General features: G+C 62.5%; 55 protein-coding genes (2 of these 55 running past the window's edge). 33 read left to right on the top strand and 22 right to left on the bottom strand.

Going from position 1 to position 56,083, the window contains the following annotated elements:
• The 4 genes from recQ to FG13_RS16515 all read right to left on the bottom strand — a co-directional run.
• Positions 1-714, bottom strand: the start of a protein-coding gene (gene recQ / locus FG13_RS16530; RefSeq protein ID WP_035822620.1) for a DNA helicase RecQ. The gene continues 1,110 nt to the left of window position 1, outside the view; 714 of the gene's 1,824 nt are visible here — the first part of the coding sequence; its start codon is at positions 712-714; its stop codon lies beyond the left edge, outside the window.
• Between the two features lie 6 nt (positions 715-720).
• Positions 721-1,566 carry an undecaprenyl-diphosphate phosphatase gene (locus FG13_RS16525; protein ID WP_034785863.1) on the bottom strand — a complete coding sequence of 282 codons (846 nt, stop codon included), beginning with the start codon at positions 1,564-1,566 and terminating at the stop codon, positions 721-723.
• Positions 1,567-1,719: 153 nt separating this feature from the next.
• Entirely contained in the window at positions 1,720-2,868 is a 1,149-nt protein-coding gene (locus tag FG13_RS16520) for an MFS transporter (RefSeq protein ID WP_051959146.1), read from the bottom strand.
• 33 nt (positions 2,869-2,901) lie between these two features.
• Positions 2,902-3,672 (bottom strand): DeoR/GlpR family DNA-binding transcription regulator, encoded by a 771-nt coding sequence (locus tag FG13_RS16515; protein ID WP_035822614.1) that lies wholly within the window; start codon positions 3,670-3,672, stop codon positions 2,902-2,904.
• Between the two features lie 148 nt (positions 3,673-3,820).
• On the opposite strand from FG13_RS16515, the gene FG13_RS16510 reads away from it, so the two are divergent.
• Positions 3,821-4,057 (top strand): hypothetical protein, encoded by a 237-nt coding sequence (locus tag FG13_RS16510; protein WP_152598787.1) that lies wholly within the window; start codon positions 3,821-3,823, stop codon positions 4,055-4,057.
• Positions 4,058-4,093: 36 nt separating this feature from the next.
• On the opposite strand, the gene FG13_RS16505 is transcribed toward FG13_RS16510, so the two are convergent.
• Positions 4,094-4,366 carry a YkgJ family cysteine cluster protein gene (locus FG13_RS16505; RefSeq protein ID WP_035822609.1) on the bottom strand — a complete coding sequence of 91 codons (273 nt, stop codon included), beginning with the start codon at positions 4,364-4,366 and terminating at the stop codon, positions 4,094-4,096.
• Between the two features lie 70 nt (positions 4,367-4,436).
• A complete protein-coding gene (locus FG13_RS16500; protein WP_035822607.1) occupies positions 4,437-5,306 on the bottom strand; it encodes a head GIN domain-containing protein in 870 nt (289 codons plus the stop codon).
• Positions 5,307-5,625: 319 nt separating this feature from the next.
• Between FG13_RS16500 and FG13_RS16495 the strand changes: the two genes are divergently transcribed.
• The 4 genes from FG13_RS16495 to FG13_RS16480 all read left to right on the top strand — a co-directional run bounded on the left by FG13_RS16495 (position 5,626) and on the right by FG13_RS16480 (position 8,913).
• The gene (locus FG13_RS16495; protein WP_035822605.1) at positions 5,626-6,276 is read left to right on the top strand and encodes a TetR/AcrR family transcriptional regulator; all 651 of its coding nucleotides are present in this window, start codon (positions 5,626-5,628) and stop codon (positions 6,274-6,276) included.
• A gap of 168 nt (positions 6,277-6,444) precedes the next feature.
• Positions 6,445-7,095: a protein-L-isoaspartate O-methyltransferase family protein gene (locus FG13_RS16490; protein WP_034788761.1), complete on the top strand. Its 651-nt coding sequence runs from the start codon at positions 6,445-6,447 to the stop codon at positions 7,093-7,095.
• 13 nt (positions 7,096-7,108) lie between these two features.
• On the top strand, positions 7,109-7,432 hold the full coding sequence (locus FG13_RS16485) for a rhodanese-like domain-containing protein (RefSeq protein ID WP_035822603.1): 324 nt from the start codon (positions 7,109-7,111) through the stop codon (positions 7,430-7,432).
• 140 nt (positions 7,433-7,572) lie between these two features.
• Positions 7,573-8,913 (top strand): TolC family outer membrane protein, encoded by a 1,341-nt coding sequence (locus FG13_RS16480; RefSeq protein ID WP_035822601.1) that lies wholly within the window; start codon positions 7,573-7,575, stop codon positions 8,911-8,913.
• 69 nt (positions 8,914-8,982) lie between these two features.
• Here FG13_RS16480 and FG13_RS16475 read toward each other — a convergent pair whose 3' ends face one another.
• Positions 8,983-9,450 carry a DMT family transporter gene (locus FG13_RS16475; protein ID WP_035822599.1) on the bottom strand — a complete coding sequence of 156 codons (468 nt, stop codon included), beginning with the start codon at positions 9,448-9,450 and terminating at the stop codon, positions 8,983-8,985.
• A gap of 92 nt (positions 9,451-9,542) precedes the next feature.
• Between FG13_RS16475 and FG13_RS16470 the strand changes: the two genes are divergently transcribed.
• The gene (locus tag FG13_RS16470) at positions 9,543-10,448 is read left to right on the top strand and encodes a LysR substrate-binding domain-containing protein (RefSeq protein WP_035822597.1); all 906 of its coding nucleotides are present in this window, start codon (positions 9,543-9,545) and stop codon (positions 10,446-10,448) included.
• A 4-nt stretch (positions 10,449-10,452) separates the two neighbouring features.
• On the opposite strand, the gene gloA is transcribed toward FG13_RS16470, so the two are convergent.
• The 4 genes from gloA to FG13_RS16450 all read right to left on the bottom strand — a co-directional run bounded on the left by gloA (position 10,453) and on the right by FG13_RS16450 (position 13,125).
• Positions 10,453-10,860, bottom strand: coding sequence for a lactoylglutathione lyase (gene gloA, locus FG13_RS16465; RefSeq protein ID WP_071653386.1), 408 nt, complete (start codon positions 10,858-10,860; stop codon positions 10,453-10,455).
• A gap of 114 nt (positions 10,861-10,974) precedes the next feature.
• Positions 10,975-11,397, bottom strand: a complete 423-nt coding sequence (locus FG13_RS16460; protein WP_035828320.1) for an OsmC family protein — start codon at positions 11,395-11,397, stop codon at positions 10,975-10,977.
• Positions 11,398-11,511: 114 nt separating this feature from the next.
• Complete coding sequence (locus FG13_RS16455) at positions 11,512-12,822, bottom strand: PQQ-dependent sugar dehydrogenase (RefSeq protein ID WP_035822595.1); 1,311 nt, start codon at positions 12,820-12,822, stop codon at positions 11,512-11,514.
• A 36-nt stretch (positions 12,823-12,858) separates the two neighbouring features.
• Positions 12,859-13,125 carry a hypothetical protein gene (locus tag FG13_RS16450; RefSeq protein WP_035822593.1) on the bottom strand — a complete coding sequence of 89 codons (267 nt, stop codon included), beginning with the start codon at positions 13,123-13,125 and terminating at the stop codon, positions 12,859-12,861.
• Between the two features lie 256 nt (positions 13,126-13,381).
• Between FG13_RS16450 and FG13_RS16445 the strand changes: the two genes are divergently transcribed.
• The 7 genes from FG13_RS16445 (at position 13,382) to can (ending at position 22,348) form a co-directional block, all read left to right on the top strand.
• Entirely contained in the window at positions 13,382-14,353 is a 972-nt protein-coding gene (locus tag FG13_RS16445) for an NAD kinase (RefSeq protein ID WP_235211748.1), read from the top strand.
• 48 nt (positions 14,354-14,401) lie between these two features.
• On the top strand, positions 14,402-16,069 hold the full coding sequence (gene recN / locus FG13_RS16440; protein WP_035822591.1) for a DNA repair protein RecN: 1,668 nt from the start codon (positions 14,402-14,404) through the stop codon (positions 16,067-16,069).
• Between the two features lie 150 nt (positions 16,070-16,219).
• Positions 16,220-17,329 carry a ferrochelatase gene (hemH, locus tag FG13_RS16435; RefSeq protein ID WP_035822588.1) on the top strand — a complete coding sequence of 370 codons (1,110 nt, stop codon included), beginning with the start codon at positions 16,220-16,222 and terminating at the stop codon, positions 17,327-17,329.
• Positions 17,330-17,672: 343 nt separating this feature from the next.
• Positions 17,673-18,209: a nucleotide exchange factor GrpE gene (grpE, locus tag FG13_RS16430; protein ID WP_034788734.1), complete on the top strand. Its 537-nt coding sequence runs from the start codon at positions 17,673-17,675 to the stop codon at positions 18,207-18,209.
• Positions 18,210-18,300: 91 nt separating this feature from the next.
• Complete coding sequence (dnaK, locus tag FG13_RS16425) at positions 18,301-20,244, top strand: molecular chaperone DnaK (protein ID WP_034745982.1); 1,944 nt, start codon at positions 18,301-18,303, stop codon at positions 20,242-20,244.
• A gap of 162 nt (positions 20,245-20,406) precedes the next feature.
• Positions 20,407-21,540 (top strand): molecular chaperone DnaJ, encoded by a 1,134-nt coding sequence (gene dnaJ / locus FG13_RS16420; protein WP_034745985.1) that lies wholly within the window; start codon positions 20,407-20,409, stop codon positions 21,538-21,540.
• Positions 21,541-21,676: 136 nt separating this feature from the next.
• Positions 21,677-22,348, top strand: a complete 672-nt coding sequence (can, locus tag FG13_RS16415) for a carbonate dehydratase (RefSeq protein ID WP_035822585.1) — start codon at positions 21,677-21,679, stop codon at positions 22,346-22,348.
• An 18-nt stretch (positions 22,349-22,366) separates the two neighbouring features.
• On the opposite strand, the gene FG13_RS16410 is transcribed toward can, so the two are convergent.
• Positions 22,367-22,852: a tetratricopeptide repeat protein gene (locus FG13_RS16410; RefSeq protein ID WP_081922605.1), complete on the bottom strand. Its 486-nt coding sequence runs from the start codon at positions 22,850-22,852 to the stop codon at positions 22,367-22,369.
• A 211-nt stretch (positions 22,853-23,063) separates the two neighbouring features.
• Between FG13_RS16410 and FG13_RS16405 the strand changes: the two genes are divergently transcribed.
• Genes FG13_RS16405 through FG13_RS16390 form a run of 4 tightly spaced genes read left to right on the top strand, consistent with a single transcriptional unit; the run spans position 23,064 to position 26,711 of the window.
• Positions 23,064-23,948: a TauD/TfdA dioxygenase family protein gene (locus FG13_RS16405; RefSeq protein WP_051959144.1), complete on the top strand. Its 885-nt coding sequence runs from the start codon at positions 23,064-23,066 to the stop codon at positions 23,946-23,948.
• Between the two features lie 33 nt (positions 23,949-23,981).
• Positions 23,982-24,995, top strand: a complete 1,014-nt coding sequence (locus FG13_RS16400; RefSeq protein ID WP_035822584.1) for an ABC transporter substrate-binding protein — start codon at positions 23,982-23,984, stop codon at positions 24,993-24,995.
• 1 nt (position 24,996) lies between these two features.
• The gene (locus FG13_RS16395) at positions 24,997-25,842 is read left to right on the top strand and encodes an ABC transporter ATP-binding protein (RefSeq protein ID WP_035822582.1); all 846 of its coding nucleotides are present in this window, start codon (positions 24,997-24,999) and stop codon (positions 25,840-25,842) included.
• On the top strand, positions 25,839-26,711 hold the full coding sequence (locus FG13_RS16390; RefSeq protein WP_035822580.1) for an ABC transporter permease: 873 nt from the start codon (positions 25,839-25,841) through the stop codon (positions 26,709-26,711). Before FG13_RS16395 ends, FG13_RS16390 begins: the two co-directional genes overlap by 4 nt.
• Here the strand turns inward: FG13_RS16390 and FG13_RS16385 are convergent, their stop codons facing one another.
• Complete coding sequence (locus FG13_RS16385) at positions 26,712-27,599, bottom strand: HTH-type transcriptional regulator ArgP (RefSeq protein ID WP_035822579.1); 888 nt, start codon at positions 27,597-27,599, stop codon at positions 26,712-26,714.
• 143 nt (positions 27,600-27,742) lie between these two features.
• On the opposite strand from FG13_RS16385, the gene FG13_RS16380 reads away from it, so the two are divergent.
• From FG13_RS16380 to FG13_RS16360, 5 genes are all read left to right on the top strand, one after another.
• Positions 27,743-30,172 carry a penicillin-binding protein 1A gene (locus FG13_RS16380; protein ID WP_035822577.1) on the top strand — a complete coding sequence of 810 codons (2,430 nt, stop codon included), beginning with the start codon at positions 27,743-27,745 and terminating at the stop codon, positions 30,170-30,172.
• A gap of 4 nt (positions 30,173-30,176) precedes the next feature.
• Positions 30,177-30,800, top strand: a complete 624-nt coding sequence (locus tag FG13_RS16375; protein WP_035822575.1) for a trimeric intracellular cation channel family protein — start codon at positions 30,177-30,179, stop codon at positions 30,798-30,800.
• 97 nt (positions 30,801-30,897) lie between these two features.
• On the top strand, positions 30,898-32,793 hold the full coding sequence (locus FG13_RS16370; protein WP_035822573.1) for a beta-propeller domain-containing protein: 1,896 nt from the start codon (positions 30,898-30,900) through the stop codon (positions 32,791-32,793).
• 49 nt (positions 32,794-32,842) lie between these two features.
• Positions 32,843-33,409 carry a sigma-70 family RNA polymerase sigma factor gene (locus FG13_RS16365; RefSeq protein ID WP_235211747.1) on the top strand — a complete coding sequence of 189 codons (567 nt, stop codon included), beginning with the start codon at positions 32,843-32,845 and terminating at the stop codon, positions 33,407-33,409.
• Positions 33,406-34,194 carry a hypothetical protein gene (locus tag FG13_RS16360; protein WP_035822571.1) on the top strand — a complete coding sequence of 263 codons (789 nt, stop codon included), beginning with the start codon at positions 33,406-33,408 and terminating at the stop codon, positions 34,192-34,194. Before FG13_RS16365 ends, FG13_RS16360 begins: the two co-directional genes overlap by 4 nt.
• 6 nt (positions 34,195-34,200) lie before the next feature.
• Here FG13_RS16360 and FG13_RS16355 read toward each other — a convergent pair whose 3' ends face one another.
• Positions 34,201-35,589 carry an MFS transporter gene (locus tag FG13_RS16355; RefSeq protein ID WP_442905206.1) on the bottom strand — a complete coding sequence of 463 codons (1,389 nt, stop codon included), beginning with the start codon at positions 35,587-35,589 and terminating at the stop codon, positions 34,201-34,203.
• Between the two features lie 39 nt (positions 35,590-35,628).
• Between FG13_RS16355 and FG13_RS16350 the strand changes: the two genes are divergently transcribed.
• The 9 genes from FG13_RS16350 to FG13_RS16310 all read left to right on the top strand — a co-directional run bounded on the left by FG13_RS16350 (position 35,629) and on the right by FG13_RS16310 (position 45,665).
• The gene (locus FG13_RS16350; RefSeq protein ID WP_035822566.1) at positions 35,629-36,396 is read left to right on the top strand and encodes a gamma-glutamyl-gamma-aminobutyrate hydrolase family protein; all 768 of its coding nucleotides are present in this window, start codon (positions 35,629-35,631) and stop codon (positions 36,394-36,396) included.
• A gap of 67 nt (positions 36,397-36,463) precedes the next feature.
• Positions 36,464-37,834, top strand: a complete 1,371-nt coding sequence (locus FG13_RS16345) for a glutamine synthetase family protein (RefSeq protein WP_035822563.1) — start codon at positions 36,464-36,466, stop codon at positions 37,832-37,834.
• Between the two features lie 10 nt (positions 37,835-37,844).
• Entirely contained in the window at positions 37,845-39,305 is a 1,461-nt protein-coding gene (locus FG13_RS16340) for an aspartate aminotransferase family protein (protein WP_035822560.1), read from the top strand.
• A 195-nt stretch (positions 39,306-39,500) separates the two neighbouring features.
• The gene (locus FG13_RS16335; protein ID WP_035822557.1) at positions 39,501-40,649 is read left to right on the top strand and encodes an ABC transporter ATP-binding protein; all 1,149 of its coding nucleotides are present in this window, start codon (positions 39,501-39,503) and stop codon (positions 40,647-40,649) included.
• A 7-nt stretch (positions 40,650-40,656) separates the two neighbouring features.
• Positions 40,657-41,586, top strand: a complete 930-nt coding sequence (locus FG13_RS16330; protein ID WP_035822554.1) for an ABC transporter permease subunit — start codon at positions 40,657-40,659, stop codon at positions 41,584-41,586.
• Entirely contained in the window at positions 41,583-42,428 is an 846-nt protein-coding gene (locus FG13_RS16325) for an ABC transporter permease (RefSeq protein ID WP_035822552.1), read from the top strand. Before FG13_RS16330 ends, FG13_RS16325 begins: the two co-directional genes overlap by 4 nt.
• A 35-nt stretch (positions 42,429-42,463) precedes the next feature.
• On the top strand, positions 42,464-43,951 hold the full coding sequence (locus FG13_RS16320; RefSeq protein WP_035822551.1) for an aldehyde dehydrogenase: 1,488 nt from the start codon (positions 42,464-42,466) through the stop codon (positions 43,949-43,951).
• A gap of 147 nt (positions 43,952-44,098) precedes the next feature.
• Positions 44,099-45,337 (top strand): type II toxin-antitoxin system HipA family toxin, encoded by a 1,239-nt coding sequence (locus FG13_RS16315; protein WP_235211746.1) that lies wholly within the window; start codon positions 44,099-44,101, stop codon positions 45,335-45,337.
• Position 45,338: 1 nt separating this feature from the next.
• On the top strand, positions 45,339-45,665 hold the full coding sequence (locus FG13_RS16310) for a helix-turn-helix transcriptional regulator (RefSeq protein WP_035822549.1): 327 nt from the start codon (positions 45,339-45,341) through the stop codon (positions 45,663-45,665).
• Between the two features lie 165 nt (positions 45,666-45,830).
• Here FG13_RS16310 and panB read toward each other — a convergent pair whose 3' ends face one another.
• The 6 genes from panB to FG13_RS16280 form a co-directional block, all read right to left on the bottom strand.
• Positions 45,831-46,706, bottom strand: a complete 876-nt coding sequence (gene panB, locus FG13_RS16305) for a 3-methyl-2-oxobutanoate hydroxymethyltransferase (protein ID WP_176388229.1) — start codon at positions 46,704-46,706, stop codon at positions 45,831-45,833.
• Between the two features lie 109 nt (positions 46,707-46,815).
• The gene (gene folK, locus FG13_RS16300; protein WP_035822547.1) at positions 46,816-47,292 is read right to left on the bottom strand and encodes a 2-amino-4-hydroxy-6-hydroxymethyldihydropteridine diphosphokinase; all 477 of its coding nucleotides are present in this window, start codon (positions 47,290-47,292) and stop codon (positions 46,816-46,818) included.
• Entirely contained in the window at positions 47,292-48,668 is a 1,377-nt protein-coding gene (gene pcnB / locus FG13_RS16295; protein WP_035822545.1) for a polynucleotide adenylyltransferase PcnB, read from the bottom strand. Before pcnB ends, folK begins: the two co-directional genes overlap by 1 nt.
• Positions 48,661-49,332 carry an HAD family hydrolase gene (locus FG13_RS16290; RefSeq protein WP_035828308.1) on the bottom strand — a complete coding sequence of 224 codons (672 nt, stop codon included), beginning with the start codon at positions 49,330-49,332 and terminating at the stop codon, positions 48,661-48,663. The genes pcnB and FG13_RS16290 overlap by 8 nt, the downstream gene beginning before the upstream one ends.
• Entirely contained in the window at positions 49,332-50,000 is a 669-nt protein-coding gene (hda, locus tag FG13_RS16285; protein ID WP_034788687.1) for a DnaA regulatory inactivator Hda, read from the bottom strand. Before hda ends, FG13_RS16290 begins: the two co-directional genes overlap by 1 nt.
• 200 nt (positions 50,001-50,200) lie before the next feature.
• Positions 50,201-51,283 carry an AI-2E family transporter gene (locus FG13_RS16280; protein ID WP_035822543.1) on the bottom strand — a complete coding sequence of 361 codons (1,083 nt, stop codon included), beginning with the start codon at positions 51,281-51,283 and terminating at the stop codon, positions 50,201-50,203.
• 188 nt (positions 51,284-51,471) lie between these two features.
• Between FG13_RS16280 and purM the strand changes: the two genes are divergently transcribed.
• Positions 51,472-52,515, top strand: a complete 1,044-nt coding sequence (gene purM, locus FG13_RS16275) for a phosphoribosylformylglycinamidine cyclo-ligase (RefSeq protein WP_035822541.1) — start codon at positions 51,472-51,474, stop codon at positions 52,513-52,515.
• 64 nt (positions 52,516-52,579) lie between these two features.
• Here purM and FG13_RS16270 read toward each other — a convergent pair whose 3' ends face one another.
• Positions 52,580-53,911: an MFS transporter gene (locus tag FG13_RS16270; RefSeq protein WP_035822539.1), complete on the bottom strand. Its 1,332-nt coding sequence runs from the start codon at positions 53,909-53,911 to the stop codon at positions 52,580-52,582.
• A 127-nt stretch (positions 53,912-54,038) separates the two neighbouring features.
• On the bottom strand, positions 54,039-55,655 hold the full coding sequence (locus tag FG13_RS16265; RefSeq protein WP_035822536.1) for a GMC family oxidoreductase: 1,617 nt from the start codon (positions 55,653-55,655) through the stop codon (positions 54,039-54,041).
• A 163-nt stretch (positions 55,656-55,818) separates the two neighbouring features.
• On the opposite strand from FG13_RS16265, the gene FG13_RS16260 reads away from it, so the two are divergent.
• A protein-coding gene (locus FG13_RS16260; protein ID WP_081922604.1) for an IclR family transcriptional regulator crosses the window boundary here: on the top strand, positions 55,819-56,083 show its 5' portion. 572 nt of this gene lie beyond the right edge of the window; only the first 265 of its 837 coding nucleotides appear in the window; its start codon is at positions 55,819-55,821; the stop codon falls past the right edge of the window.

Genomic DNA, 56,083 nt, shown 5'->3' with positions numbered 1-56,083 from the left:
GACGATGCCGCAGTCGCCCGTGTGTTCCGTGTTGATGAAGTCGAGCAGCTGCTTGCGGCCATTCGCCTTTTCCACGATCTGGTAGCGGATGTTCGGGCGGTCGAAGGACGAGACGAACTGGCGCGCGTCTTCCAGCTGCAAACGCAGGGCGATTTCGGCGCGCGTCTGCGGGTCGGCCGTGGCCGTGAGCGCGATGCGCGGCACGTCCGGGAACTGCTCGTGCAGCACCGACAGCTTGATGTATTCGGGACGGAAGTCGTGACCCCACTGGGCCACGCAGTGCGCCTCGTCGATGGCGAACAGGGAGATTTTCGAGGCCTGGAACAGGTCCAGGCAGCGCTGCGTCATCAGGCGCTCGGGCGCCACGTAGACGACGTCGATGCCGCCCGTGCGCACCAGGCGTTCGATGCGGCTCGCTTCTTCGTAGGTTTGCGTGGAATTGAGGAAGGCGGCGCGCACGCCGACTTCGGCCAAAGCGTCCACCTGGTCCTGCATCAGCGCGATCAGCGGCGAGACGACGACGCCGACACCGTCGCGCAGCAGCGCGGGAATCTGATAGCACAGCGACTTGCCGCCGCCCGTGGGCATCAGTACCAGCGCGTCGCCGCCATGGCTGACGTGGTCGACGATGTCGGCTTGCTGGCCGCGGAAGGCCGGGTAGCCGAAAACGGTTTGCAGCAGGTGCAGCGCGCGCTGGTTAAGATCTTGATTCATAGTGCCTTATTCTGCCCAAACAACCCAGCCGTAGTGGGCGCTGGCCAACACCAGCAAGCCGAACACAATGCGGTACCAGGCAAAAAACGTGAAGTCGTGCGAACTGATATAGCGCAGCAGCCAGCGCACGCACAGGAAGGCGGAGATGAAGGCAGACACGGTGCCCAGGCCAAACAGGGGCACGTCGGTGGCCGACAGGATGTCGCGCGCTTTGTACAGCGAGTAGAAGGTGGCCGCCAGCAGGGTTGGGATGGCCAGGAAGAACGAGAATTCGGTGGCCGTCTTGCGCGACAGGCCCAGCAGCATGCCGCCGATGATGGTCGAGCCGGAGCGGCTGGTGCCGGGGATCAGCGCGAACGCCTGCGCGCAGCCCACTTTCAGGGCGTCGAACGGCGTCATTTCATCGACCGAGTTGACGCGCACGGTGACGGGATTGGTGCGCGCGCGGCGCTCCACCAGCAAGATCACGATGCCGCCAATGATGAAGGCCATGGCCACCGGTACTGGCTTGAACAGCGCATGCTTGATCATCTTGCCGATGGCCAGGCCGATGATGGCCAGGGGCAGGAAGGCGATGGCCACGTTCAGCACGAACTTGCGCGATTTGGCTTCGCTGCCGAAGGTGGTCAGCACGCTGCCGATGCGCTGGCGGTATTCCCAGCACACGGCCAGGATGGCGCCGGCCTGGATGGCGATCTCGAAGACATCCATGACCTCTTTCGAGACATCCTTGGTAAAGTCGAGCAGGCTGCCGGCCAGGATCAGGTGACCCGTGGACGAAATCGGCAAGAATTCGGTAAAACCTTCGACCAGCCCCATGATGATGGCTTTTAACGCAAGAATGAGATCCATAGGTATAAACGGGTATAAGTGGCAGGATGGGGTGAGTGTGCGGCGCCCGCAATGTGCGCGGGGTCGAAGCTTACCATGCCGCAGGCCCGCGGACCTTATTTGGGCGCAGTTGGGCGGCGCTTTTTTAGCGCCGTCCGCCAGGCGAGGGGAGGCTCAGGAAGCCTGTTTTTCCGGCGCCACCAGGCGCGCGCTGGCCGCCACCAGCAGCAGGGCGGCGCCCAGCATGGCGAAAGCGATATTCAGGCTGGTGGCGTGGGCGATGAAGCCGATCACGGCCGGACCGGCCAGGATGCCCGCATAGCCGATGGTGGTGATGGCTGCCACGGCAAGGCTGGCTGGCATGGCATGCTGATTGCCCGCCGCCGTAAACAGGATGGGCACGATGTTCGCCGCGCCCAGGCCGATCAGCACGAAGCCCGCCATGGCCAGGCTGGCGTGCGGCGCCATGACGGCCAGGAAGAAGCCTGCCGCTGCGCACAGGCCGCCAAAAGTAAGCACCCGCTTGCCGCCAAAGCGGCTGACCACCTTGTCGCCCGTAAATCGACCGACCGTCATGGCGATGGCGAAGGCCGCGTAGCCGAGGCCGCCCTTGGCTTCTTCGACGCCGCGCGTGGTGGTGAGGAACAGGGCGCTCCAGTCGAGGATGGCGCCTTCGGCCAGGAAGACGATAAAGCACAGCAAGCCGATGAAAATGACGGCGCCATGCGGCATGACGAACAGCGGCGTCTTTTCGCCGGAAGCGGACGCCGTCGGCAGCAGATGGCCTTGCGCCGCGCCCAGCACGCCGCACAGCAGCAGCATCACCACCACGCAGGACCAGGCCGGCGTCAGGCCCAGCCACAGCAGCAGGGCCATGCAGGCCGCGCCGGCGAAGCCGCCCACGCTGAACAGGGCGTGAAAGCCCGACATCATGGCGCCGCCGTTGGCTTTTTCGATGATCACGGCCTGGATATTGATGGCCACGTCGAAGGTGCCCATGGCCGCGCCAAACACCAGCAGCACCAGGCCCAGTTGCAGCGGCGTGGCGGCCAGCGCCAGGCCGGGCAGGATGGCGGTCAGCAGCAGGCCGGCGCCGGCGATGACCTTGCGGCAGCCGAAGCGTGCCGTGAGCATGCCCGTAAACGGCATCGCGCACAGCGAGCCGGCGCCCAGGCACAGCAGCAAAATACCGAGAGTGGCTTCATCGAGGCCCAGGCGCGACTTGGCGTAGGGAACCAGCGGTGCCCAGGCGGCCATGCCGAGGCCGGCGGCGAAGAAGACCAGGCGCGTGGCGCGTTGTTGCAGGGTGCCGGTGAGATGCATGGGGGAACTTTTCAAAGGTCGGGGTGGATAAAATCAGGCGCGGGCGCGCAGCACTTGCACGCCCAGCCGTTCAAAGGCGGCGATGTGGACAGCGTCGGCATCGGCTTCCAGCACCAGGTGCTGCAGCAAGCCCGTGGCCAGCACGCCGAATGGTGCGGCCGTGCCCAGCTTGTCGCTGGTGACGGCCACCACCACCGCCTTGCTGGCGCCGGCGATGCTGCGCTTGAATTCGGCCTCGTCATAATTAAAGGCCGTCACGCCCGCGTCCGCGTCGGCGCCGCAAGCGCCGAGGAAACACAGGTCGGGATGCATGCGCTCGACGGTGCGCAAGGCTTGCGGACCCAGGCTGGCGCCGGCGCGGCGGTCGACCCGGCCGCCAGCCATGATCAGCTCGATTTCCGGGCGTTCCATGAGCGCCATGGCAATGGCTGGTGCGTTGGTGATGACAGTGAGCGCCAACTCTGGCAAGGCGCTGGCGATGGCCAGGTTGGTCGAACCCGCATCAAAAAACAGCACCTGGCCCGCGCGCACGAGTGACACGGCCGCCTGCGCCAGGCGCGCCTTGCGTTCCGGCGCTTCCTGCTTGCGCTGCGTCAAGGTGCCACCGTCGGGCGCCAGCGGCAGGGCGCCGCCATACACGCGCTGGCACAGGCCGGCCGCCGCCATCTCGCGCAGGTCGCGCCGTATTGTATCTTCGGACACGTCGAGCTGGCGCGCCAGATCGAGCGCCAGCACGCGTCCATCGGCATGCAATTGTTGCTGGATCAACGCGTGGCGTTGTTTAAGGAGCAGGGTGGCGGACATCGGTATATGTTTGAAACGTGCAGGAATGTGCATGAATATACGCAAACGTGCAGATGGAGTCAAGCGTACGCTACGCTTCCGTCAAATATGGCCGAAAAAATATAAACTCTGTTAGTGTTGTAAAAAATGGAATGAAATAAGGGAAGCCATGTTTTCAGTTACTTCTTTCAAGGCAAGCTTGCCAGGCCGCGCCCTGCGCCGCAGTGGATGGTTGATCCTGGGCATGATGATCGTGTTGAACGCGCTGCATTACTTGCGCAATGGCACGCTGGGCTGGAGCGATGCACGCGATTCCGTGTTCCTGCTGTTAATCTATTTCGGGATTGCCACATTGCTGGAATACAAGCGCCAGCGCGACGCCGAGGAAGCGGAGGACGCGCGCTGAGCACGGGGCAGGCAGGGACGCCGTTCGTCGCGCCGCTCAGGGCGCCGTCAGCCGTTCCAGCTCGGCCAGCCAGTGCACCGCGTGTTCGCGGCTGTCGCCGCACATCTCTGCCGATGGCTGCAAGCCGCCGCAAAACGCGGGCCGCTGCGGCTGGCCAAAGATCTTGCAACGGTTGTCGTCGGCCAGCTGCACGCAGCGCACGCCCGCAGGTTTTCCATCCGGCATGCCGGGAATCGGGCTGGTGATGGACGGTGCGGTGCAGCAGGCGCCGCACGAGGGACGGCATGCCAGGGTGGCGGATGGTGACATGGGATTTCAGACGGGCGGGTGAGGAGCCGACAGTATAGCAAGCCGGCTCCCATGCGTCGCCAGGGCGTGCTTAGCGCACGATGCTGACGCGCTTGCCCGACAACGTGCGGCGGGCCGGATCGCCATGCACGGTGATGCGACCGGAACCGCTGGCGCGGGCGTTGACTTCACTCTGGACGGTGACGTCGATGTCGCCGGAACCGTTGCTCGCCAGATAGGCAACGTCGCTGCGCAGGGCCGCCAGGTTGACGTCGCCCGAGCCATTCACGTTGGCGTCGAGGCGCTGCACGGCGCCGCTGGCGCTGATGCTGCCCGAGCCGTTGACGGCCACGTTGATGCGCTCGCCGCGCACGCTGCCCAGCTGGATGCTGCCCGAGCCGTTTTGCGCCGCGTCCGTATTGCCGCTGGCAAGGGCCGCCGCGTTGATGCTGCCCGAGCCACCGTTGGTCACGCCGAAGCGGCCCACCGTGCCCGACAGTTCGCTCTTCATCGAACCGCGCTGCTCCAGGCTGAAATCATCGCCATTGAGGCCACTGACCACTAGGCGGCCCGAGCCGGAAATATTGATCTTCTTCAATTGCGGCGTCGTATAGATGACGTGGATGCCATTGCTGCTGCGAATGTTCGTATCGCTCCAGAGGCGCAGGGTATTGCCGTTCACATCGCTATGGATCAGCGGTTGCAGATTGCTGTCCGCTTCGATCACCAGCGATGCCGTCGGGCCGACGCGCACGTCGATCTTGATGTCGATGCGCTTCATGTTGTCGATGTCGAGCGCGCTGATGTTGCTGACCTGGCGCACCTCGCGGCTCACTTGCCCGCTGCCCTGGATGGCATTGCCGCTTGAATCGGCATAGCGCACTTCGCCATCGTTGGGGTTGATGACGATGGCGCAACCGCCAAGGGCAACGGCACAGCACAGGGCCAGCAAGGTACGCATGGTGTTTCCTTTATGATTGTTTTAGTTCAGGACAAGAAAAAAGCCGGCTGCCGCGCCGCGGCTGCCGTGCTGTCGATGAGAAGATAGCAAGGCGATACCTTGGCTTGCAGGGAAATGCGATGAACTGCGCAAAATGGGGGCTGAAACGCATTCTGCTTCACCCGGCGCCGCAGGTCCGGCGCCAGATGGCGGTGCCGCCAACGCCGGCACGGAGGGTACAATGCCTGTGTTCGGGATGCCGGGCGATGCCCCGCGCTTGACCTTGACGGTAGACCGGTCTACCATTAATGACTCAAAAGTAAGTTACTTGGAAAGATACATGCAAGCCCCGATTGATACCAAGCCCCGCTGGGAGCGGCGCAAGGATGCCCGCCCGCAGGAATTGCTCGCCGCCGCCCTCGACCTGTTTGTCGAACGGGGCTTCGCATCGACGCGCCTGGAGGATGTGGCCAAACGGGCCGGTGTGTCGAAAGGCACCCTGTACCTGTACTTTGAGAACAAGCAAGAGCTGTTCAAGGCCGTGGTGCGCGACAATATCGTGCATTCCATCGGCGAGGCGGAAAACAGCATGGCCGCCTCGGACAGCAGCAGCGCCGAGTTGTTGCGCAGCATGATGATGCAATGGTGGGAAGAGTTTGGCGCCACCAAGCTGGCCGGTTTGACCAAGCTGATGCTGGCTGAAGCGAACAATTTCCCGGAACTGGCGCAGTTTTACAACGAAGAGGTGGTCGCGCGCGGCAATGCGCTGATCGCCACCCTGCTCGAACGGGGCATGCAGCGCGGCGAATTCCGCCAGGTCGATCCCGTGCTGGTCAGCACCATCCTCAGCGCGCCCGTCACCATGCTGATGATGTGGACGCACTCTTTCCTGCCGTGCGAGGTCAAGAACATCGATCCCGTCGCCTATATGGATGCCTTTATCGACATGAGCTTGCGCAGTCTGCAGGTGGAGGCGCCCCGGAAAAGCTGACGCGCCGTGTCCTCTGCTACCGTTCAGTTGCCCCTATCCAAGGTTCGCCCCCTCAAATCTGCAGATCGTCGCAAATTTCCTCCATTCCCCGCCTTTATGGTTAACATGTGCTTTCAGCCAGTTCAACGATAAAATGGCGGATTATTACTTCACTTACCGAGTCCAAAGATGAATATCGAACAAGCCCGCTTCAATATGATCGAACAGCAGATCCGTCCATGGGACGTACTGGATATCGATGTATTGGAGCTGTTGAACGTGGTCAAGCGTGAAGATTTCGTGCCGGCCGCCTATAAAAACCTGGCCTTCGTCGATACCGAAATTCCACTGGGCGGCGGCGAATGCATGTTGACACCGAAGTTGGAAGCGCGCATTTTGCAAGACGTAGCCGTCAAAAAGCATGAAAATGTGCTGGAAATCGGCACCGGTAGCGGCTACATGGCCGCTTTGCTGGCGCACAAGGCGCGTCATGTGACGAGCGTGGAAATCGTTCCCCAATTGAAAACCCTGGCCGAGCAGACCCTGGCCGCCAACGGCGTGACGAACGTCACCGTGGAACTGGGCGATGGCGCGCAAGGCTGGAGCAAGGGCGCACCGTATGACGTGATCGTCGTGTCCGGTGCCCTGGCCGTGTTGCCGGAAGCACTGTTGCAACAAGTGAAAGTCGGCGGCCGCATCCTGGCCATCATCGGCGAAGCGCCGATCATGTCGGCGCACCTGATTACGCGCAGCTCGGACAAGGCTTACGACACGCGCAAGCTGTTTGAAACCAATGTCACGCCGCTGCAAGCCGTGGCACCGTCGCATTTCCAGTTCTGAGGCGACCGATTCGATGGAGCATTTGAGTGCACCGCAGCTGGCCGCCTGGCTGGCTGACCCTTCCCGCCCGCGTCCGCTGTTGCTGGATGTGCGGGAACAGTGGGAGTTCGACCTGTGCCACCTCGACGGGGCCACGCTGATGCAGATGAATTCGATTCCTGCGCGCATCGATGACCTCGATGAAGACGCCGAGATCGTCTGCATCTGCCATCACGGCATGCGCAGCATGCAAGTGGCGGCCTTCCTGGAGCGCAATGGTTTTGGCAAGATCAGTAATTTGACGGGCGGCGTGCATGCCTGGGCGCTGCAAGTCGACAGCGCGATGCCTACATACTAAGTTATTTGCAGTAGATGCACCCAGGCATGTTTTCCCGCATGCCTGCGGAGGCCTGTACCCCGCTGATCCGGCGGGCGCAAGGCAAGCGGTAGCAGATTTTTGATTCCATCAACTTTTGACGACTCCAACGGAGAAATGCAATGCGGAAACCCCTTATCGCCGTGCTGATGACCAGCGCCTTTGTCTCGATGACATGCTCGCTGCAAGCGCAGGCGGCCGATCTCATCCAGGTGTACCAGCAGGCGCTGGCCAATGACGCGCAGTATGCGAGCGCGCGCGCGGCCCTGTCGGCCGGGATGGAGCGGGTTCCGCAGGGGCTGGCAGGCTTGCTGCCGCAAATCTCCGCCTCGGGCAGCAATACGCGCGGCAATCAGGAGCAAATCGTCCAGAACAATGGCGGCAACAAGATCACTTCGCCATCCGTCAACGTGCGCACGAATAGCTACAACCTGACCCTGGCGCAGCCGCTGTTCCGTTGGGACCGTTGGGAAACCTATCAGCAAAGCAAGCTGGCGCAAGCGATTGCGGAAGCGCAATTTGCGCAAGTACAGCAAGACTTGATCACCCGCGTGGCGCAGGCGTATTTCGACGTGCTGAGCGCGCAGGACAACCTGGGCGCCACGCAGGCGCAAAAGGTCGCCACGACGGAGCAGCTGGCATCGGCCAAGCGCAACTTCGAAGTGGGCACGCAAACGATTACCGACACGCACGAAGCGCAAGCGGCGTATGACTTGGTGGTGGCGCAGGAATTTGCCGCCATCAATGACCTGGCCAACAAGCGCAGCGCCTTGCAAACCATCATCGGCGAAGCGCCAACGTCGCTGGCGCCGATGCGCACGGGCGTCGTCATCAGCGCGCCGGAACCGGCTGCCGTCGAGCCGTGGGTATCATCCGCCGAAGAGCAGAACTACGGCGTCGTCACGGCCCAGTTCAATGTGGAATCGGCCAAGCGCGACATCGGCCGCAACCGCGCCGGCCACTACCCGACCCTGGACCTGATCGCCAACACGGGCCATAGCTACAGTTCCGGTGGCGGCAATGGCAACGGCAACAACAATAACGCCATCGGCGTGCAGTGGAGCATCCCGATCTTCAGCGGCTTTGCCGTCACCAGCAAGGTGCGTGAATCGATCGCGCTGGAAAACAAGGCCCGCAACGACCTGGAAACGGCACGCCGCACGGCCTCGCAAGGCGCGCGCCAGGCTTTCCTCGGCGTCAACAGCGGCCTGGCGCAAGTCAAGGCGCTGGAAGCGGCGGAAGTGTCGAGCAAGTCGGCGCTGGAGTCGAACCAGCTCGGCTATCAAGTGGGCGTGCGCATCAATATCGACGTCTTGAATGCGCAGAAACAATTGTTCTCCACGCAAAAAGACCTGTCGAAAGCCCGCTACGACACCATCATGAACGGCTTGCGCCTGAAGGCGGCGGCCGGTACCCTGAAGGAAACGGACTTGATGCCCGTCAACGCCTTGCTCGACAAGTAAGCGCGGTCTTGCTCTGAATGAAAACCAGCCCCGGCAACGGCGCTGGTTTTTTTTCGTCTTGAAGTGGTGTTACACGGCGCGGCTGTTGGCGAATTGGGTCAGCACGACACCGGCCACCACCAGCCCCGCACCGGCCCAGTGCAGCGGAGAAATATGTTTGACGGCAAAGCCCAGCAAGCCGTAGCGGTCGATGGCCAGCGCGGCCAGCATCTGTCCTCCGATGACGGCGGCCATGAAGGGGCCGGACCCCATGCGCGGGGCCAGCATCAGCGCGGCCGTAATGTAAAACACGCCGGCCGCGCCGCCCAGCCAGGACCAGCCCGGTCCCCGCATGGCGAGAGCGACATCGGGCGCCGGTACCCGCCAGACGAGCATCACGAGCGAGGCGAGCACGGCGCTGACGGCCAGCGAAGCGAGGGTGGCCCACAACGGGTGGCCCAGGTTGCGGCCCAGTGCGGCATTCGCGCCCGCCTGGAAGGGGACGACGGCGCCGGCCAGCATGGCCAGCGGGGCAAATACGGTAATCCATCCATGCATGGTGACACTCCCACAGTTGAGTTGATGGGACCATCGTATTATGCTGTCATGATTAAATCCAATTCGTACTTTGTCAGTCAATCATGCACCAAATGAATAATCTGCGCGCCGTCGATTTGAACTTGCTGGTGATCCTGGACGCGCTGCTCAGCGAGCGCCATTTGTCGCGCGCGGCCGAGCGCTTGCACATGAGCCAGCCTGCCGTCAGCCATGCGCTGGCCCGCTTGCGCCACTTGCTCGGCGACCCGCTGCTGCTGCGCGGCAAGGGCGGCTTCCAGCCAACGGCGCGCGCCCTGGAATTGGCGCGGCCGCTGGCCGAAGCCTTGCAAAGCGTGCGCTCCGTGCTCGGTGGCGCCGTCTTCGAGGCGGCCAAGGCGCAGCGCGTGTTTCGCCTGGCCATGTCGGATTACGGCGCGGCCTTGATCTTGCCCGCTTTGCTGCGGCGTCTGCGCGTGGAAGCGCCCGGTATCGACCTGGCCATCAGCTATGCCAGCCGACCGGCCGTAATCGCTGGCGTGCAGGATGGCGAGATCGATCTGGCGCTGGGCGTGTTCCCGCAATTGCCCGAGCAGTTACACCGTGGAACTTTATTCGAGGAAACGTTCGTGTGCGCGCTGGATCCGGCTAGCCTGGCGGACGGTGAAATGCTGAGCCTGGAAACCTATCTGGCGCGCCCGCACGTGCTGGTGGCGTCCAGCGAAGGCGGCATGGCGGCCGAAGTCGACGCGGCCCTGGCCCAGCTGGGCAAGGCGCGCCGCATCGCCGTGCGTGTGCCGTACTGGACGGTCGCACCGGATGTCGTGCGGGGGACGGACTTGATCCTGACGGTGGCGCAGCGGGCCTTGCAGGGAAGCGTGGCGCAAGGGCTGGCGCTGTATGCTGCGCCGTTTGCCATCGCGCCGTTTGCGTTTGAAACGATACGGCACCGCCGTACGGATGGCGATGCGGGCATTGCCTGGCTGCGCGCGGCCATTGCCCAGGCCGTCGAGCCAGGCTGAGGTATTACAAGCCGCCGCCCTGGCCGTCGAACTTGCGTTCGATCAATTCGATCTTGTAGCCATCCGGATCGGTGATGAAGGCGATGACCGTGTTGCCGCCTTTGACGGGACCCGGTTCGCGCGTGACGTTGCCGCCATTCGCGCGTGCCGCGTCGCAGGCGGCGACGATGTCGTCGGCCGAGATGGCGATGTGGCCGTACGCCGTGCCCAACTCGTAGCTGGTGGTGCCATAGTTATACGTCAGTTCCAGTTCCGCGTGGTCGGGGTTCGAACCATAGCCGACGAAGGCCAGCGTGTACTGGTATTCCGGATTGTCACTGGTGCGCAGCAGCGTCATGCCCAGGACCTTGGTGTAAAAATCGATGGAGCGCTGCAGGTCGCCGACCCGTAACATGGTGTGCAAAATACGCATCGTAAATCCTTGATGATGATAGGGGAATGGCAGGATTTTATGCGTTTTACGGCTTTCTTGCCGAGACCGCCCCTGCCGCCCGGTGATGGAACAGCAGCGGACGGCATGCCGGCGTTACTCCAGATGGGCGTCCAGGGTGATTTCCGTCGCCAGCAACTTCGATACTGGGCAACCGAGCTTGGCGCGCAGGGCCGCGTCCTGGAACGCTTCGTCGGTGGCGCCGGGAATGGTGGCCACCAGGGTCAGGTGCACGGCCGTGATGGCATAGCTGCCATCGATTTTTTCCAGGCTGACGTCGGCCGTTGTTTTCAGGGCCGTGGCGCGCAGGCCCGCCTCTCCCAGCTGGCCGGACAGGGCCATGGTGAAGCAGGCCGCATGGGCCGCGCCGATCAGTTCTTCCGGATTGCTGCCGGGACCGTCTTCGAAGCGCGTATTAAAACCATAGGCTACATTGTCGAGCGCACCGCTTTGGGTGGAAATAAACCCTTTGCCATCTTTAAGGCCGCCACTCCAGACGGCTGATCCTGTTTTTTTCATGATGTACTCCTTGCGTGGTTCGAGCATCCATCATGCGCGAGCCTCCTTTGCCCTTCCGTTCGTTGCGTCACACAGGGGGCGCATGCCGGGGGAGCACGTGCAGGGCTTCGTCACTCACGGCGCCGGCGTCACACGCCAGATGACATTGCCCACGTCGTCCGCCACCAGCAGCGCGCCCGCCTTGTCGACGGCCACGCCGACGGGGCGCCCTTGCGCCTTGCCGTTCCCGTCCAGGAAGCCGCTGACGACGTCGTGTGGCGGCCCGCTGGGCACGCCATTGGCGAAGGGTACATAAATGACTTTATAGCCGCTGAAGGGCTTGCGGTTCCATGAACCGTGCTGGCCGACGAAGGCGCCGCCCCGATAGCGTTCGGGCAGCAAGACGCCGTCATAAAACGCCAGGCCCAGCGAGGCCGTGTGCGCACCGAGCGCGTAGTCGGGCGCGATGGCGGTGGCCACCAGTTCGGGGCGCGGCGGCTGGACCCGCGCATCGACGTGCTGGCCGAAATAACTGTAGGGCCAGCCATAGAAGGCGCCGTCCTTGACGGACGTCATGTAGTCGGGCACCAGGTCGTTGCCCAGCTCGTCGCGTTCATTGACGGCCGTCCAGAGGGCGCCCGTCTTGGGTTGCCAGGCCAGGCCGACAGGGTTGCGCAAACCCGTTGCATACACGCGTGCCTTGCCCGTCGCGCGCGTGACTTGCCAGATGGCGGCGCGGCCATCTTCGGCCGCCATGCCGTTCTCGCCCACATTGCTGTTGGAACCGACGGAGACATATAAAAACTTGCCGTCGGCGCTCGCGACGACGTTCTTGGTCCAGTGGTGATTGATGGGCCCGCCCGGCAAATCGATCACCTTGGCGCCCGGCGCCGTGATGGCCGTCTGTCCAGTTTTGTATGGGAAACGCAGCAGCGCATCGGCATTCGCGATGTACAGATCGTTACCCACCAGGGCCATGCCAAATGGCGAATTCAGTCCTTGCAGGAAGACGCTGCGCGTCTGCGCCACGCCGTTCGCATCGATGCCGCGCAGCAGGGTGATGCGGTTGGCGCTGGGCGTGGCGGCGCCCGCTTTTTTCATCTGCATCTGCATGATGGCGCCCTTGATGCCTTTGTTATCGTCCGGCTTCGGCGGCGCATTCGTTTCCGCCACCAGCACGTCGCCATTCGGCAGCACGTACAGCCAGCGCGGATGGTCGAGGTCGCGCGCATACGCGTGGATGGCCAGGCCGGCCGCGGCCACGGGGCGTTGATCTGCCGTCCAGCGCTGCACGGGCGCCACGTTGACGGTGGGAATCAGTTGCTTGTCCGGCGCGGGCAGGGCGGGCTGCGAGCCAAAGCCCACGGGCATGGCGGGTGCCTGGGCGTGGGCGACAGATGCGCCACAGGCAGCGGCCAGCAGGAATGAACAGACGTAACGGTGCATGGCGTACTCCAGAGCAGCAGTGCGTGACAGTTGGAGTCAGCGCGCCTTCTTTGGTTCCAGCTGCGGGTCGGGACGCGCTTGCTGCGGTGCAGCCGGTTTGACCTTTTCCACGCCGGGCTGGGCGCGCCGGTCCGTATCGACCAGGCCCTGTTCCAGGTCGCTGGCCGCCTGCTGCATGATCTTGCGCGGGCGCACGTTTTGCGCATCGGGCGATTCATCGCGTTCGTGCGGCAGGCGGTCGACGCCGTCATTCTTGACCTTTTCATCGGTATTGATCTTGCGCTCGCTATGCTGGGTAACCATATGGCCTCCTGACAGTAAAGTAAAACCAGTGTCACGCCGCGGCAGGCCATCTGCAAGCGGATTTGTCCATGCAGGGAGCGCTGGCGCACGCATGGACGATTCTTTTTCTGCGCTACACTGCGTGCAACACCAAGAACGCCCCTTGCGGGCACACGGCAGCCGCACTATACTGTGCATATATACAGTATCATGCGATGCCGGCGTGCGACGCGACAGCCTGGGGCGGTTTGCCACCGAATTCATTACCGAGACTCTTATGCCCGTCGATACACACGCCGAACAGCGCGCCGAACAGCCAGCAGCGACATTGCCAGCCCCGGGCGAGCGCTTCAACCTGGGCGCCAAGACCATCGCCCTAGTCGTGCGCCAGAATACGGATGGCATTGCCGAGCCCGTAAAAAGCATCGTCGATTTCCTGCAAGTGCTGGGCCACACGGTGGTCTTCGAGGCGGAGACGGCCGCGCACCTGAACCTGGCGTTTCCCGGCGTGCGCGCCATGTCGCCGGCCGAGATCGGCGCCGCCGCCGATTGCGCCATCGTCATGGGCGGCGACGGCACCATGCTGGGCATTGCGCGCCAGCTGGCGCCATTCGACGTCCCCTTGATCGGTATCAATCAAGGACGATTGGGTTTCATGACGGATATCCCGCTCGAGCGCATGCTGCCCGTGCTGGCGCAAATTCTCGGCGGCCGCTTCAAGGCCGAACGCCGCACCTTGCTTGAAGGCAGCGTGCTGCGCGACGGTGTATCGATTCACGTGGGCATGGCCGTCAACGATGTCGTCGTCTCGCGCGGCGCTGGCGCCGGCATGGCCGAATTGCGCGTCGAGGTCGATGGCCACTTCATGTACAACCAGCGTTCCGATGGCTTGATCATTTCCACGCCGACGGGCTCGACCGCGTATTCGCTGTCGGCCGGCGGCCCGCTGCTGCACCCGACCCTGGGCGGCATCGTGCTCGTGCCGATCGCCCCGCATGCGCTGTCGAACCGGCCCATCGTCCTGCCAGATTCCAGCCAGATCGTCGTGGAAATCGTGCGCGGGCGCGATATCAGCGTCAATTTCGACATGCAGACCTTTGCCAGCCTGGTGCAGCAAGACCGCATCCTCATCCGCCGTTCGCCGCACACGATTACCTTCCTGCATCCGGAAGGGTGGAGCTACTACAACACCCTGCGTGAAAAGTTGCACTGGAATGAGTACCCGTCGGGCGAGGGCAAGCTCAGCTAACATTTTTCTCCACTTCAACCCGCGGTGCGCCGCCCAACCACTGAAGCCATGCTCCATACACTGTCCATTCGCGATTTTGTCATTGTCGATACCATTGAACTGGAATTTTCCGCCGGCTTCAGCGTGCTGACGGGCGAGACGGGCGCCGGCAAGTCCATCCTCATCGATGCGCTGACCCTGGCGCTGGGCGGGCGCGGCGACGCCAGCGTGGTGCGCGAAGGCGCGGCCAAGGCCGACATCACGGCCGATTTTTCCGTCAGTGATGTGGCGCAAGCGTGGCTGGTGGCCAATGAATTCGCCAACGACGATGGCGGCGCCCTGCTGCGCCGCGTGATCGACAATGCGGGCCGCTCGAAAGCGTATATCAACGGCATCCCCGCCACGGCCGCGCAACTGCGCGAACTGGGCGACATGCTGGTCGACATCCACGGCCAGCACGCACACCAGTCCCTGCTGAAAAGCGAAGCGCAGCGCGCCTTGCTCGATGGCCAGGCGACGGCGCGCGAAGCGGGCGCGGAACAGGATGCGCGGCAAGTGGCGGCCCTGCACAAGCGCTGGCGCGCCCTCGTGCGCCAGCGCGAAGAATTCGAAACGAATGCCGCCAACGTGCTGTACGAACGTGAGCGCCTGGAATGGCAAGTGGGTGAACTGGAAAAACTGGCCGCCAAGCCCGGCGAGTGGACGGACATCACGAACGAGCACAGCCGCCTGTCGCACGCGGCCAGCCTGCTGGAAGGGGCGCAGGAAGCGCTGGCGATCATTTCCGAGCAGGAAGACCATCCGATCGTGTCGCAACTGTCGGCCCTGAACCAGAAGCTGGGCAAGCTGGTCTCCGTCGATGCGGAATTGCAGCCGATTGTCGACCTGATCGAATCGTCGCGCATCCAGCTGCAGGAATCCGTGTACGCGCTGAACAATTACCTGGACCGGGTGGAACTGGACCCGGAACGCCTGCACCAGCTCGACGCACGCATGGAAGCCATGCACAGCACGGCCCGCAAATTCCGCGTCACGCCCGAAGAATTGCCCGAAGAACACGCGAAGCTGTCGGAAAAGCTGCAGCACCTGGCCGACGCTTCCGACATCGAAGGCTTGCTGCGCCAGGAAGCGAAAATCGAGGCCGAATACCGCGCCGTGGCCGAACGGTTATCAGACACGCGCCGTGCCGCCGCCCTGGAGCTGGGGCAAGCCGTCACGCGCGCGATGCAGGAACTGAGCATGACGGGCGGCAGTTTTGAAATCGCCCTGCACCCGTGCGAACCGGCCGCCCACGGCCTGGAACAGGTGGAATTCCTCGTTGCCGGCCACGCGGGCACGGCGCCCCGGTCCCTGGCGAAAGTGGCTTCCGGCGGCGAACTGGCGCGCATCGCGCTGGCCATTTCCGTCATCACCTCGCATGCCACCACCACGCCGACCCTGATCTTCGACGAGGTCGACAGTGGCATCGGCGGCGCCGTCGCCGAAGTCGTCGGGCGCTTGCTGAAACGCCTGGGGCAGGGACGGCAAGTGCTGTGCGTGACCCACTTGCCGCAAGTGGCCAGCCAGGCGAATCAGCATTTCCAGGTGGCAAAAAGCACCCTGGACAATGGCAAGACGGCCTCGCGCATCGACATGCTCGACGCCAAGGCCAGGGTGGAAGAAGTGGCGCGCATGCTGGGCGGCCTGGAAATCACGGCCACCACGCGCAAGCATGCGCGTGAACTGCTGGCAATTTAAACGCAGGCTTAAATCCGGGGTCAGACCCCCGGATGCGTTAGCGCTGAGCTTGACGTTAGCGGCATTGAGGGTCTGACCCCAGCACTTCGCTATTAACTCAATGCAACTATAATAACTGGCTAATCCATCCAACGCCTTCGAAGAGCCTTCATGTCATTTCAAACAGAACCTCCGTACACGCATGGCAGCATCGACCGCAGCGCCGTGGTGCTGGTCAACCTGGGCACGCCCGATGCGCCGACGTCGTCGGCCGTGCGGCGTTACCTGAAACAATTTTTGTCGGATCCGCGCGTGGTGGAAATTCCCCGCCTCGTCTGGTGGTTCATTTTGAACCTGATCATCTTGCCGTTCCGCTCCGGCCAGTCGGCCAAGAAATACGCGTCGATCTGGACGCGCGAAGGCTCGCCGCTGAAAGTGCATACGCAAAAGCAGGCCAAGCTGCTGGCCGGCGCCCTGGCCGAGCGTGGCCACGACGGCGTCACGGTGGCCATGGCCATGCGCTACGGTTCGCCTTCCTTGCCCGACGTGCTGGCCAAGCTGAAAAGCGAAGGCTGCGAGCGCATCGCCATCCTGCCCGCCTATCCGCAATATTCGGGCACGACGACCGGTTCCATCTACGACGCCGTGTTTGCCCATTACGCCACCGTGCGCAACGTGCCGGAATTGCGTTTTATTAAGCAATACCACGAGCACGACACGTATATCGACGCCTTGCGCGATTCCGTGCTGAACCATTGGGAAGCGCATGGCCGTCCGGAAAAACTGGTGATGAGCTTTCATGGCGTGCCCAAGCGCACCTTGCTGCTCGGTGACCCCTACCACTGCCAATGCCTGAAAACGGCGCGCTTGCTGGCGGAAAAGTTGAAATTAACTAAAGAGCAATATGTGGTGACCTTCCAGTCGCGCTTTGGCAAGGCCGAATGGCTGCAGCCGTACACGGCGCCCACCCTGGTGGCGCTGGCGCAGCAGGGCGTCAAGCGCGTCGACCTGCTGTGTCCCGGCTTTACCAGCGATTGCCTGGAAACGCTGGAAGAGATCGCCATGGAAGCCAAGCATGATTTCGAGACGGCCGGCGGCCAGCAGTTTCACTACATCGCTTGTTTGAACGAAACACCAGCCTGGATCGCGGGCCTGGCGGAAATTGCGGAACAGCACATGATTGGCTGGCCGACGATGAAGACGGCGGCGCAGCGCGAGGCGGACAAGAAAGCGGGCGAACAGGCGCGCGCGGCGGCCCTGGCCTTGGGCGCGACGCATTAAACGTAATGACTTTTGACAACAAAAAGCCGCGCTTGCGCGGCTTTGTCGCATCTGGCGCGGCCAAGAGGTTTTCCAAATAGCAACACCGCCAGTGGCGATGGTCGTGGCGGGGCTGGTAAAATGCCCGCTTTGCCGTGGGAAGCCAGGAAAATCAAGGGATGCGCGCACGGATCGCTGGCCAAAATGGATAGCGTTTTGTAATACGCTGTAACATGGATCGATGTAATTCTGGTTTTGCCATGCATACCCCTTGAAACAATAGGATATAGCCCCATCTGCCCGTTAGTGTTGTAAAGATAGTTAGACTAACTCATTTAAGTCATTGATTGTAGGAGCTTTTCAGATGCAAGATCAGGAAAACCAAGCTGTACCTAATCCGCAAGCGGACGCCGCGGCGACTGCCCCATCGACTCCCGCAGAGCCTACTTTGGAAGAGCAGCTGGCGAGTACCGAAGCGCGTCTTGCAGAGATGCACGATGCCTTCATGCGCGCCAAGGCTGATGGCGAAAATATCCGCCGCCGCGCACAGGAAGATGTTGCTAAAGCGCACAAATTCGCAGTCGAGAGCTTTGCCGAAGCCATGGTGCCCGTCAAAGACAGCCTGGAAACGGCGCTGACGGTGGAAGCACCGACCATCGAATCGCTGAAAGAAGGCGTCGAGATGACCTTGAAGCAACTGAACGCCGCGTTCGAGCGCAACCGCCTAGTGGAAGTATTGCCAGTGCAGGGCGAGAAGCTCGATCCGATGAAACACCAGGCCGTTGCCGTGGTGCCGGCGGAGCAGGAAGCCAATACCATCGTGTCAGTCCTGCAAAAGGGCTATATGATTGCGGACCGCTTGCTGCGTCCAGCCATTGTAACGACCGCGCAAGCAAAATAATCAGAGTGCGGCATCAAGCAAGCCTTGAAACCATGCCGCTTTGCCACATATAAGAACCATCTGAAATCTAGCAAATAAAAGGAAATAAATCATGGGTAGAATTATCGGTATCGATCTGGGAACCACGAATTCCTGCGTTTCCATCATGGAAAACGGTCAACCAAAGGTAATCGAAAACGCTGAAGGCGCACGCACGACGCCGTCGATTATTGCTTATCAAGAAGATGGCGAAATTCTCGTCGGCGCGCCAGCGAAACGCCAGGCCGTGACCAATCCGAAAAACACGCTGTATGCAGTCAAGCGTCTGATCGGTCGCAAGTTCGACGAAAAAGAAGTCCAAAAAGACATCGCTCTGATGCCGTACCAGATCATGAAAGCCGACAACGGCGATGCATGGATCGGCGTACGCGACAAAAAACTGGCGCCGCCGCAAATTTCGGCTGAAGTCCTGCGCAAGATGAAGAAAACGGCAGAAGACTACCTCGGTGAAGAAGTCACCGAAGCCGTCATCACCGTGCCTGCGTACTTCAACGACTCGCAGCGCCAAGCTACCAAGGATGCCGGCCGTATCGCTGGCCTGGACGTCAAGCGCATCATCAACGAGCCAACCGCGGCAGCGCTGGCGTTCGGTCTGGACAAGACCGAAAAAGGCGACCGTAAAATCGCCGTGTATGACTTGGGTGGCGGTACGTTCGACGTGTCGATCATCGAAATCGCGGATGTTGATGGCGAGAAACAATTTGAAGTGCTGTCGACCAACGGCGACACCTTCCTGGGCGGCGAAGACTTCGACCAGCGCGTCATCGATTACATCATCGACGAGTTCAAGAAGATCAACGGCATCGATCTGAAAAAAGATCCGATCGCCCTGCAGCGCATCAAGGCTTCGGCCGAGCGCGCGAAGATCGAATTGTCGTCGTCGCAACAAACAGAGATCAACGAGCCGTACATCGCCATGGCGAACGGCGCACCGGTCCACTTGAACCTGAAGATGACCCGCGCCAAGCTGGAATCCCTGGTGGAAGAGCTGATCACGGCCACGATGGAACCATGCCGCATCGCTATCAAAGATGCAGGCGTGAAAGTGTCGGACATCGATGACATCATCCTGGTCGGCGGTATGACGCGTATGCCGAAGGTGCAGGAAAAAGTGAAGGAATTCTTCGGCAAGGATCCACGCAAGGACGTGAACCCGGACGAAGCCGTCGCCGTGGGCGCAGCGATTCAAGGTTCGGTCCTGTCGGGCGAACGCAAGGACTTGCTGTTGCTGGACGTTACTCCTCTGTCCCTGGGTATCGAAACCCTGGGCGGCGTGATGACCAAGATGATCCACAAAAACACGACGATTCCGACCAAGTTCAGCCAAGTGTTCTCGACGGCCGACGACAACCAGCCTGCGGTGACCATCAAGGTCTTCCAGGGTGAGCGCGAAATCGCCGCCGGCAACAAGGGCCTGGGCGAATTCAATCTGGAAGGCATCCCGCCAGCATCGCGCGGCACGCCACAGATCGAAGTGACCTTCGACATCGACGCCAACGGCATCTTGCATGTGGGCGCGAAAGACAAGGCCACCGGCAAGGAAAACAAGATCACGATCAAGGCCAATTCCGGCTTGACCGAGGCTGAAATCCAGAAGATGGTCAAGGATGCCGAGCTGAACGCGGAAGAAGACAAGAAGGTCAAAGAATTGGCCGAGTCGCGCAACCAGGCCGATGCTCTGGTACACTCGACCCGGAAATCCTTGACCGAATACGGCGACAAGCTGGACGCGGGCGAGAAAGAGAAGATCGAAGCGGCGATCACCGACCTGGAAGCGAGCATCAAGGCGGGCGACAAGGCTGAGATCGACGCCAAGGTGGAAGCACTGTCGAGCGCATCGCAGAAATTGGGCGAAAAAATGTATGCCGACATGCAAGCGCAGCAAGCTGCCGGCGGCGCGGAAGGTGCACAGCAAGCCGCTGGCGCATCGGACGCAGGCGCCAAGCAAGACGACGTTGTTGACGCTGACTTCAAAGAAGTCAAAGACAGCAAGTAATGTCTTGCGCTCCCATGAACTGGGGGCAGCCGGGCTGAACGCTACATCGCGGGATTAGCCGCGAAGACCGGCCGAGCCGAGTCGCTGCGCCTAGCGCAGCACTCGACTCGGCTTTTTCGTGTAATTTTTACATCAGTAGATAGACTGCAAGGTGCCGACAACATGGCAAAGCGTGATTTTTACGAGACACTCGGTGTCGCAAAAAATGCTTCGGAAGAAGAGATCAAAAAGTCTTACCGTAAACTGGCGATGAAATACCATCCGGACCGCAATCCGGATAGCAAAGAATCGGAAGAAAAGTTTAAGGAAGTCAAAGAAGCCTACGAGATGCTGACCAATCCGGAAAAGCGCGACGCGTATGACCGTTATGGTCACGCTGGCGTGGACCCGAACATGGGCGGCGGTGGCGGCTTCGGCGGCGGTGCTGGCGGCTTTGCCGACAGCTTCGGCGATATCTTCGGCGACATCTTTGGCGGTGGCGGTGGACGCAGCCGCAATGCGGGGCCACAGGTGTACCGTGGCGCCGACTTGCGCTACAACCTGGAAATTACACTGGAGCAAGCTGCGCACGGCTTCGACACGACCATCCGCGTGCCGAGCTGGGACAAGTGCGACACTTGCCACGGCAGCGGCGCCAAGCCGGGCACGTCGCCCACCACCTGCGGTACCTGCGGTGGCCACGGCCAGGTGCGCATGCAGCAAGGTTTCTTCAGCATCCAGCAAACCTGCCCGAAATGCCATGGCAGCGGCAAGGTCATCACTGACCCGTGCACGCCATGCGGCGGCGCCGGTCGCATCAAGCGCAACAAGACCCTGGAAGTGAAAATTCCAGTCGGTATCGACAACGGCATGCGTATCCGTTCGTCCGGCAACGGCGAACCGGGCACGAATGGCGGTCCGTCGGGCGACCTGTATGTGGAAATCCACATCAAGCCGCACGCCGTATTCCAGCGCGAAGGCGACGACCTGCATTGCGAAATGCCGATCTCGTTCACCAAGGCGGCTTTGGGCGGCGAAATCGAAGTGCCTACCCTGAACGGCAAAGTGTCGTTCACGATCCCGGAAGGCACCCAGTCGGGTAAAACCTTCCGCCTGAAAGGCAAGGGCATCAAGGGCGTGCGCTCCGGTTACGCGGGCGATCTGTTCTGCCACGTGGCTATCGAAACGCCCGTGAAACTGACGGAAAAACAGAAAGACCTGCTGCGCGACTTTGAAAAGTCGACCACCGAGGGCGGTGCCAAGCACAGTCCGCAAAGCAAGACCTGGAAAGACAAGGTCAAGGATTTTTTTGAATAAGCACACGTAATACCATGCGCCGGGATGCTTCAACATCCCGGCGTTTTTTTCATCACGACTGAACAATGTGCGCGCATCGCCGGCCTATGGGCGCGATCTGCCGCCAATGCAGTCGTACGTACACAATGGGAGCGATATGACCGAACAGAAAAATGGCCCGGCCCTGGCGGAACTGCTGCAGCGTAACCGCCGCTGGGCCGACTCGATGGTGGCGAAAGACCCGAACTTCTTCAAGAACCTGGAAGCGCAAACGTCGCCCGAATACCTGTGGATCGGCTGCTCCGACAGCCGCGTGCCAGCGAATGAATTGCTGGGCATGGCGCCTGGCGACGTGTTTGTGCACCGAAATATTGCCAATGTGGTCGTGCATTCCGACCTCAATTGCCTGTCCGTCCTGCAATTTGCCGTGGACGTGCTGAAAGTCAAACACGTCATCATCGTCGGCCATTACGGCTGCAAGGGCGTGCACGCGGCCATGACGGGCACGCGCATCGGCCTGGTCGACAACTGGCTGCGCCACGTGCAGGACGTGGGCCAGAAGCACGAGCGCTACCTGGGCGACGTGCTGACCAGCCGCCAGCGCGGCGACCGCTTGTGCGAACTGAACGTCGTCGAACAAGTCTTGAACGTGTGCCAGACCACCGTCGTGCAAGATGCGTGGGAACGGGGCCAGGAACTCAGCGTTCACGGCTGGGTCTATGGTTTGAAGGATGGCTTGCTGAATGACCTGGAAGTGACCGTCACGGCTGGCCACGAGCTGGCGCCGCGCATGGCGACCCGCCTGGCCCGCTACGAAGCAATCGCGTAATCGATGCTGGCGCCGTGCTTACGGCGCCGCATTGTCCAGGCGGCCCAGGTAATCGGCCGCCTCCCGCACGCCCTCCTGCGCCGCCTGGCGCAGCCAGGTTCTGGCCTGGGGAATGTCCTGCGGCGTGCCCCGGCCTTCGGCCAGCGCCACGCCATAGTGGTAGCGCGCCAGCCGCGCATAGGCCGCGTCATCGTTCGTATGCGCGCCGCGCCGCATCAGCGCCGTCGCCTGCTCCATGTCCTTAGGTACGCCGATGCCCGTTTCATACAGCTGGGCCAGCCAAATCATCGAATACACATCGTTCCAGCGCCGGATGCAATCTTCAAAGATGGCGACGGCGGCCGCATGGTCGCCCGTCTTGTCGGCCGCATAGCCGTACAAACACTTGATGCGCTTGTCGCTGTGCACATAGGCTTTGTAGCTGAGATCGCTTTCACCCTCGCTATCCTGGGCGTGGACGAAAGCAGGGAACAGCAAGGCGAGCAGCAGGGCGTAGGTGGGCATGGCTTTCCTGATCAACGATTGAAGCCTGGTAGATAAGCAAGTTGCGTGCTAGCGCGATTCCCCGGCAAAGCTGGCGCAGCTGCGCCATTGCGTCACAGTGCCTGTTGCAGCGTGGCACAACGTGCCGCGCATATCCATATAGTAAATGCTTCGTTTGCAGGATGGGCGAGCAGGCATACAGTGGACTTCCCCAGACTTTTGGCGAGTTCCCATGTCGGCCGTCCTGAAACCCAAGTACTCCACCAGCCATTTCCGTATCGAGACGTTCGATGCGCCCCTGGGCGCGCAAGTGCTGGGGCTGGACCTGGCGCAGCCGCTGTCGCTGGACGACTTCCAGCGCCTGCACCACGCCCACCTCGACCATCACGTGCTGGTGTTCCGCGACCAGCGCATCACGCCGCGGCAGCAGGTCGATTTCAGCCGCCGCTTCGGTCCGCTGCAAATCCACGTGCTGCGCCAGTTCCAGCTGCCAACGCAGCCGGAAGTACTGATCATCTCGAACATCGTTGAAAACGGCCAGCCCATCGGCCTGGGCGACGCGGGTCATTTCTGGCATTCGGATTTGTCGTACAAGGAAGTGCCCAGCCTCGGTTCCATGCTGCATGCGCAAGAGTTGCCGCAGGACGGCGGCGATACCGTGTTTGCGAATATGCACCTGGCGTGGGACAGCTTGCCTGCCGCGCTGCGCCATGCCGTACGTGGCGCCCGTGCCGAGCACAGCTACCTGAGCCAGTATGAGGAATTGCGCCGCCGCAACCCATGGCGTCCTGCCCTGACGCAGGCGCAGATCGATGAAGTCCAACCCGTCACCCATCCCGTCGTGCGCGCGCATCCGGAAACGGGACGCCGCGCCCTGTTCGTCAGCGAACATTTCACGACGCGCATCGTCGGCTTGCCCGCCGACGAAAGCCGCGCCCTGCTCGACGAACTGTTTGCCCACAGCGTGCGCCCCGAGCACCTGTATGTGCACCGCTGGCAGCCGCATGACCTGGTGTTCTGGGATAACCGTTCCCTGATGCATTTGGCGACGGGTTGCCCGCCCGAGCAGCGCCGCAAGCTGTATCGCACCACGATTGAAGGCGATGCGCCCTACTGATTTTTTTGAACGTAGTTGACCCAAGGAGTGTCCATGTTGCCGATCTTTAGCTTTTCCCGCCGCCTGCTCGCCACCATCGCCGTGCTGTGCATGGCCATGCCCATGGCCCGGGCCGAGGGGCAGATCCGCATCGCGGGCCAGCATGGCATCACCTTCTTGCTACTCAATATTGCACAGGAACAAAAGCTGATTGAAAAGCATGGCAAGCAGCAGGGCGTCGATGTGAAAGTCGAGTGGATTACCCTGTCCGGCGGGCCGGCCATCAATGACGCTTTGTTGTCGGGCAATATCGATATCGCAGGCGCCGGGCTGGGGCCGCTGCTGACCATCTGGGACCGCACCAAAGGCCGGCAGAATGTGCGCGGCGTGGCGTCGCTGGGCAACTTCCCCTACTATTTGGTCAGCAATAATCCCAAGGTGAAAACCCTGGCGGACTTGACGGACAAGGACCGCATCGCCCTGCCTGCCGTCTCCGTCTCCGTCCAGGCAAGGATATTGCAAATGGCCGTGGCGAAACAGTGGGGCGACAAGGAATTTGCCCGCCTCGATAAAATCACGCAAACCCTGCCGCATCCGGACGCGGCCGCCGCCATCATCGCCGGCGGCACGGAGCTCAGCGGTCACTTTGGCAATTCGCCGTTCCAGGAACAGGAACTGGCGCAAAACCCGAATGCCCACGTCATCCTGAACTCGTATGACGTGCAAGGCGGGCCCAGCTCGTCGACCTTGCTGTATGCGACGGAAAAATACCGCAAGGACAATCCCAAGACGTACCGCGCCTTCATCGCCGCCCTGGCGGAAGCGGCGCAGTATGCGAGCAGCAACCCGCAAGGCGCGGCTGACATCTATATCAAGGTCAACAAGAGCAAGGTGGACCGCAATCTGCTGCTGAAAATCTTTGCCAACCCGCAAGTGCAATTCAAGATCGCGCCGCAAAATACCTATGGCCTGGCGCAATTCCTGCACCGCGTGAGCGCCATCCGCAACCTGCCCGACAGCTGGCGCGATTATTTCTTTGACGATCCTGCCATTACGCAAGGAGGCTGACATGAACGCGCCCGCTTTTCACCTGGTCCGTCCTCCCGTTGCGCTACAGCCGCTGCTCAGCGTCAAGCATGTCAGCCTGGAATACCGCACCGAGCAGCGCACCGTGCGCGCCACGCATGACGTCAGTTTCGACGTGTTTCGCGGCGACCGCTTCGTGCTGCTGGGGCCATCGGGCTGCGGCAAGTCGTCCTTGCTGAAAGCCGTGGCCGGTTTCATCGCGCCGCGCGCGGGCAGCATCGCCATGCAGGGCCTGCCCATCCACAAACCGGGGCCGGACCGTGTCGTCGTGTTCCAGGAATTCGACCAGTTGCCGCCATGGAAAACGGTGCTGGAAAACGTCATGTTCCCTTTACTTGCCAGCAAGCGCCTGGACAAGGTGGCGGCCCGCGAGCGCGCTCATCACTGGATCGCCAAGGTGGGCCTGGCTGGCTTTGAAGATGCCCATCCGCATACCTTGTCGGGCGGCATGAAGCAGAGGGTAGCCATCGCCCGTGCCCTGGCCATGCAGCCGGAAGTGCTGCTGATGGACGAGCCGTTCGCCGCCCTCGATGCCTTGACGCGGCGCAAGATGCAGGAAGAACTGAGCCGCCTGTGGGAAGAGCTGCGCTTTACGCTTGTGTTCGTTACGCATTCGATCGAAGAAGCTTTGGTCGTGGGCAACCGCATCCTGCTGCTGTCGCCCCATCCGGGCCGCGTGCGCGCTGAACTCAACAGTCATCAATTCGGCTTGCACAGCGCGGGCAGCGCGGAATTCCAGGCCGCCAGCAGCCGCATCCATGGCTTGCTGTTCGATGAGGAAGTCGCTCCTGTGCCGCAAGCAGTGGCCGCGCAGCGGGAGGCCGTATGAGCGCGCTGCTGGAGCCGCCGATCCGCCAGGAATTCGTGTATGCGGCGGCGCCGCCGGCCGGCGTCACCGTCGAGCGGCCGCTGTCGCGCTGGCAGCGTGTGAGCCAGCATGCGCTGTGGCGCAAGGCTTTCATTTTGCTCAGCCTGGCCCTGCTGTGGGAAGGCGCGGCGCGCTGGACGCAGAACGATTTACTGTTGCCCAGTTTTGTCCAGACGGCGCAGGCGTTTATCGGTGGCATCGCCAGCGGTGAATTGCTCACGCGCACGGCCGCCTCCCTCGTCGTCTTGCTGCAAGGCTATGCGGTGGGCGTGCTGGCCGCCTTCGTGCTGACCTTGCTGGCCGTGTCCAGCCGCATCGGGCGCGACGTGCTGGAAACCCTGACGGCCATGTTGAATCCCTTGCCGGCCATCGCCTTGTTGCCGCTGGCCCTGCTGTGGTTCGGCCTGGGGCGCGCCAGCCTGATCTTCGTCATTGTCCATTCCGTGATGTGGCCGCTGGCCCTGAACACGTATGCGGGTTTCCAGGGCGTGCCCGAGACTCTGCGCATGGCGGGCCGCAATTACGGCTTGAACGGCTTGCGCCTGGTGCTGCACATCCTCGTGCCGGGCGCCTTGCCTTCCATCGTCTCGGGTCTAAAAATAGGCTGGGCATTCGCCTGGCGCACCCTGATCGCGGCCGAGCTGGTGTTCGGTACGACGTCGGGGCAGGGCGGCCTGGGCTGGTACATCTTCCAGAACCGCAACGAGCTGTACACGGACAAGGTGTTTGCCGGCCTGGCGGCCGTCATCGTCATCGGTTTAATCGTGGAAAACATTGGCTTTCGCAGCCTGGAACGCGTGACTCTCAAGCGCTGGGGTATGCAAAGATAGTTATTTCAGCATGCTGCGCGCCGCCGCGATGATTTGCCGCGACAGTTGCTCCATGCGCGGCGATTGCACTTTCCACGTGTGCCAGTACAGGGCCACGTCGGCCGGGGTCTTGGGCGTGAGCATTTCCACCAGCTCGCCATCCGTGTTCGCCTTCAATAACAGTTCGGGCACCATGCCGTAGCCGAGGCCATAGCGGATGGCATTGAAGTGCGAGGTGGCACCCGGCACGTAATGGCAGGGATAGGCGCCTTCGGGCAGCCCCAGCGCTTCCTGCAGAAACGACGATTGCAGGGTGTCCTTGCGCGTGTAGGCGACGACGGGCGCCGTGCGCGCCGCCTTGCGCGTCAGGCCATTCGCGAACCATTGCTGGCGGAACGCGGGCGTGGCCACCAGCCAGTAGCGCATCACGCCCAGCGGCTCGGCCGTGCAGCCGCGCATGGGCTTGGCTTCCGTGCTGATGCAGCCGATGGCCATGCCCGTTTCCAGCAAGGTATACGTGTGGTCCTGGTCTTCCACGGTCAGGTCCAGCAGCACGCGCTCGCGTATCAGCACTTCCGACAGGGCGGGGAAGAACCAGGTGCCCATCGAGTCCGCGTTCAGCGCCAGCACCAGGGTCAGCGGGGCATCCTGCTGCACCGCCAGTTCCGCCTGCAAGTCCGCTTCCAGCAGCTTGGCCCGCTTCAGGTACTGCATCAGCCGCTGGCCCATGCGCGTGGCGCGCGCGGGGCGGCTGCGCACGATCAGCGCATTGCCCAGCTGGCTTTCCAGCGCCCGCACCCGCTGCGAAATGGCCGGTGACGTCAGGTGCAGCCGCAGCGCCGCCTGCTCGAAGCTGCCCGTTTCGACGACGGCGCGGAACGCTTCCGTGTGCTTGGGATTCAAATTCATGATGGATGCCTGACATAAGAAAAATTTATCAATACTAAATAATACTTACTTTTGATAAGGATGGGTGTGTTGCAATGCACAATGCCTCTTTGATGGAGTGCCATGCGCCAGCGCGCGGCCTCCTGGCAGCAAGGAATACCACCATGGAAGCACAAGCGAACGACAGCACCACCCGCAAGCCCCAGTCCAAGCTGGCGCGCAATCTGAAATTCGGCCTGGGATTGACTCTGGGCCTGGGCATGGCCGCCGCGCTGGCGGGCGGCTGGTGGCTGCGCCAGGCATGGCAGGATTTGCCGGCCGTCGAACACCTGGCCCAGTACAAGCCCGCGCTGCCGCTGCGTATTTTTTCCAGCGAAGGCGAGCTGCTGGCCGAATACGGCGAAGAGCGCCGCGAGTTCCTGCCCTTGAAAGACATCCCGCTGCGCATGCGCCAGGCTTTGCTGGCCATCGAGGATGCGCGCTTTTATGAACACGGCGCCGTCGACTTCTATGGCTTGACGCGCGCTACCCTGGCCAACGTCGTCACGGGCCACCACGCGCAGGGCGCCAGCACCATCACCATGCAGGTGGCGCGCGACTTTTTCCTGTCGCGCGAAAAGACCGTGCAGCGCAAGCTGACGGAGATGCTGCTCGCCTACAAGCTGGAACAGCACTACGGCAAGGACAAGCTGCTGGAACTGTATATGAACCAGATTTACCTGGGCGAGCGCTCCTACGGCTTTTCCGCCGCCTCGAACATCTATTTCGACAAACCGCTGGCTGAAGTCAGCATCGCCGAAGCGGCCATGCTGGCCGGCTTGCCGAAAGCGCCGTCGGCCTACAACCCCGTCGCCAATCCCCAGCGCGCCACCGTGCGCCAGCATTACATCCTGCAGCGCATGCGCGAACTGGGCTACATCACGCCAGTGGAATACGATGCGGCGGTGGCGGAAAAACTGGCCCTGAACAAGGACCGCAACAGCTCCGTGCATGCGGCTGCGTATGCGGTCGAGGAAGCGCGTCAATTGATCTTGCAAAGCTATCCCGAAGGCGCTTACAGCATGGGACTGGACGTGACGACCACCATCCGCATGGCGCCGCAGCGGGCGGCCGACAAGTCGCTGCGCGATGGCTTGCTGAATGCGCAGGCGCGGCGCGGCTACCGTGGCCCGGAAGCGCGTCTGGCCCCCTCCGCAGACAGCGTGGCGCGCCAGCTGGCCGCCTATCTGGACAGCGGAGATTTGCGCGCCGCCCTCGTGCGCAAGGTCGAGACTTCGGCCAAGCGCCAGGTGACGGCGCAGCTGCGCAATGGCGACGAGATCGTGCTCACCGCCTCGGAAGCACGCCTGGGCGGCAAGCTGGCCTGGGATGGCAAACGCGCCATCGTCGCGGGCAGCGTCATTCGCGTAGTGCACGACGCGGCGAAAAAACGCTGGCTGGTGAGCCAGCTGCCCGAGATGGAAGGCGCGCTCATTTCCGTCGAGGCGCACAGCGGTGAAATCGTCGCCATGGCGGGCGGCTTCGATTTTTACCGCAACCACTACAACCACGCCATGCAAGCCTACCGCCAGCCCGGTTCCAGCTTCAAGCCTTTCGTGTATTCGGCGGCGCTGGAAAAGGGCTATTTCCCCGGCACGGCCGTGGACGACACGCAGCGTTTGCTGCTGCCGCAGGAAACGGGCGCGCGGCCATGGCGTCCGCGCAATTACGGCAATAATTATGAAGGCTTCATCAGCGTGCGGCGCGGCCTCGTGCGCTCGAAAAACCTCGTGGCCGTGAGCCTGATGCAGGCGGCCGGTCCCGGCTACGTGCAGCACTACGCCACGCGCTTCGGCTTCGAGGGCGCGCGCAATCCCGTCTCCCTGCCGCTGGCGCTGGGTGCGGGCGCCGTCACGCCGCTGCAGCTGGCGCAATCGTATGCGGTGTTCGCCAATGGCGGCATGCAGATGCCGCCAAAACTGATCAAGCAAGTGCGCAGCCGCAGCGGAGAAGTGCTGTTCAGCGATGCGGCGCCACGTGCCAAGGATGCGCCGGCACCGGGCACGCAAGTGATCTCCACGCGCAATGCCTACGTCATGGACAGCATGCTGCGCGACGTCGTCAAGAGCGGCACGGGACGCGGCGCGCTGGCGCTGGGGCGTGGCGACGCGGCCGGCAAGACGGGCACGTCGAACAACGCCTATGACGCCTGGTTCGCCGGCTATTCCTCGGGGCTCGTCTCCGTCGTGTGGCTTGGCTACGACCAGCCCAAGAGCCTGGGCAACGCCACCGGGGGGACGTTGGCGCTGCCCGTCTGGCGCGACTACATGCAGGTGGCCGTGCAGGGCCGCCGCGAACAGGTATTGGCCGAGCCGCCAGGCCTGTCCCTGCTCGATGGCGATTACGTGTATGCCGAATACCTGGCCGGCGACTGCCTGCAGGAGAACTTTGCCTTTATCCACAGCAGCGTCGGCTGCGGCAGCGGCGGCGCTGATACGCGCATGGCGCATGGTGAAGCTGGCGATGGCGGCTCCGGCACGGGCACGAATGAAGCGCGCACCCTGAGCGAAGCGCGCGAACGCGAACAAATTCTCAAATCATTTTCGGAAGAATAAGACCATGCTGTTATATACGATTTACCTGGTGGCGATCGTCGCCGAAGCGATGTCCGGCGCCATCATGGGCATGCGGCGCGGCATGGACTTGTTCGGCATCTGCATGATCGGCACCGTCACGGCGCTCGGCGGCGGCACCGTGCGCGACGTGCTGCTGGGGCACTATCCGCTGGGCTGGATCGCGCATCCCGAATACCTGCTGTTTACCATTGGCGCGGCCATCGTGACGGCCTTTGTCGCGCGCTATTTGCACCATTTGCGCGCCATCTTTTTGCTGGTCGACGGCCTGGGCCTGGTGGCGTTTTGCGTGATCGGCTGCGACATCGCCATGTCGGCCAAGATGCATCCGGCCATCGTCGTGCTGGCAGGGATGATCACGGGCGTCTTCGGCGGCCTGCTGCGCGATATCCTGTGCAACCAGATTCCGCTGGTGTTGCAGCGCGAAGTGTATGCCACCGTGGCCCTGTTCACGGGCGCCCTGTACGTGGGCCTGCTGCACTTCAAGGTCGACAGCTCGGTGGCGCAGCTGGCGTCCATCGGCGCCGGCTTCCTGTTCCGCTTCCTGGCCCTGCATTTTGAATGGCGCCTGCCGAATTTCAATGGTGACCGCATACGGGGTTTTGAATAAAATAAAACGCTACGTGATTATTTTCACGCGCGTTTAACCCCTTTTTCTGCGCTGCCGCGTTTCATGTTGGACACCCCAGCCAACCGGAGAAGAAGCGATGTCCAGCGCCCTCAAGATCACATTGATACTGTCCCTGCTGCTGTCGGCAGGCAGCCACGCCGCCGGCACGGCGCCAAGGAAAACCCTGGCGCCGTTCGCCAGCGAGCAAGCCTTGAGCAGCTATCTGCAGCAGTTGCAGGCGCGCCAGGCGGCACTGCAGAAGGAGCAGCAGAAACTGCAGCGCGCCACGGCGCAGTCCATGTCGGCGCCGCCGGCTCCTCCCGCCTCTCCCGCGCCGATGATGGCGAAATCCGCGCCGGCAGCATCGGCAGAAGCGGCGGAATCGGTCACCAATGTGCAGACGGCGGGCGTGGACGAAGGCGGCATCGTCAAGCTGCATGGCAAGCACCTGGTGATGCTCCGGCGCGGCAAGCTGTTCACCGTGCAGGTGGGTGGCAATGCCTTGCAGCCCGTGTCCTCGCTCGACGCCTTCGCGCCGGGTAGCGACCCGTCGGGCAGCTGGTATGACGAGATGCTGCTCGACGGCGACACGGTGGTGGTGATCGGCTACAGCTACAGCCGCGGCGGCACGGAGATCGGCCTGTTCGACATCGATGCCGACGGCAAGCTGGCCTACCGCTCCACCTATCACTTGCGCTCCAACGATTATTACTCCTCGCGTAATTACGCCAGCCGCCTGATCGGCAGCAAACTGGTGTTCTACTCGCCCCTGTCGCTGAACCTGCGCCGCGGCGATCCGTTTGGCGGCTTTCCCGCGCTGCGCCGCTGGCGCCCCGACGCCGTGCCGTCCGACTTCAAGCGCATCGCTCCGGCCACGCGCATCTACCGCACCGATGAAGAACCGGAAACGGGCTTCGGCCTGACCCTGCACACGGTCACCGTGTGCGACCTGGCGCAGCGCGACATGCGCTGCGAAGCAACGGCCGTCATGGGGCCCCAAGGCCGCGTGTTTTATGTGTCGGGCGAATCCGTTTTCGTGTGGACCACGCGCCGCGGCCGCGACTCGGGCGTGTTCCGCATTCCCCTCGATGGCAGTGCGCCCAGCGCATTGAAAGTGGCGGGCGCACCCGTCGACCAGTTCTCGTTCCTTGAAAGTGGCGATGGCCACCTGAACGTGCTGCTGCGCGCCGAAGGCCAGGGCGACGCCATGTGGGACGGCGCGCGCGGGCGCGGCGACATGGCCTTGCTGCGCGTGCCATTGGCCTCGTTTTCCGATGGCCGCGACAGCGCGCCCGCCAGCAGCTACAAGGCGCTGCCAGGTGGCGGCGGCTACGGCTTGCAGAATCGCTATGTCGGGCCGTATCTGTTGTACGGCCATCCCGGCAATGCAGGACGCCGTCAGGCGGACCAGGCCTGGCCGCGCCAGCCCCTGTATGCCGTGCGCTGGGCCGATGCGGGCAGCGTGCAAGCCTTGTCGCTGCCGCATGGCGTCGAGCGCATTGAAGCGCTGGGCAATGACGCCGTGGTGATCGGTGCGCAGGGCAAGGATCTGCACTTCAGCACCATCGGCCTGGGGACGCATGCGGCGATTGCCACGCGCTACATCCGCGCCGATGCGGCGCAGGGCGAGTCGCGCAGCCACGGCTTTTTCTACAAGCCGCAAACGGCTAGCGAAGGCCTGATCGGCCTGCCCATCCTGGGCGCGGACGAACGGCCTGGCCTCAACAAGCCGGCCGCCTCCGTCCTGTATCTGCGCAACAGCGGCTTGCAGTTGACGGAACTGGGCGCGCTGGCGGCGCGGCCGGGCCAAATGCCGGACGACGGCTGCCGCGCATCGTGCGTGGACTGGTATGGCAATGCGCGTCCCTTGTTCCTGCAGGGCCGCGTCTTCGCCCTGCTCGGCTATGAAGTGGTGGAAGGGGCGCTCAAGGATGGACAGATCCGCGAAGTGCGCCGCATCAGCTATGCACCCATTGCGTCCCCTGTTCGCTGACGGCGCAGGGAAATTGCCGCTGCCGCGTAGTTCGGCTACACTGCTCCGCATGCCCGACACCCTCATTACCGCGACGGATGAAGACCTGATGCTGCGCTACAGCGCCGGCGACCTGCCATCGTTTCGCGAATTGTACCGGCGCCATGGCCAGGGCCTGTACCGCTTCGTGGCCTGGCGTTCGCCGCGCCGCGCCTGGGTGGACGAGATCGTGCAGGATGCGTGGGCCAGCCTGCACGCGGCGCGCGCCGGCTACCAGCCGCAAGCGGCCTTTCGTACCTATCTGTACCAGATCGCGCGCAACCGCCTGATCGACCTCCTGCGCCAGCGCGAAGGTCAGGAACACGGCGACGTGGGCGAACTGGTGGACGAGGGTGCATCGCCGCCGCAATCGCTGGAACAGAAACAGCAGCACGCATTGCTGCATGCGGCCATCGCCGCGCTGCCGGTGGAGCAAAAGGAAGCGCTGGTGCTGCAGCAGTTCAGCGGCATGAGCATTCTGGAGATCGCCGTGGTGACGGGAGCGGAAGCGGAAACCGTCAAGAGCCGGCTGCGCTACGCCATGCAGAAATTGCGCGCGGGCTTGGACAGCGCCGCTGGCGCGGGAGGACAGGCATGAAGACGCACGATCAAGATAATGACGATTTGCATGACGAGGAATTGAAGGCCCTGCTGGCCAGTCTGCCGCAGCCCGCGCCTTCCAGCGCGCTTGATGCGGCCATCCTGGCGGATGCGGAAAAAGCCTTGCGCCAGCCGACGGCCGCGAACGACAGCGCCGATGGCGTGCTGCGCACCCTGCCGGCCAAAAAATCGCCGGACTACCTGCAGCGCTGGCGCGTTCCGCTGGGATTGGCCGCCGCCGTGCTGTTGACGGTGAACCTGATCGGCGTGGACTGGTTCGGTTCGAAACCGGCGCAATTTCCCGTGGTGGGGGAACCGGTCACGCAAGAGGTGATGCGGGAAGCCGCACCTGCGACTGAGTTTGCGCCACTACCGCCAGCACCGCGCGCCATGGCCAAGGCGGCACCGAGGCCGCCGGCGCAAGCCGAGCCAGTGCCAGCACCCGTGTCAGCACCCGTTTCTCCGCCAGCGCCACCGGCCCCGCCACCACCTCCGGCAATGCGGGAGGCGATGGAGCAGCAAGCGGCTATGCAGGCCGAAGCCAGCCTGCAGCGCCAGGCGCCGGCACAGCGGGCGCTGGCCATGCCCGCTCCCATCGTGGCAAAGTCGGCGCCGCTGCCACCACCGGCCAGGCTCGATGCTTCCGTGTGGCTGGTGAAGATCGACGCCCTGCTCAAGGCGGGCGAAGGCGCGCTGGCGCAGGAGGAGTGGACGGCCTTCCGGCAGGCGTATCCTGATTATCCGGTGGCCGGGGAACTGCGGCAGCGGCTGGAGAGTAAGTAAAAAACGCTAGACGATCCCCTTCCTGCGTTCCCACACGGCGCTGCCGACGAAAATGGCGGCGCACACCCACATCACGGCCGGCAGGGCGTTCACGCCCACCGATTGCATCAGGACGCCCGTCAGCAGGGGGCCGCCGCCGCTGGTGATGCCCCAGGTGGCGTTGACGATGGCGCTGGCGCTGGTCAGCGACAGGCCCGTAAACCGTTCGCCGCAAGCCACTAGCGCCAGCATGTAGATGCCGCCCGCCGCCGCGCCCAGCAACAGCAGCAAGGTCCACCACAGCCACGGCGTGCCGACGGCGAATGGCAGCAGCGGCAGCAGCAGGCAGACGGCCACGCCGCAGCCCGCGTGGACTTTGGCGCGGCCGTAGCGGTCGGCCATCCATCCCAGCGCGAATTGCAGGCCCGTGTCGCCCACCAGCACCACGGTGGCCGACAGCAGGGCCAGGTCCGTGCCGATGCCGTGCTCCATCGCGTACAGGGGCAGCAAGCTCAATGCCAGCGTATCGAACAGGGCGAAGAAGGCGGCGCCGAGCACGATCATCGGCATGCGCGGCAAAATCAGGGTCCACTTCACACCATGCTCTTCCGGTTCCTTTTCCGGGCCGCTGTTCGAGATCAGCATCAATCCCGGCACGGCCAGCAAAAATAGCAGGCCGCAGGCGGCGAAGCTCCAGGAAATCTTGTCGTTGAACAGTGCCACGAGGGCAGGGCCGATCAGCTGGAAAAACGTAAAGCTGGTGGTGTACATGGCCACCACCCTGCCGCGCGAATTATCGGGCGCCAGCCGGTTCACCCACGCTTCGCCGATGGTAAACAGCACGCCCATGGCGCCGCCGAACAGGAAGCGCAGCACGCTCCACGCCAGCAGGTGGTCGGTACACTGCATGGCGATCGTCGTCAGTGACGCCACCCACACGGCGCCCAGCATGGTGGCGCGCGCGCCGAAACGTCCCACCCAGCGCGAGACGAATGGCGAGGCGGCCAGGATGCCCAAGGCGGCGACGGCCGTGATCATGCCGATGATGTCCGTGCCCACGCCGCGCTGGTGCAAGGTCAATGCGGTGAGCGGCATGGTCGCGCCCAGACCCAGGCCGACCACGCCGATGCTGACGACGAGGGCGAAGAAGTCGCGCCATGGCATGTGCCTCATGGCTGCCCCCGCAGGGTGGAAATGGTGTTCGGGATGACTGGAAAACGGTGTGGATGCATGGGAAAGGTAGGGACTTTGCCTGTGGCGCTGGTGTTTGGCGCCGGACGGGCATATGATGATTTTATCAAGAGCAATATTGCAAAGCCGTAGTGTAGGCGATGTGTGCCACCGCTGGCCATTCCCATCCGTGTGGCCGCTCCCTGCGGCTCTGCTGTACAGTGAAGCGAGCGGCAGCGCCGTCATGGCGCTGTCATTGGATCGTCACGCCAGCGAGGAAGCTCCATGCGCCGTCCCATCGTTCTCGTTCCCGCCTGCCAGCGCCAGCTTGGCAGCCACGCCTGGCACATGGCGCAGGATAAATACCTGCACGCCGTGCTGCGCGGCGCCGGCTGCATGCCGCTGCTGCTGCCCGCCTTGGGCGCGGACGCGGACCTGGAGGCGGCGCTGCACGTCGCCGACGGCGTCATGCTGACCGGCTCCGCCTCGAACGTCGACGCTCGCCTGTATGGCGAAGACATCCTCCATCCCGACCTGCCGCAAGACCCCGCGCGCGACGCCACCACCTTGCCCCTGATCCGCGCCGCGCTGGCGCGCCAGTTGCCCCTGCTGGCCATTTGCCGCGGCTTCCAGGAAGTCAACGTGGCCCTGGGCGGCAGCCTGCACCAGGCCGTGCACGCGGTGCCGGGCATGCAGGACCACCGTGAAAACGTGCTCGATCCTTTGGAGCGCCAGTACGTGCCTTCGCACCGCATCAAGCTGATGCCCGACGGCCTGCTGTCGCGCCTCTTGGGCGGCGAGAGCGAAATGATGGTCAATTCCCTGCATGGCCAGGGTGTCGCCCGTCTGGCCGATGGCTTGCTGGTGGAAGCGCTGGCCGACGACGGCCTGGTGGAAGCGTATAGCGTGGCCAGCGCCGCCGGTTTTACGCTGGCCGTGCAATGGCATCCGGAATGGCAGGTGGAAGACAATCCGCAGGCCATGCGCCTGTTCGGCGCCTTTGGCCAGGCGTGCCGCGATTACCAGGAACAGCAGCATAGAAAGAAAGGATGACAGGCGCGCCGCACCAGCACCATGCGGCGCTTAATCAGGAAAAGCGCAAGACCAACGAGAGGGAAACATGGCAATACGCGAAAATTTCACTTATACGGACATGGATTTGTGGCTCAATGAAAAGCGCGTCACGGAAATCGAATGCCTGGTCCCCGACTTGACGGGCGTGGCGCGGGGGAAGATCCTGCCGCGCGGGAAATTCACCCAGGAGCGCGGCATGCGCATCCCGGAAGCGGTACTGGGCATGACGGTGACGGGCAATTACCCGGTCGACGATGGCGGCTATGACCGCGCCATTTCCAGCACCGACCGCGACATGATCTTGAAGGCCGATCCCACCACCATCACCATGGTGCCGTGGGCCACGGATCCCACCGCGCAAGTCATCCACGACTGCTATTTTGCCGATGGCGCGCTGGTCGATTTCGCCCCGCGCTCCGTGCTGCGGCGCGTGCTGAAACTGTATGCGGACAAGGGCTGGAAACCCGTGGTGGCGCCGGAACTGGAGTTCTACCTGACGGCGAAAAACACGGACCCCGACTTGCCATTGAAGCCGCCCATCGGGCGCAGCGGCCGTGCCGAGACGAGCCGCCAGGTCTACAGCATCGACGCCGTCAACGAGTTCGACCCATTGTTCGAGGATATCTACGATTACTGCGAATTGATGAATCTTGACGTCGATACGCTGATCCACGAAATCGGCGCGGGGCAGATGGAAATCAACTTCCTGCACGGCGACCCCCTGGGCCTGGCCGACAAGGTGTTTTTCTTCAAGCGCACCCTGCGCGAAGCGGCCTTGAAACACGATATGTACGCCACCTTCATGGCCAAGCCCATGGCGGGCGAACCAGGTTCCGCCATGCACGTGCACCAGAGCGTCGTCGATGCGAAGACGGGCCTGAACATCTTCAGCAACGAGGATGGTTCGGCCGCGCCCATCTTCAAGCATTACATCGCGGGACTGCAGCGCTACATGCCGTCGGCCATGGCCATCGTCGCGCCCTACGTGAATTCCTACCGCCGCATCGTGCGCCACACGGCCGCGCCGATCAATATTCAATGGGGCCTGGACAACCGCACGGTGGGTTTTCGCGTGCCCGAATCGGGTGTGCAGGACCGGCGCGTGGAAAACCGCATCATCGGCGCCGACGCGAATCCCTACCTGGCCCTGGCCGTCACTTTGGCCTGCGGCTACCTTGGCATGACGGAGCAGCTGGAAGCGACGCCGATGATGGTGGGCAGCGCCTACGACATGAAGTTCGAACTGCCGCAAGGCTTGCCCGAGGCCCTGCAGTTGCTGCGCGCGGAAGACAAGCTGCGCACGGTGCTGGGCGAGCGCTTCATCGACGTGTATGCGGCCATCAAGGACCTGGAACACCAGGAGTTCATGACCGTCATCAGCCCGTGGGAGCGCGAGCATCTCTTACTGCACGTATAAAGGATCACCTATGAGCACAAGCAACAATCCGCTGGCGCCGAGCGCCGCTTTTGTATCCTCCGTGGCGCAGAAAAACGCGGCGCCGCAGGTGTACGATACAAACGCCATCCAGCAGATGGACTCGGCCCACTACCTGCATCCGTTCACCGATTTCCAGGACCTGGCAAGCAAGGGCGCGCGCGTGATGGTGCGCGGCGACGGCGTCTATCTGTGGGATAGCCTGGGCAAGAAGATCGTCGACGGCATGTCGGGCCTGTGGTGCGTCAACGTCGGCTATGGTCGCACGTCGATCTCGCAAGCCGTCTACCAGCAAATGGAGACGCTGCCGTTCTATAACAGCTTCTTTGGCACGACGAACGTGCCGGCCGCGCAGCTGGCCGCCAAACTGGCGCAGATATCGCCGCCGCAGTTCCAGCACGTGTTCTTCACCAGTTCCGGCTCGGAAGGCAACGACACGAATTTGCGCATGGTGCGCCGCTACTGGGATATCCTCGGCTACAAGGAGAGACATACCATCATCAGCCGCCACAATGCCTATCACGGCAGCACGGTGGCGGGAGCGTCGCTGGGGGGCATGGATGGCATGCATGCGCAGGGCGGCATGCCGATACCGGGCATCGCGCATATCGGCCAGCCCAATTACCTGGAGTCGGGCCATGGATTGACTCCCGAGGCATTCGGCCTGAAGGCGGCTGGCTGGCTGGAAGACAAAATCCTGGAAATCGGCGCCGACAAGGTGGCCGCCTTCATCGGCGAACCGGTGCAGGGCGCGGGCGGCGTCATCATCCCGCCATCGACCTACTGGCCCGAAATCCAGCGCATCTGCGACAAGTACGGCATCTTGCTGATCGCCGATGAAGTCATCTGCGGCTTCGGCCGCCTGGGGCGCTGGTTCGGTTCCGAACTGTTCGGCATCAAGCCCGACCTGATCACCTTTGCCAAAGGCGTCACCTCTGGCTATGTGCCGCTGGGCGGCGTGCTGGTGGGCGACCGGGTCGCTAAAGTCTTGATTGAACAGGGCGGAGAGTTCACCCACGGCTTCACGTATTCCGGCCACCCCGTGGCCTGCGCGGCCGCGCTGGAAAACATCCGCATCATCGAGGAGGAACAGCTGGTGGCCAAGGTGGCCGATGATACGGGGCCTTACCTGCAGCAGTGCTTCGCCAGCCTGGGCGAACACCCGCTGGTCGGCTATGCGGACAGCTGCGGCCTGGTCGCGGGCCTGAACCTGGTGCGCAAGAAGGGCGCCAGCGTGCACGAGAACGAGCTGTTCGACGAAAGCCAGGGCGTGGGCATGATCTGCCGCGGTCACATGTTCGACAATGGCGTCATCATGCGCGCCGTGGGCGAACGCATGATCGTCGCCCCGCCGCTGGTGATGACGCGCGCGCAGATCGATGAAATGGTGGGCTTGATACGGCTGTGCCTGGACAAGACGTATGCGGAGGTGAAAGCGAAGGGGTGGGTGTAGGTTTTTGCTGAACCCAAAATCTAAGCGCCGGGGTCGTACCCTGAGGGTACGACCCCAGTCTCTGCTGTTGGGTTTTTATCGACATCTGTACAATTTTTAGACCCGATAAGCGGCAGTTCCGCTAAACTTCCATCCTGGCCGCTCTTTGTAGCGGCCAGTTTTTCATTTTGACAGCCACTTACCCAAAGCACCCACATGACGATAGCAACACCAGCCGCGTCGGCCAGCGACGCCCCAGCGCCTTTCTTGCTGATTGATCAACTGGTCAAGGAATTCGATGGCGTGCGCGCCGTCAATGATATTTCCGTGACGATCAACAAGGGCGAGATCTTCGCCTTGCTCGGCAGTTCAGGTTGCGGCAAGTCGACCTTGCTGCGCATGCTGGCGGGCTTCGAGACGCCGACGTCGGGCAGGATCGCCCTGGCGGGCAACAGCATCGTCGATGTGCCGCCACACCAGCGCCCCATCAACATGATGTTCCAGTCGTACGCGCTGTTCCCGCACCTGTCCGTGTGGGACAACATCGCCTTCGGCCTGCGCCGTGATGGCTTGCCGAAGGCGGAAGTGGCGGCGCGGGTCGAGCAGATGCTGGCGCTGGTGCAGCTGGGCCAATACGCGAAGCGCAAGCCGCATCAGCTGTCGGGCGGGCAGCAGCAGCGCGTGGCGCTGGCGCGCAGCCTGGCCAAGCGGCCGCAATTGCTGCTGCTCGACGAGCCGCTCGGCGCGCTCGACAAGAAACTGCGCGAGCGCACGCAGATGGAGCTGGTGAACATCATCGAGCAGGTGGGCGTCACCTGCGTGATGGTCACGCACGACCAGGATGAAGCCATGAGCATGGCCACGCGCATCGCCGTCATGAGCGAAGGGCGCATCCTGCAAGTGGGCGCACCCGGCGAAATCTATGAAACGCCGAACTGCCGTTTTGTCGCCGACTTCATCGGCAGCGTCAACCTGTTCGACGGCCGCATCACGCAGGACGAAGCCGATCACGTGGTGATCGCCACGCCCGATGGCGAGCACTATGTTTCGCACGGCATCACGGGCAACCTGGGCATGGATGTCTCGGTGGCCGTGCGCCCCGAAAAAATCGGCATCCAGATCGCGCCACCCACTTTGGAAGAGCGCGCGTCACCAAAGGAACACGGCTACAACTGCGCCCAGGGCGTGATCGTCGCCATGGCGTATTTTGGCAATGAAACCAGCTACCATGTGCGCCTCGACAGCGGCACGGTGGTGAAAGTCTCGCGCACCAACGCGGCCCGCCACGACGCCGCGCGCCTCGAGCGCGAACAGCGCGTGTGGGTGTGGTGGGATGGCGCCGACATCGTCGTGCTGACCAGCTGAGGCCATCATGACGTCCCTCCTGCAATCGCTGCGCAAGCTCGTCACCCTGCGCTGGCTTACCGGCCGCAATGCCGTCATCGCCGTGCCGTCGCTGTTCCTGACGGCCGCCTTTTTGGTACCGTTTCTGATCGTGCTGCGCATCAGCCTGTCCGACATGGACACGGCGGGCAGCCCGTTCGGCGGCTTGCTGTCGTATGTCGACGGCATCGTCGTGCTGAAGGTCAAAATCGCCAACTACCTGTTCATCGCCGCCGATGAACTGTATCTGCTCACCTATCTCAGTTCATTGAAATACGCGGCCATCACCACGGCCATCTGCCTGTTCATCGGCTACCCGTTCGCCTACTTCATGGCGCGCGCCAAACCGTCCATCCGGCCCGTGCTGATGATGCTGGTGATGCTGCCGTTCTGGACCTCGTTCCTGCTGCGCGTGTATGCGTGGAAGGGCATCCTGGCCAACCACGGCTTGCTCAACGACCTGCTGATCGCGCTGGGCGTCGTGAGCGAACCGCTGCACATGATGAACACCTCGTTTTCGCTGGTGGTCGGCATGGTGTACGCGTACCTGCCTTTCATGATTTTGCCCCTGTACGCGAACCTGGTCAAAATGGACATGCGCTACCTGGAAGCGGCGGCCGACCTGGGCGCCACGCCCTTGCAGGCGTTCTGGCGCATCACGGTGCCCCTGTCGAAGTCGGGCATCATCGCCGGCGCCATGCTGGTGTTCATTCCATCCGTGGGCGAATACGTGATTCCCGAGCTGCTGGGCGGCCCGGAAACCCTGATGATCGGCCGCGTGCTGTGGGATGAATACTTCACCAATAACGACTGGGCCATGGCGTCGTCGGTGACGGTGCTGGTGGTCTTGCTGATCCTCGTGCCGATGGCCATTTTTAACAAATACAAGACGGACCAGGACGCGGAGGAGCGCACATGAACGGACGTACTTTCCTGCAGCGCTGGTTCGGCCGCGGCTGGCTTTCGCTCGGCTATCTGTTCCTGTACCTGCCCATCATCGTACTGATCGTCTTCTCGTTCAACAGCTCGCGCCAGGACATGGTGTGGAGCGGTTTTTCGCTGCGCTGGTACAGCGAGTTGATGAGCGATACGGAGATCATCTCGGGTTTTGGTTTGTCGCTGAAAATCGCCTTCATGTCGGCGACATCCTCCGTCATCCTCGGCACCTTCGCCGCTTTTGCACTCTCCAGCTACCAGCGCTTCCGCGGCCGCACCGTGTTTTCCGCCATGGTCAGCGCGCCCTTGGTGATGCCGGAAGTGATCATCGGCCTGTCCTTGCTGCTGATGCTGGTGTCCATGCAAAAGGTCTTCGGTTTTCCCGAGCGGGGCGTGCTGACCATCTGGCTTGGCCACACCCTGCTTGGCATGGCGTATGCGGCCGTGGTAGTGCAGTCGCGCCTGCAGGAGATGAGTAAATCGCTGGCCGAAGCGGCCATGGACCTGGGCTGCCGCGCGCACCAGGTCTTCTTCCTCGTGACCCTGCCGAACATCACGCAGGCGCTGGCGTCCGCCTGGCTGCTGACATTTACTTTGTCACTGGACGACGTGGTGCTGTCGGCTTTCCTGTCCGGCCCCGGTTCGACGACGATGCCGCTGGTGATCTTCTCGCGTGCGCGCCTGGGGCTGGACCCACGCGTGAACGCCATCGCGGCACTGACCATCCTGGTGGTGACCATCGCCGTCATCGCGTATGCCGTGATGCTGGCGCGCGCGGACCGCAGACGCCGCAAGCAACTGTCTGCGGCCTATTTGGAAGACTAGAGTAAGCTGGCGTTTTCACCTTGCAGGAGACGACCATGACGGAAAATACCAGCTGGCATGCACGGGCCGCAGCGCTGACGATCGATGGACGCGCAGTTATCAATGGCAAGCGGACAGGTTCCATATCCGGCCAGACTTTCGATAAGCTGTCGCCCATCGACGGGCGCTTGCTGGGGCAGGTGGCCCGCTGCGACACTGCCGACGTGGATGCGGCCGTGCAGGCCGCCCGCGCCGCCTTTGACGACCGCCGCTGGGCAGGCAAGTCCCCCGCGCAGCGCAAGCGGATATTGATCAAGTTCGCCGACCTGGTGCAGCAATACGGTCCCGAGCTGGCCCTGCTGGAAACCCTGGACATGGGCAAGCCGATCAAATACAGCCAGAGCGTGGACGTGGGCTCCACGGCCAACTGCCTGCGCTGGTATGGCGAGGCGATCGACAAGGTCTACGATGAAATCGCACCGACACCCGCCAACAGCCTGGCCCTGATCACGCGCGAACCGGTGGGCGTCGTCGCCGCCATCGTGCCGTGGAATTACCCGATGATCATGGCCGCCTGGAAGATCGCGCCCGCCCTCGCGGCCGGCAACAGCGTGATATTGAAACCATCCGAAAAATCGCCGCTGACGGCCTTGCGCCTGGCCGACATCGCGCTGGAAGCGGGCGTGCCGGCGGGCGTCTTCAACGTGCTGCCCGGTTACGGCAACGAGGCCGGCGCCGCGCTGGCGCTGCACATGGATGTCGATTGCATCGGCTTTACGGGTTCCACGCGCACGGGAAAATTGATCGTGCAGATGGCGGGCCAGTCGAACCTGAAACTGGCGTGGACGGAATTGGGCGGCAAGTCCGCCAACATCGTCTGCGCCGATTGTCCGGACCTGGACAAGGCCGTGGCGGCCGCCGTCGGCTCCATCTTTTTCAACCAAGGTGAAAGCTGCAACGCGCCTTCGCGGCTGTTCGTGGAGGAATCGATCAAGGATGAATTTATCGCCAAGGCGCTGGCCATGCTGCCCCGCTTCCAGCCCGGCGACCCGCTCGACGAAGCCACCGTCATGGGCGCCATCGTCGACGCCACGCAGATGAAGACCGTCATGGGCTACATCGCTTCCGGCAAGCAGGAGGGTGCGCAACTGCTCGGTGGCGGCGAGGCCGTGCGCCTTGATACGGGTGGCTATTACGTGCAGCCGACCATCTTTGGCGTGGACGCGGGCATGACGATCGCGCGCGAAGAGATATTTGGGCCTGTCTTGTCGGTGCTGGGTTTTACGGATATCGCCGAGGCGGTACAGCAGGCCAACGCCACGCCGTACGGCTTGCAGGCGGCCGTGTGGACGTCCGACATCAGCAAGGCCATTCAGACGGCGCGCGCCCTGCGCGCGGGCACCGTGCACGTCAACCAGTACGACGGCGACGATATCACCGTGCCGTTCGGCGGCTACAAGCAGTCGGGAAACGGGCGCGACAAGTCATTGCATGCGCTGGATAAATACACGGAGCTGAAGACGACTTGGATACAGGTGGGCTAGTGTGCGTCGATTATCGCGATAATTAGCTCCTATATGATCTAATTATTGGCAAAAATATGCTAAATTAGGCGTTATAGGGACTATTTTGGGGGCGGTATGGAGTGTCATTTTCAAATCTTTCATGAGGAAGTATGGAAAGATTGTGCATTGCTTACTCTGCTCGAACCCGCCGGCGGCAACCCCCGTACTGCCACGCTGTTTGAATACGACCTCGATTATGCCTTCGAGAAAAAAGTCGAACCCGTATCGCTGCGCTTTCCCATCACGGCAGATATGCAGAGGTTGGCGCAATGGCCAGCCTTTGTGTTTGACCTGATCCCCCAGGGGAGTGGGCGGGCGTATCTGCTGGGGCAGCTGCAACTGGCGGATGGTCCTGCCGCCGATTTTCCGTTGATGTGCGCCGGTGCCTTCAATCCCATCGGGTGTGTCCGCGTTGCCGAGGCAGTGCAATACTATGAACAGCATCTTGCCCGCCACGAGACCGACACACCCATGCACGGGTTGTCATTGGAAGACATCATTGGACGCGGCGAGGCATTTCACGAACGCATGCTGGTACACAGCATGCTGGCAGCAGGTAGCCTCGGTGTCCAGGGCGCGGCGCCGAAATATTTGCTGACGACGGACCATGAGGGAATGTGGCATGCGGATGGCGCATTGGCCGACGAGCGCGCGGCAGCGCATTTTATCGTCAAGCGGGCGCGGGGCAAGACCCCGAGCGATGACAAGGTGCTGAGAAATGAAGCGGCCTACATGCGCGTGGCGAGCGCGATGGGCTTGCGCACGGCTGGCGAGCTTCGCTACCAGGAAGATACCCTGTTCATTCCACGCTTTGACCGGATAGTCCGGGATGGCAAGGTACTTCGCCTGCATCAGGAAAGTGCGGCTTCGTTAGCCGGCATCGTTGGATTTGAAGCTTCGCCCAGCCAGTTCGAGCTGTTGCAGGCATTGCGCGCCGTCGTCAGCGACAAGACCACCGAGACCGTTGAATTCCTCAAGCGCGACATATTGAACCTGGCCATGCGCAATACCGACAACCACGCACGCAATACCGCCGTTCAAAAGATCGGTACCAACGTGCGTCTCACGCCGTTGTTCGATTTTGCGCCCATGTATCTGGACCCGGCAGGCATTGCGCGGGCAGCGCGCTGGTACCATCCGGTCAGCAAAAAAGAGCTGCATGCATGGCCTGCCATTCTGGCCGCCATGGATATTGCCGACGTGGAGCGCAATCACATTCAGGTTGAACTTTACCGCTTCGGCCAACGACTCGTCGAGCTGGAGCGGCGCATGCTGCAGGCAGGCGTGGATGATGATATCGTCGCCTTTCTCAGGCCTCACATCGCCACGCAGATCGAACAATTGAGCGCGCTGGGGGAGCACTGAGATGGCGCGCACCCATATCGACAAGGAACAGCTCAGGCAGCGCAGGGCGGTGCTCTACGACGCCATCGCGCGCGGTGAAGTCACGCTCCAGCATGCGGTGAAGGAGATGCGCGCCATCTCGCGCATGACGCAGGCGCAATTTGCGGAACACCGAGGAGTCAGCCTGAAAACCATCAAGGAAATCGAGAACGGCAAGGGCAATCCGACCATCCAGTCGCTGAATCGCATCGGACAGTTTTTTGGACTGGAGGTGGCGTTTGTACGGACAGAAACGCTACGCGAAAAAAAAATCGCCCCGGCAAGTACCGGAGCGATATCGCCTCAATAGGCTAAGTAATCCTCAGGAAATTATTGTGAAATTATGACGAACATAGCCGGATGCTATGCAAGGCGTCCGCCGCGACGCAGTGCGAGCACTGCGAGCGGTGGGCAACGCCGCAGAGTGCCGGTTATGGAAGTCAGAAATCACAATAATTTATGGGGGTTACTTGGATCAGAAGCAGTGTTCCAGCGCCGGGAAGCTGCCATCCTTGACGGCTTTGACGTAGCCGGTGACGGCGTCGTCGATGCTGGCCGCGCCTTCCATGAAGTTGCGCACGAAGCGCGCTTTGCGGCCTGGGAAGACGCCCAGCATGTCGTGCATGACGAGCACCTGGCCCGAGCAGTCGGGACCTGCGCCGATGCCGATGGTCGGAATCGTCAGCATGTCGGTCACTTCCTTGCCCAGTTGCGTCGGCATGGCTTCCATCAGCACGATGGCGGCGCCCGCGTTTTGCAGCACCAGCGCGTCGTTCTTCAGTTCCGCCGCGCTTTCCGTGCTCTTGCCTTGCACTTTATAGCCACCCAGCTGGTGCACGAATTGCGGCGTCAGGCCGATGTGCGCGCAGATGGGAATGCCGCGCTCGGAGAGGAAACGCACGGTTTCGGCCAGCCAGGCGCCGCCTTCGATCTTGATCATGTGCGCGCCGGCCTGCATCAGGATGACGGCGTTGGCATAGGCTGTCTCGGGCGTGCCGTACGCGCCAAACGGCAGGTCGGCAACGATCATGGCGGACTTGCTGCCGCGCGCCACGGAAGCCGTGTGGTAAGCCAGTTCGGCCACGGTGACGGGCAGGGTGGAGCTATGGCCATTGCAGACCATGCCGAGCGAATCGCCGATCAGCAGGATCTCCACGCCGCAGCGGTCCATCAGGGACGCGAAGCTGGCGTCATAGCAGGTCAGCATGGTGATCTTTTCGCCGGCGGCGCGCAGCGTAGCCAGCGTGTGGATGGTCACGGCCTTGTTGGCGACAGGCTTGGATGGCGCCGGCGCCGGTGTGGCGGCCTTGTCTTTTGCGGCCAGATCTGTTCCTTGCAAATAAGCGGACATAGGTATTCTCTAGAGTGAAAGGGGGTGATGCGATTGCGACGCCGCTAGTGTAGTACTTTATGCGGCGTGCTGCAGGGACGGCATTGTAGTGTATGTCTGGCGCAGCGGTTCAGAGCTGGCTGATGGCCTGGCCGGCCACCGTGGCCAGGTAGTCCTGCGCCGGCCCGAGTCCGGGCACGATGATGGCGGGCGCCAGTGCCAGCAGCGGCACCAGCACGAAGGCGCGCTCGGTGAGGCGCGGATGGGGCACCGTCAGGGTGGCGCTGGCGATCTGCTCATCGCCGTACAGCAGCAAGTCCAGATCCAGGGTGCGCGGGGCGTTGCGGTAGGGCCGTTCGCGCCCGTGCGCCGCCTCGATGGCGTGCAAGGCCAGCAGCAGTTCCTCTGCCGGCAGGGTGGTGCTGATGCGCGCCACGGCGTTGATGTAGTCGTCACCGCTCGAATCGATGGGCGCCGTGCGGTAGCTGGCCGAGGCGTCCAGCAAGCTGGCGCCGGGCAAGCGCGCCAGGCGCGCAAGCGCATCCTGCACATTCGCGCGCGCGTCGCCCAGGTTGGCGCCGATACCGATGTAAGCAATGACTACCATTATTCGCCGCTGTTGCTGCCGGTGGTCGAACCGCCGCCCGTGCTGGTCTTGCTGCGCGTGCTGCGGCGTGGCGGACGCTTTTTCTTGACGGCGCCCGGTGCGGCATTGGCGCTGACGAGCAGCGCTTCGCGCGTTTCCTCGTCGCCTTCATAAAAGGCCGTCCACCATTCGCCGATGTCCATGTCGATCTCGCCCGAGGCGCAGCGCAGCAGCAGGAAGTCGTAGCCGGCGCGGAAGCGCAGGTGTTCGAGCAATTTATACGGTGCCTTGCCGACCCGGCGCTCGAAGCGCGGCTGCATCGACCAGATGTCGCGCATGTCGGAACCGATCTTGCGCTGCAAGGCCAGTTTTTCCGTTTGCGAATCGAGCACGTCGTCGGCCGCCAGGTGCAGCGCGGGAATGGTCGACTCGCCGGCGGCGCGGTAGGCCGTCCATTTTTCCAGCACCTGATGCCACAGCAGCGAGGCAAACAAAAAGCCCGGCGAGACGGTCTTGCCGGCGGCGATGCGCTGGTCCGTGGCGTCCAGCGCCAGGGTGACGAATTTCGCGCCCAGCGGCTGCTCCAGCACCACGTCGAGCAGCGGCAGCAGGCCGTGATGCAAGCCTTCCTTGCGCAGTTGCTGCAAACAGGCCAGCGCGTGGCCGCTCATCAGCAGTTTCAGCATTTCATCGAACACGCGCGGCGCCGGCACGTTGTTGATCAGCGGCGCCATGATGGGGATCGGCGCGGCCGTGTGCGGCTCGATGGTGAATTTCAGCTTGGCGGCGAAGCGCACGACGCGCAGCATGCGCACGGGGTCTTCGCGGTAGCGTTCTTCCGGTTTGCCGATCATGCGCAGGGTCTGGGCGCGGATGTCTTCCACGCCGCCGTGGTAGTCGAGCACTTCCTGCGTGGCCGGGTTGTAGTACATGGCGTTGATGGTGAAGTCGCGGCGCAGCGCGTCTTCGTGCTGCAAGCCGAAGGTGTTGTCGCGCAGGACGCGGCCATGTTCATCCTTGGGCGCGGAGTCGGCGCCGGCGCCGCGGAAGGTCGTCACTTCCAGCAAATCCTGGCCGAACATCACGTGCACGATCTGGAAGCGCTTGCCGATGATGAAGGCGCGGCGGAACAATCGCTTGACCTGTTCCGGCGTGGCGTTGGTGGCGATGTCGAAGTCTTTCGGTTTCACGCCCAGCAGCAGATCGCGCACGGCGCCACCGACGACAAAGGCCTCGAAGCCCGCTTCCTGCAGGCTGCTGGTGACGCGGATCGCATTCGACGACACCAGTTTCGGGTCGATTCCGTGTTGCGCAGGACCGAGCACGATGGGTGCCGTGGTGTCGCGCGCTGCCTCTTTTTTAACGCCGAGGATCTTGCGGATGAATTTTTTAATCATTGAATAAGTGAAGTGATGGCCAGCCGTGGAGGGATGCGTGTGCGCTCAAAGCGGTGTTGGGGTTGGTCGCGACCGGGTGGGTCACGACCGACAGCAGGGGAATGTCGTTGTGCGAATCGCTGTAAAAATAGCTGCGCTCGAACTGCCCCAGTTCCTTGCCCATCTTTTCCAGCCAGGCGTGGGTGTGGGTCAGCTTGCCCGCGCCCAGGGTCGGCGTGCCGACCAGCTTGCCCGTGACATTGCCTGCGTCGTCATACTCGGGCATGGCGGCCAGCAGGTGCTCGACGCCCAGCGCATCGGCGATGGGTTTGGTGATGAAATGGTTGGTGGCCGTGACGATGGCCAGCAGGTCGCCCGCGTCCTGGTGCTGTTTCAGCAGGGCCACGACTTCCGGGCGGATGGCCGGCATGACCACTTCGGCCATGAATTGCCGGTGCAGCGCTTCCAGGCGTTCGCGCGGGAATTGCGCCAGGGTGCCGAGCGAGAATTCCAGGTATTCCACCGGATCGAGCGTGCCGGCCTGGTATTGCGCGAAAAATTCGTCGTTGCGGCGGGTGAATTCGGCGGCGTCCACGGCACCGATGCGTACCAGGAATTCGCCCCACTCGTGATCCGAGTCGATGGGCAGCAGGGTGTGGTCGAGGTCAAACAGGGCCAGATTCATCATTCTTTCGCTTCCGCCTGCAGCAACTCGCGCAACAATGGCAAGGTGATCGGGCGTTGGGTTTCAAGGGAGTAGAGGTCGAGAGAGTCCAGCATCGTCGACAGCGAACGCATGTCGCGCCGGAAATGGGACAGCAGATAGGGTAACACGCCGGGCGACAAGGTCAAGCCGCGGGTGGTGGCCGCCTGGGTCAGGGCGGCGATTTTTTCATCGTCGGTCAAGCCGTGGATCTGATAGATCAGGCCCCAGCCCATGCGCGTGCGCAAGTCTTCGCGCACGGGCAGCACGGCCGGTGGCACGGCGCCGCTGCACACCATATAGGCCTTGTTGGCGCGGATTTCATTGAACAGGGCAAAGGCGTCGATCTGCGCCAGCGGCGACAGCTTTTCGCAGTCGTCGAGCAGGTACAGGTCGACGTCGGGCGAATACACGAATTCGGACTCGATCGAGAATGGCGAAATGTAGCGCGCGCGCTCGGTGCTGGCCAGGGCCTTGAGCAGGTGGCTCTTGCCGGCGGCCAGTTCGCCCCACAGGTAGGCAAAATGTTCGCGCGACGTGCGCGCGGCGAACTGGCGCATCAGCTGCGCCACTTCGGCATTCTGTCCCACCTCGAAGGTATCGAGGCTGTGCGCCTGGTCTGTGCCTAAATCGAGCACCAGTTGTTTCATGGCGTACGCCTTGTCCTGTTTTTCATTACTGCGTATGCGTCGTCGTCGCTGTTGTTAGTTTAACATTTTTTGTGTCGGGTGCCTGACAGAAGCGTAGCGAGCGGCAGCGATTTGTGGCCGAGAAGCGCAACCGTACTGTAGTACGGTGAGCATCGCCGGCCGCAAAGTGCGACGCGCAGTAGCTTATGTCAGTCACCTTGTCATGCATTATAGAAGGTGCTGGACAGGTAGTGGCGTCTTAGATGCTTAAATGCGACCATCAGCACGGCAGAAGCGGGTAAAGCAAGCAAAACGCCGACGAAACCGAACAATTGTCCGAAAGCCAATAAGGCGAAGATCACGGCCAGCGGGTTCAGGCCGATGCGCTCGCCCACCAGGCGTGGCGTGAGGAAAAAGCCTTCGATGACCTGGCCGCAGCCGTAGATGACGGCGACGGCGATGACGCCGCTCCAGTCGGCAAACTGCAGCAGGGCGGCGATCAGCGCCAGCATCAGGCCCAGGCCGAAGCCCAGGTAGGGGATGAAGACCAGCAAGCCCGTGATGATGCCCACAGGCAATGCCACTTCAAAACCGGCGATGGCCAGCGCCACCGAGTAATACGTGGCCAGCACCAGCATGACGAGCAACTGGCCGCGCAGGTATTGCGCCAGCAAGGTATCGACTTCCTGCGCCATGCCCACCGTGCGGCCCACCCAGCGGCGCGGCACGGCGCCGGCGATGCGCGCCAGCATCGGGTGCCAGTCCAGCAACAGATAAAACAGCACGACGGGAATGAGCACCACGGTGGCCAGCCAGCCCAGCACGGCCGTGCCGCCGATACGGGCCGAGGCCAGCACCGTGCTCCAGATTTCATCACCGCTGGTGGCCATCTGCTGGCTCAGCATGCGTTTGATGCCCGTGCCATCGAGGCGAACGCGGATGCCGAGGTCGCGCAGTTTCGGCGCCAGGAACTCGTTCGCCTTGCTGAGAAATTGGGGGATTTGCGCCTGCAGCAGCGGAATTTCTTTCTGCAACACGGGCACGACGATCAGCACGAGCGCCGTAATGGCGAGGAAAAACAACACTACGACGACCAGCACGGCCAGCGGACGGGGCACGTAAAAACGCTTGTAATGGAGGCGCTGCAATCGGTCCACGCCGGGATTGAGCACGTAGGCGAGGATGGCGGCGGCCAGGAAGGGCGTCAGGATGGGGCCGAGGCTGACGAGCAGCAGCAAAAATGCCAGCCAGACCGCGATCCAAAATGCTGTTTGCTTCTGTTCGGCGGTGATGGCGAATGGCATGTAGTTTGTGCTGTTGCGTTAAAAAAAGGCAGTTAATTACGAAATGGCGGGGCAGTTTGATAAAATAGCGACTTGATCGACCGAATTCACCCGCTGGCGTCCTGCCGCACGATGTTGAAAAACATGCTTGCGCGCGCGTGCCGGCGGGTATCCGCCTTCTATTTTACCGCCTCCGCTGCCACCACACCATGAACCAGACTTCTAATGTTTCCCTTTCCTACCGTGACGCTGGCGTCGATATCGACGCAGGCGACGCTTTAGTCGAAGCAATCAAGCCGTTTGCCAAGCGCACCTTGCGCGAAGGCGTGATGGGCGGCCTGGGCGGTTTTGGCGCCATGTTTGAAATCAGCAAGAAGTACAATGAACCGGTGCTGGTCTCCGGCACCGACGGCGTCGGCACCAAATTGCGCCTGGCGTTCGAACTGAACCGTCATGACACGGTCGGCATCGACCTGGTCGCCATGAGCGTCAACGACATCCTGGTGCAAGGCGCCGAGCCGCTGTTCTTCCTCGACTACTTCGCATGCGGCAAGCTGGACGTAGCCATCGCCACCGACGTCATCAAGGGCATCGCCCAAGGTTGCGAACAAGCTGGTTGCGCGCTGATCGGCGGCGAAACGGCGGAAATGCCGAGCATGTACCCGGCCGGCGAATACGACCTGGCAGGTTTTGCCGTCGGCGCCGTGGAAAAATCGAAAATCATCGACGGCACCAAGATCGCCCCGGGCGACGTGGTGCTGGGCCTGGCCTCGTCGGGCGTGCACTCGAACGGTTACTCGCTGGTGCGCAAGATCATCGAAGTGGCGAAACCTGACCTGGAAGGCGACTTCCACGGCCGTAAACTTGCCGACGTGCTGATGCAGCCGACGCGCATCTACGTCAAGCCGCTGCTGGCGCTGATGGATGCCATGGAAGTCAAGGGCATGGTGCACATCACCGGTGGCGGCCTGGTGGAAAACATCCCGCGCGTGCTGCAGCCTGGCCTGGTGGCCGAACTCGATTCGAAGGCATGGACCATGCCGCCGCTGTTCACGTGGCTGCAACAGCACGGCGGCGTGGCTGACGCTGAAATGCACCGCGTCTTCAACTGCGGCATCGGCATGACCGTCATCGTCTCGCAGGAAAACGCGGACGCCGCCATCGCCCAGCTGCAAGCGGCCGGCGAAACCGTGTCGCGCATCGGCACGATCCGCGCGCGTAACGGCGACGAGCACCAGACTATCGTCATCTAAGTTGTAGCTTGAATGGAAAAGGCAGGCACTCGCGAGAGGCCTGCCTTTTTCACGTCCGGAGGTCTTACCTTGCGTGCGCCGGCTTCATGCGGCCATCCGGTTGCGAGCCTCCTTTTCCGATCATGGCCACGCTGACGGCCGAGACGAGGGAGGCGAACAGGATGTAGCCGACGATGTGCCACGGCTCGCCATTGCCCGTTTTCAGCAGGTAGGTGGCGATGATGGGCGTCAGGCCGCTGGCGAAGATGCCGGAGAACTGGTACACGAAGGAGATGCCCGTGTAGCGCACCTTGGCGTCGAACAGGTCGCAGAACAGGGCCGCTTCCGGGCCGTACACGGCCGAATACAGCACGCCCAGCGGGATGATCACGGAACACCACAGCAGCAGCGGATTGTCGGCGTGGTGGAGCATGATCCAGAAGGCGGGAATCGACGACACGCCCGTGATCAGCGAGCCCCAGAAAAACACCTTGGTACGGCCGATGCGGTCCGACAGGCGGCCGAAGAACGGGATGCAGAAGCACATCACGACGGCCGACGCCATCACGCCCATCAGCGCTTCCGTGCGGTCGATCTTGATGGTGTTGGTCAGATAGGTGATGGAAAACACGCCGAAGATATTGAAGAACACGCCGTCGATATAGCGCGCGCCCATGCCCTTCAAGACGTTGCCCGGATAGCGTTTCAGCAGGTCGAAGAACGGGATTTGCGTCTCCGCGTTCTTCTCCTTGACGGCCTGGAACTCGGGCGTTTCCATCACGTTCAAACGTATCCACATGCCGATGAAGACGAGGGCGGCCGACAGGATGAAGGCGACGCGCCAGCCCCAGGACAGGAACTGCGCATCGCTCAAGCTGTAGGAGAGGATGGCCACCACGCCGGAAGCGAGGCACAGGCCGATGGCCAGGCCAATTTGCGGCAGGCTGGCGTAGAAACCGCGCTCCTTCGGCGGTGCATATTCATACGCCATCAGTACGGCGCCGCCCCATTCGCCACCGAGGCCGATACCTTGCAGCACGCGCAGGAACAGCAGCAGGCCGGGCGCCCAGTAGCCGATGTGGTCATAGGTCGGCAGCACGCCGATCAGGAAGGTGGAGACGCCCATGATCATCAGGGTCATCACCAGCATGCTCTTGCGGCCGATCTTGTCGCCGAAGTGGCCGAAGATCACGCCGCCGATGGGGCGCGACAGAAAGCCCACGGCGAAGGTGCCGTAGGCCAGCATGGTCGAGACGAGCGGATCGCCGCCCGGGAAATACAGCTTGCTGAACACGATGCCGGCCACGACGCCGTATAAAAAGAAGTCATACCACTCGATGGTGGCGCCGATCACGCTGGCCATCACGACTTTCCGTAGCTCTTTGGCCTTTTTCGGATGGTTCGTATTGTTATCCATAATATCTAGTCTCCAATCGATATCGATTATGTGTTTTTTTCTGATGCTTGGCTTGTCGCCGAGTCATTGGAGGCGGGGCCGTCTGCCCGCCGCTGGCATCCTCCTTTGAGAACGAAATGGGGGCGAGTCAGGCTGCCTTGGGCAGGCGCACGGCGTCGGCCAGGATCATGTCGGCCGCTTTTTCGGCGATCATGATGGTGGGTGCGTTCGTATTGCCCGAGACGATTTCCGGCATGATCGACGCGTCGACCACGCGCAGGTGCTGCAGGCCGTGCACACGCAGGCGGTCGTCGACGACGGCCATGGCGTCATGCCCCATCTTGCAGGTGCCGCTGGGGTGGTAGATCGACTGGCTGAAGCGCCGCGCCGCGTCCAGCAGTTCCTCGTCCGTCTCGAATTGCGGGCCGGGCACGAACTCGGAAATGATGTGCGGCGCCAGCGACGGGGCGGCGGCGATTTTTCGCGCCACGCGCAGGGCGGCAATTGCCGTTTGCTGGTCGCGCGGGTCGGACAGGTAATTCGGGTAGATGCCCGGATACGCAAACGGATCGGCGGATTTGATCGACACGTGGCCGCGGCTGTGCGGGCGCAGCTGGCACACGGACGATGTAAACGCGGAAAACGGATGCGCGCCTTCGCCCGGCTTGTCGGCGCTCAGCGGCTGCATGTGGAACTGGATGTCGGGCCGCTCCACCTCGGGCGACGACTTGGTAAACACCGTCACCTGGCTGGCCGCCAGGGTCAAAGGCCCCGAGCGGGAAAATACATATTGCATGCCTACCCACAGCTTGCCCCACAGGCTGTTGACTTCATCGTTCAGGGTTTTCAGCCGCGTCTTGAAGACGAGGCGGATTTGCAGATGGTCTTGCAGGTTCTGTCCCACGCCAGGCAAGTCGTGCACCAGCGGCACGCCTACTTCATCGAGCAGGGCGCGCGGTCCGACGCCCGAGCATTGCAGGATTTGCGGCGAGCCGATGGCGCCCGCGCATAAAATCACTTCGCCGCTGGCGCGCACCTGGCGTAGCTGGCCATCCTGCCGGAATTCGATGCCGACGGCGCGCTTGCCCTCAAACAGCACGCGGGTGATTTGCGCGCGCACTTCCACGCGCAGGTTGACGCGCTTGCGGGCCGGCCGCAGGAAGGCTTTCGCCGTGCTCCAGCGCAGGCCCTTGCTGGCCGTCTGCTGGAAGTAGCCGACGCCTTCCTGCGTGGCGCCGTTGTAATCGGCATTGAAGGGGATGCCGCTTTCCGTGGCACCGGCAATGAAGTGTTCCGCGATGGGACGGCGCAGGCGCAGGTCCGACACTTTTAATGGACCGCCGACGCCGTGGTAATCGCTGGCGCCGCGTTCCTGGTCTTCCGATTTCTTGAAATAGGGCAGCACTTCGGCATAGCTCCAGCCTGCATTGCCCAGTTCGGCCCAGCGGTCGTAGTCTTCCTTCTGGCCACGTACGTACAGCAAGCCGTTGAGCGAGCTGGAGCCGCCCAGCACCTTGCCGCGCGGCCATTGCAGCTGGCGCCCGGCGATGCCGGCGTCCGCTTCCGTGCGATAGCACCAGTCCAGCTTGGGATCGTGCATGGTCTTGAAATAGCCGACCGGCACGTGTATCCACGGATTGTTGTCCTTGCCGCCCGCTTCCAGCAGCAATACCTGGTTGTTGCTGTCATGCGACAGGCGGTTGGCCAGCACGCAGCCGGCGGAACCGGCGCCGACAACGATGTAATCGTAGTGTGTTTGCAACATTGCTCTTGTCTCCTGCGTTGCGGTATCTAGCTGCCTCGACGGGCATTTTTTGCGATACACTGGTCTTTATTGATTATTTTTGGAACATCTGGTTCCATTTATAAAAGACGTGCAGCACCGGGACAAGCGGAAACAGCCGCATACGCGAGAGGTGAAACAGAACATGCATGATGCGTTTCAAAAACGGCCGACCGAGGCCGAAGAAGGAAACCAAGCGGGTGCTGGCACGGCGGCCAGCCATGGCGACGAGGCGCGAGGCTTGCGCGTGCTGCGCCTGATCGAGCACCTGGCCAGCGCCAGCCAGCCCTTGACCCTGTCGCAGCTGGCCGCGCGCATGCAGGTGCCCAAGGCCAGCATGATGCGCTTGCTCGATACCCTGGAACAGCATGGCTATGTGCTGCGCACGCCCGTGGGACGCGGCTATGTGC

This window comes from Janthinobacterium sp. RA13 (assembly GCF_000745325.1).
Lineage (GTDB): Bacteria > Pseudomonadota > Gammaproteobacteria > Burkholderiales > Burkholderiaceae_D > Janthinobacterium > Janthinobacterium rivuli.
This window is presented reverse-complemented; position numbering and strand designations above follow the sequence as displayed.

Bases quoted from the DNA above. Each gene is read 5' to 3' on its own strand.
- FG13_RS16525 (WP_034785863.1), bottom strand. From the start codon at position 1,566: ATGGATCTCATTCTTGCGTTAAAAGCCATCATCATGGGGCTGGTCGAA.
- FG13_RS16520 (WP_051959146.1), bottom strand. From the start codon at position 2,868: ATGCATCTCACCGGCACCCTGCAACAACGCGCCACGCGCCTGGTCTTC.
- FG13_RS16515 (WP_035822614.1), bottom strand. From the start codon at position 3,672: ATGTCCGCCACCCTGCTCCTTAAACAACGCCACGCGTTGATCCAGCAA.
- FG13_RS16510 (WP_152598787.1), top strand. From the start codon at position 3,821: ATGTTTTCAGTTACTTCTTTCAAGGCAAGCTTGCCAGGCCGCGCCCTG.
- FG13_RS16505 (WP_035822609.1), bottom strand. From the start codon at position 4,366: ATGTCACCATCCGCCACCCTGGCATGCCGTCCCTCGTGCGGCGCCTGC.
- FG13_RS16500 (WP_035822607.1), bottom strand. From the start codon at position 5,306: ATGCGTACCTTGCTGGCCCTGTGCTGTGCCGTTGCCCTTGGCGGTTGC.
- FG13_RS16495 (WP_035822605.1), top strand. From the start codon at position 5,626: ATGCAAGCCCCGATTGATACCAAGCCCCGCTGGGAGCGGCGCAAGGAT.
- FG13_RS16490 (WP_034788761.1), top strand. From the start codon at position 6,445: ATGAATATCGAACAAGCCCGCTTCAATATGATCGAACAGCAGATCCGT.
- FG13_RS16485 (WP_035822603.1), top strand. From the start codon at position 7,109: ATGGAGCATTTGAGTGCACCGCAGCTGGCCGCCTGGCTGGCTGACCCT.
- FG13_RS16480 (WP_035822601.1), top strand. From the start codon at position 7,573: ATGCGGAAACCCCTTATCGCCGTGCTGATGACCAGCGCCTTTGTCTCG.
- FG13_RS16475 (WP_035822599.1), bottom strand. From the start codon at position 9,450: ATGCATGGATGGATTACCGTATTTGCCCCGCTGGCCATGCTGGCCGGC.
- FG13_RS16470 (WP_035822597.1), top strand. From the start codon at position 9,543: ATGAATAATCTGCGCGCCGTCGATTTGAACTTGCTGGTGATCCTGGAC.
- gloA (WP_071653386.1), bottom strand. From the start codon at position 10,860: ATGCGTATTTTGCACACCATGTTACGGGTCGGCGACCTGCAGCGCTCC.
- FG13_RS16460 (WP_035828320.1), bottom strand. From the start codon at position 11,397: ATGAAAAAAACAGGATCAGCCGTCTGGAGTGGCGGCCTTAAAGATGGC.
- FG13_RS16455 (WP_035822595.1), bottom strand. From the start codon at position 12,822: ATGCACCGTTACGTCTGTTCATTCCTGCTGGCCGCTGCCTGTGGCGCA.
- FG13_RS16450 (WP_035822593.1), bottom strand. From the start codon at position 13,125: ATGGTTACCCAGCATAGCGAGCGCAAGATCAATACCGATGAAAAGGTC.
- FG13_RS16445 (WP_235211748.1), top strand. From the start codon at position 13,382: ATGCCCGTCGATACACACGCCGAACAGCGCGCCGAACAGCCAGCAGCG.
- recN (WP_035822591.1), top strand. From the start codon at position 14,402: ATGCTCCATACACTGTCCATTCGCGATTTTGTCATTGTCGATACCATT.
- hemH (WP_035822588.1), top strand. From the start codon at position 16,220: ATGTCATTTCAAACAGAACCTCCGTACACGCATGGCAGCATCGACCGC.
- grpE (WP_034788734.1), top strand. From the start codon at position 17,673: ATGCAAGATCAGGAAAACCAAGCTGTACCTAATCCGCAAGCGGACGCC.
- dnaK (WP_034745982.1), top strand. From the start codon at position 18,301: ATGGGTAGAATTATCGGTATCGATCTGGGAACCACGAATTCCTGCGTT.
- dnaJ (WP_034745985.1), top strand. From the start codon at position 20,407: ATGGCAAAGCGTGATTTTTACGAGACACTCGGTGTCGCAAAAAATGCT.
- can (WP_035822585.1), top strand. From the start codon at position 21,677: ATGACCGAACAGAAAAATGGCCCGGCCCTGGCGGAACTGCTGCAGCGT.
- FG13_RS16410 (WP_081922605.1), bottom strand. From the start codon at position 22,852: ATGCCCACCTACGCCCTGCTGCTCGCCTTGCTGTTCCCTGCTTTCGTC.
- FG13_RS16405 (WP_051959144.1), top strand. From the start codon at position 23,064: ATGTCGGCCGTCCTGAAACCCAAGTACTCCACCAGCCATTTCCGTATC.
- FG13_RS16400 (WP_035822584.1), top strand. From the start codon at position 23,982: ATGTTGCCGATCTTTAGCTTTTCCCGCCGCCTGCTCGCCACCATCGCC.
- FG13_RS16395 (WP_035822582.1), top strand. From the start codon at position 24,997: ATGAACGCGCCCGCTTTTCACCTGGTCCGTCCTCCCGTTGCGCTACAG.
- FG13_RS16390 (WP_035822580.1), top strand. From the start codon at position 25,839: ATGAGCGCGCTGCTGGAGCCGCCGATCCGCCAGGAATTCGTGTATGCG.
- FG13_RS16385 (WP_035822579.1), bottom strand. From the start codon at position 27,599: ATGAATTTGAATCCCAAGCACACGGAAGCGTTCCGCGCCGTCGTCGAA.
- FG13_RS16380 (WP_035822577.1), top strand. From the start codon at position 27,743: ATGGAAGCACAAGCGAACGACAGCACCACCCGCAAGCCCCAGTCCAAG.
- FG13_RS16375 (WP_035822575.1), top strand. From the start codon at position 30,177: ATGCTGTTATATACGATTTACCTGGTGGCGATCGTCGCCGAAGCGATG.
- FG13_RS16370 (WP_035822573.1), top strand. From the start codon at position 30,898: ATGTCCAGCGCCCTCAAGATCACATTGATACTGTCCCTGCTGCTGTCG.
- FG13_RS16365 (WP_235211747.1), top strand. From the start codon at position 32,843: ATGCCCGACACCCTCATTACCGCGACGGATGAAGACCTGATGCTGCGC.
- FG13_RS16360 (WP_035822571.1), top strand. From the start codon at position 33,406: ATGAAGACGCACGATCAAGATAATGACGATTTGCATGACGAGGAATTG.
- FG13_RS16355 (WP_442905206.1), bottom strand. From the start codon at position 35,589: ATGACGGCGCTGCCGCTCGCTTCACTGTACAGCAGAGCCGCAGGGAGC.
- FG13_RS16350 (WP_035822566.1), top strand. From the start codon at position 35,629: ATGCGCCGTCCCATCGTTCTCGTTCCCGCCTGCCAGCGCCAGCTTGGC.
- FG13_RS16345 (WP_035822563.1), top strand. From the start codon at position 36,464: ATGGCAATACGCGAAAATTTCACTTATACGGACATGGATTTGTGGCTC.
- FG13_RS16340 (WP_035822560.1), top strand. From the start codon at position 37,845: ATGAGCACAAGCAACAATCCGCTGGCGCCGAGCGCCGCTTTTGTATCC.
- FG13_RS16335 (WP_035822557.1), top strand. From the start codon at position 39,501: ATGACGATAGCAACACCAGCCGCGTCGGCCAGCGACGCCCCAGCGCCT.
- FG13_RS16330 (WP_035822554.1), top strand. From the start codon at position 40,657: ATGACGTCCCTCCTGCAATCGCTGCGCAAGCTCGTCACCCTGCGCTGG.
- FG13_RS16325 (WP_035822552.1), top strand. From the start codon at position 41,583: ATGAACGGACGTACTTTCCTGCAGCGCTGGTTCGGCCGCGGCTGGCTT.
- FG13_RS16320 (WP_035822551.1), top strand. From the start codon at position 42,464: ATGACGGAAAATACCAGCTGGCATGCACGGGCCGCAGCGCTGACGATC.
- FG13_RS16310 (WP_035822549.1), top strand. From the start codon at position 45,339: ATGGCGCGCACCCATATCGACAAGGAACAGCTCAGGCAGCGCAGGGCG.
- panB (WP_176388229.1), bottom strand. From the start codon at position 46,706: ATGTCCGCTTATTTGCAAGGAACAGATCTGGCCGCAAAAGACAAGGCC.
- folK (WP_035822547.1), bottom strand. From the start codon at position 47,292: ATGGTAGTCATTGCTTACATCGGTATCGGCGCCAACCTGGGCGACGCG.
- pcnB (WP_035822545.1), bottom strand. From the start codon at position 48,668: ATGATTAAAAAATTCATCCGCAAGATCCTCGGCGTTAAAAAAGAGGCA.
- FG13_RS16290 (WP_035828308.1), bottom strand. From the start codon at position 49,332: ATGAATCTGGCCCTGTTTGACCTCGACCACACCCTGCTGCCCATCGAC.
- hda (WP_034788687.1), bottom strand. From the start codon at position 50,000: ATGAAACAACTGGTGCTCGATTTAGGCACAGACCAGGCGCACAGCCTC.
- FG13_RS16280 (WP_035822543.1), bottom strand. From the start codon at position 51,283: ATGCCATTCGCCATCACCGCCGAACAGAAGCAAACAGCATTTTGGATC.
- purM (WP_035822541.1), top strand. From the start codon at position 51,472: ATGAACCAGACTTCTAATGTTTCCCTTTCCTACCGTGACGCTGGCGTC.
- FG13_RS16270 (WP_035822539.1), bottom strand. From the start codon at position 53,911: ATGGATAACAATACGAACCATCCGAAAAAGGCCAAAGAGCTACGGAAA.
- FG13_RS16265 (WP_035822536.1), bottom strand. From the start codon at position 55,655: ATGTTGCAAACACACTACGATTACATCGTTGTCGGCGCCGGTTCCGCC.